This is a genomic window from Streptomyces sp. NPDC096323 (assembly GCF_040302845.1).
Taxonomy (GTDB): Bacteria; Actinomycetota; Actinomycetes; order Streptomycetales; family Streptomycetaceae; genus Streptomyces.
In genome coordinates this window covers 627,694-683,296 of sequence record NZ_JBEOSI010000004.1, presented here as the reverse complement: position 1 = coordinate 683,296, position 55,603 = coordinate 627,694, and the positions used below count along the sequence as shown (strand labels likewise).

Sequence of the window (55,603 nt, the reverse complement as noted above, 5' to 3'; positions counted from 1 at the left end):
GCGCGGGGCGAGCTGTTCGCCCTCCTCGGGACGAACGGCGCCGGCAAGACGTCCACCGTCGAACTTCTCGAGGGTCTGGCCCGTCCCGACAGCGGCGCGATACGGGTGCTCGGACACGACCCGTACACCGATCGCGCCGCTGTCCGTCCGCGGATCGGGGTGATGCTGCAGGAGGGCGGTTTCCCCTCCGATCTGACCGCGGCCGAGACCATCCGGATGTGGGCGGGCTGCACCAGCGGCGCCCGGCCGACCGCCGAGGCGCTGGAGCTGGTGGGGCTCGGCCACCGGGCCGGCGTCCGGGTCAAGCAGCTCTCCGGCGGCGAGCGTCGACGGCTCGACCTGGCCCTGGCCCTGCTCGGCCGGCCGGAGGTGCTCTTCCTCGACGAGCCGACCACCGGCCTCGACGCCGAGGGGCGGCGCGACACCTGGCAGCTGGTGCGGGGGCTCAAGGAGGACCGCATCACCGTCCTGCTGACCACGCACTACCTGGAGGAGGCCGAGGAGCTCGCCGACCGGCTGGCGATCATGCACCGGGGCCGGATCGTGACCGCGGGCACCACCGCGGAAGTGACGGCCGCCCGCCCGGCCCGGGTCCGCTTCGAGCTGCCCGAGGGAGTCGACCCGGCACGACTGCCGCTGGACCTGCACGCCGCAGCCGACGGCAGACGGATCGAGATCCGTACTCATCGGCTCCAGGAGTCGCTGACCGCACTTCTGCGCTGGGCAGCGGAGTCGCAGATCCTCCTGACCGGCCTCGATGCCCGGTCCGCCTCGCTCGAAGAGGCATTCCTCGATATCGCGAAGTCCGCCGCAGAGACCGAAGAGGTGACCGTGTCATGACGACCGCAACCGCGACTACGCCGAGCGCGACCGTCCGCACCACCACAACGGTCCGAGGCCGGCTGACAGCTCTCGGGCGGGCCGAAATGATCCTGCTCGCCCGCAACAGGACGGCGGTCGTCGTCGCGTTGCTGGTGCCCTCGGCCATGATCATGGCGATGAGGTCGACACTCGAACAGGTGGATCTCGGCGGGACCGGATGGACGGTTGCCGGAGCCGCGCTCACCGGCGGCATCGGCACGGTGCTCATGCAGGCCGTCTACATGAACATGGTCGCCGCCTATGTGGCACGACGCGAGGAACTGGTCCTCAAGCGCCTGCGCACCGGCGAGGTCGGCGACGGCGAGATCCTGGCCGGGACCGCGCTGCCCTCGGCCGCTCTGGCCCTGACGCAGTCCGCGCTGATCATCGTGAGCGGTGCCGCCTTCTTCGGCCTCCCCGCGCCGCGACGGCCCGAACTGCTGCTGGCGGGGCTGCTGCTGGCCGTGGTGTTGCTGACGGTGCTGGCCGCGACCACATCCATAGTGACCCGCACCGTGCAGACGGCGCAGCTCACCACCTTGCCGCTGTTCCTCATCTCGATGATGGGCTCGGGGCTCTTCGTTCCGCTGGAGATCTTTCCCGACCCGCTCGCGTCAGCCTGCGAGTTCCTGCCGCTGACCGGCGTGATGACGCTCGTACGATCGGGCTGGCTCGGCGTCCCCGAGGGCACCGACCTGCTCGGGGCAGCACTGACCGGACTGGTCTGGACTGCGCTCGCCGTGTTTGCTGTGCAGCGGTGGTTCCGCTGGGATCCCCGACGCTGAGAGAGGTGTGGCGCGTTGATGCACGTACGGGGATGGCGCCGCAGTTGGCAGGAGCGCAGCAAGATGGAGCGCATCGACCTGTATTCGCGGTTCACGGTCTCCTCGATCCCCTGGCTCTTCGCCCTGTCGTGGCAGTTGGCGCCCTTCAAGTCGGACATCCGCCATGAACCGCTCCCGCTCGCGCTGGGAGCGGCACTGCTCCTGGTGAGCCTGACGCAGTGCCTGCTGAGCAACCGCAACGTGCGTCCGTCGTACGAGCACTATCTCGGCATCTCCGTGTTCCCCACGCGGCGCCTACTCGGCCCCCTGGCCCTGTTGCTGCTGCAAGTCGTGCTGCTGGCGACTCTGGCCGGAGTGGGCGGGGTCGGTGGCCCGGGCCTGCTCCTCATGAGCCTGAACACACCGATGGCGTTCGTGATCACACGGGTGCTTCTCGTCCCGGTCCGCACCTTCGCGATCGAGTCACTGCTCCTGGCGGCGCTGACCACGGGCGCGCTCGCCGCGGCCGGAGTCCGGGGCGGTCCACTGGCCGGCATCGTGCCGACCGCGCTCTTCGGCAGTGTGCTGGTCCTGATCTCGGTACGGCCCAGCGCGTGGAGCCTGGGCGTGATGTGGCAGGCCGAGGAGGCCCGGGACATACAGGCCCGGCTCGCCGTCGCCGAGGAACGGCTGAGGTTCGGGCGGGACATGCATGACGTACTGGGCCGCAATCTCGCGGTGATCGCGCTGAAGAGCGAGCTGGCGGTGGAGCTGGCGCAGCGCGGCAGGCCCGAGGCACTGGACCAGATGGTCGAGGTGCAGCGGATAGCCCGCGCCTCGCAGCAGGAGGTACGCGATGTCGTGCGCGGCTACCGGGAGGCCGATCTGACCACCGAACTGGCCGGGGCCCAGGGAGTGCTGCGTGCTGCCGGCATCGCATGCACGGTGACGGGCGGGGACGGTACGGGACTGCCCGGGGCGGTCCAGTCGGCGCTCGGCTGGGTGGTGCGCGAGGCCGCGACCAATGTGCTGCGGCACGGTGACCCGGGCCACTGCGCGATCCGGCTCGGCGTCTCGGCGGACGCGGTGGTGCTGGACGTGGAGAACGACGGGGCGCCTGCGGCCGCTCCCGAGGGGACCGGTTCCGGGCTGGCCGGACTGCGGGAACGGCTCAGGGCGCTCGACGGCACTCTGGTGGCCGGGCCGACGGACGACGGCGTGTTCCGACTGCGTGCGCGGATTCCACTGGCCGCCCGCGCGGGATCCCCGGGCGTCCCGAACCCGGCGTCCGGTGAAGCCCAGCGCACGGCTGCCGGTGACACATCGCGTACGACGCTTCTGGAGGACCGACGATGACCGCGGTACGGGTGCTGCTCGCCGACGACGAGCATCTGATCCGGGGCGCTCTCGCCGCCCTGCTCGCGCTGGAGGACGACCTGGTGGTGGTCGCGGAGGCCGCGACCGGCCCGGAGGCGCTCGCCATGGCCCGGGCGCACCGCCCCGACGTCGCGGTGCTGGATCTGGAGATGCCGGGGGCGGACGGTGTGAGTGTCGCCACATCGATACGGTCCGAACTCCCCGGCTGCCGAACCATGATCGTGACGAGCCACGGCCTCCCCGGGCACCTCAAGCGAGCTCTCGCGGCAGGGGTGCGGGCGTTCGTACCGAAGACCGTCAGCGCCCGGCAGCTTGCCGGCATCATCCGTACCGTGCATGCCGGAAACCGCTATGTGGACCCGGAGTTGGCGGCCGATGCCATCGCCGCCGGGGACTCGCCGCTGACGGTGCGCGAGGCCGAGGTGCTGGAGCTGGCGGCCGACGGGGCGCCGGTCGCCGAGATCGCGGCCCGGGCCTCCCTGTCGCAGGGGACGGTCCGCAACTACCTTTCTGCGGCAGCCGCGAAGCTCGGTGCGGAGAACCGTCATGCCGCGGTGCGTCTCGCACGCGAGCGGGGATGGGTATAGTAGTTCTCGCGCTTCGGCGCTTGCGGACGTAGCTCAGTTGGTAGAGCGCAACCTTGCCAAGGTTGAGGTCGCCAGTTCGAACCTGGTCGTCCGCTCGGTTCAGCAAGAAGCCCCCGACCTTTCGGCCGGGGGCTTCTTCGTGTCCGGGGCGCTTAGTTCCAGGGCGTGCCGGTGAGGAGTTCGTACGCCTCCACGTACTTGGCGCGCGTCGCGTCCACGATCTCCTGGGGCAGCGCCGGCGGGGGCTGCTCGCTCTTGCGGTCCCATCCGGAGGCCGGTGCGGTCAGCCAGTCGCGGACGAACTGCTTGTCGTACGACGGCTGGGCGCGGCCCGGCTCCCAGGCGTCGGCCGGCCAGAAGCGCGAGGAGTCCGGGGTGAGCACCTCGTCCGCGATGATCAGTTCCTCGCCGCCGTCGGCGGTGGGTGCGAAGCCGAACTCGAACTTCGTGTCGGCGAGGATGATCCCGCGCTCCCGGGCGATGTCACGGGCCCGGCTGTATACGTCCAGGGTCGCGCGGCGCAGGTTCGCGGCGGTTTCGGCACCGATCTGGCGGGCCACTTCCTCGTAGCTCACGTTCTCGTCGTGATCGCCGACGGCCGCCTTGGTGGCGGGGGTGAAGATCGGGGCCGGCAGCTCGGAGCCGTCGACGAGGCCCTCGGGAAGGGCGAGACCGCAGACGGTGCGCGACGCCTTGTATTCGACCAGGCCGGAGCCGGTCAGATAGCCGCGGGCGACGCACTCGACCGGGACCATGCGCAGCGACTTGCAGATCGTCGTGCGGCCGGCCCAGTCCGCCGGGGCGCCCGGGGGCAGCTCCGTGGACAGGACGTGGTTGGGCACAAGATCGGCGAGCTGGTCGAACCACCACAGCGAGAGCCGGGTCAGGACGCGGCCCTTGTCCGGGATCTCGGTGGGCAGGACCCAGTCGTACGCGGACATCCGGTCACTGGCGACCATGACGAGGTCGCCCGCCTCGTTCCGGTACAGGTCGCGCACCTTGCCTGTGTGCAGGTGGGTGAGTCCCGGAACCTGCACGGGCTCGGGCTTTTCTACAAATCCGGACACGCTGCCTCCGCGTAGGTTGATCCAGGAGCTGTTCCGATTGTCCCGTATCCCGGTGCGACCGGCTGCGGGAGGGGTGCGGAGGGGTACGGATGCGCTGCCGGAGGCCCTGCGGGGGCGGCCGGATGGCTCAGGCGCGCTTGCAGATCCGGTCGAGGAGGTTGGCCGTCGCCCGCTGGATGCGCGTGTCCACGTGGCCGGGCCGGTCCAGGGCGGGAGACCAGGCGAAGGTGCCGGAGGCGAAGACGAGCGCGCCCGAAGGAGCCCGGTAGAGGGACGTCTCCTGGTGGCGCGTCACGCCGTCGCTGTCCTGGTACGGGGAGTGCGCGAGCAGGATGCGGTTGTCGTGCTCGGGAAGCGTGGTGCGCGGGAAGTAGCGGTCGGCCTCACCCGCGACCAGCCCGTCGATCTGGTCGCCTTCGGCTGCGCCGGTCGCGTCCCAGAGCCAGTGCTCCGCGTTCCGCACGACCAGGGGGTGGGGGTCGGGGACCCGGCCCGCGTACTGGATTCCGAGCAGTTGCTGCTCGGGGCGGTCGAGCTCGCGCCAGAGCGCGGGTTTGCCCGGGCCCCGGCGCTTGCGGCAGCTGAGCAGCCGGTCGGGGACGCCCGAGGGCGACGGCGCGAGGCTGACCTGCCAGTACATGGTGTTGGCGGAGAGGAAGACGAGGGACGTGCCGTGGTCGCGGGCGCGTTCGGCGGTGCGGCGCATGGGAACCGACCAGTACTCGTCGTGGCCGGGGAAGACGAGGCCCCGGTAGCGGGTCGGGTCGATCCGGCCCGCGTGCAGGTCGCGGGTGTCGGCGTAGGCGATGTCGTAGCCGTAGCGCTCGGCCCAGCGGATGAAGTCGTAGGCATGGCCGACGTGGAGCGGAAGCCCGGCTCCGGCGTAGGGGCGGTCGAAGGAGACGGTGACCGCCGCGTCCTCCTCCCCCAGCAGCCGGCCCTGCTCGTCCCAGGCGTGGTAGAGGCTCGCGCCGGTTACACCGTCCTCGGGGTACAGGTTGTATGCCTGCCAGGTGATGTCCGGGAGGACGAGCAGCAGGTCGGCCGGATGGTCGTCGCGGACCGTGAACGGGATGTGGGAGCGGTAGCCGTCGACCGTGGTGAGCACGGCGACATACGCGCCGATCGACCAGTACGTCGGAATCTGCAGCCGCCAGGACTGCCACCAGTGGTGGCAGGAGACCGTGCGGTCGGCGGTGAGGGGGGCCGGCTGGACGATGCCGGAGAGCCGGGGGCTCGTGGTGATCTTGGCCGCGCCGTCGCCGCCGTAGTGGCCGATCCGGTAGACGTCCACGGAGAACTGCTGGGGCGGGTCCACGGTGATGTGGAAGTCGATCGCCTCGCCGGGGGCCGCGGCGCCGGTGGAGATGAAGCCCTTGATCTGGCGGCGGACGTCGTCGGCGGTACGCGTGCCGCCCCCGGTGGAGCCGCTGGGGTCGGCGTACCAGGGAACGACCTGACCGGTGTCGTCGAAGTAGTTCTCACTCCCGCGCAGCCAGGGAAGGGGCCCCTGGCCGAAGGGATCGGTGACGGCGTGCGCCAGGGCACCTGATTCCCAACGGCGAATCTGCTCCGCCCCCATGACGCATCCCTCCCTCAGGCCCCCGGAACAACAGTGGTGCGCCGACTGTCAGCGCCGGTCCCCAGCACATCACATAACGCATGCAGTCCGTCACCGTTCGTCGCGAATTGACGTGAACGGAACGTGGCGTTCCGGGTGTCGGGGGCGCGCGGCCTGAACAACCGCCCGTCTTCACGTGTTTCAGACGAGACGCACGGGTTTGTCGGTACGCACTCCGACCGACACCAGCCAGGACCGCAGCGGCCCTGCGTCCCCGTCCTCGACCAGGCTGAGGACCGGACTGCCGAGGTCGGCCCGGCGCTCGCCGTCGACCAGCAGGGCGGGCCCGTCGAGCCAGTCCAGTCCTGGTGCCGCGCCCGCCGTGTCGACCGCGGCGCAGCAGACCATCGCCGCGACATGGTCCACGAGCAGTTCGGTCCCCGTACGGGGTGGCTGGAGCGGGAAGAGCGGGAGCGGATCGGGCCCCCAGGGATCCAGCACATCGCCGCCCGCCTCCCCTGTGCCGCCGCCGCCGGCCGGCACAGGCGCCTGCGCCTCTTCACGCGCCACGGCCGCACTGATCCCGGCCGCGAGTTCCTCGCCCCCGTCCCGGCCGGCGGCCAGGTGCTCGACGACGCGCGCGAGTGTGGGCACTCCGGCGCAGGCCGTGTCCGCGTCCGTGCCGGAGGCGGGAGGCACGCCCATGGTGTCGAGGACGCGGTGCAGCCGGGCCGCCTCGGTACGCCACTTCCGGTCGACGACCTCCTCCGGATACTGCTGCCAGTCCACCGGGGCCCAGTCGGGCCCGGTCTCCGCCGGACCGCCGTGGAAGAGCCGCGCGGCCAGCAGGGACGCCGCCTCGTCGGCCGCTCCCGGTTCCTCCAGGAGGTCGCAGGCGGGGCGCTCGCCGAGCCGCGTGGCGTACCCCTCGGCCAGCCGGTCACGCCGGGAGAGCTCGGTGAGGGCGGAGACGACGCCGGCGTCCAGCCGGGAGGGCCAGCGCCCCATCCGCCAGGCGGGGAGCGCGACGCGCGTGAGCAGCCGGTCCCAGCCCGCGTAGGCGAGCCCGACCTGTTCCTGCGCGACGACCCGGAGCCCGTAGTCCACGGCCTGTGCGCGCGTCGACGCGGCAGCGGCGACGCCCCGCTCCATCTCGGCGGCGTGGCCACGACAACTGCGCAACAGCAGCCGCGCGATCCGGCCGACGAACCGGCCCGGCAGCCGCAGCACCTTGCGCACCGGCCCCCGGGCGGGGGCGGCCGCATCGGCGACCACGCCGTCCAGTCCGCGTACGAAGCGCCGGGCCGCGGCTATGTCGGGGTGGGCGGACGGGCCGGTGCCTGCCACCACCGGGGCGAGCACCGCCCGCAGCTCGGCGACGCGCATCCACCAGAGGAACGGGGAGCCGATCACCAGCACGGGTGCGGCCTGAACCCGGCGGCGCCCCGGCCGGCGCCCAGGACCGGCCGCGGCGTCTCCCCGGCTCGCGGCCTCGTGGGCCGCCCGGTCCGCGGCGGGATGCGTACGGTCCTCCAGCCAGCTGTCGCAGTCGGGCGTGAGCGCTATGGCCGAGGGCGCGGGCACCCCGAGCCGTTCCGCCAGCTCGCGGACCAGCCGGTAGAGGTCCGGGGCGGCCTTCTCGCCGAGCGGGACGGTCGGGCTGACCGCCGGCCTCGCCCGTACGACCGCGATCGCCACGGCTGCGGCGACGAGCAGGACGACGACGGCGCAGGCCGCCACGGCCCAGCGCACCGCGTCCCAGCCGCTGCCCTCGGCGTAGCCCTGCGCGCCCGCGGCGAACAGCACGACGGCGAACGCGGCCGGCAGCAGTGCCACTGCCGTCGCCCTGCTGCGGATGCGCAGCAGGGCGAGAGCCCGGGCGCGCGCTGCCTGCGCACCCAGCTCCTCACCTGTACCGGTACCGGACACGGCCGGACGTCACCCCCTCTGCCCCCACGGCGGTGTTGCTCACTCCCCCACTGTGGCACCCGTCACTGACATCGCAATGCCGGTGGGCCAAGTGCCGGAACGCTTGCGCCGCACCCTAGTTGGGCCTTCGCCGGGCGTCATCCGGATGGCCCCAGTCGTCACTCGATGGAATGGCTTTGGGCAAAGGTGCTGACGCGCCGCTGTCCATGGGGCAGCGGCGCGTCAGTGGGGGCGGTTGTGGGCGGTACGGTCCGCTCAGGAGAGGTGCGTCCGCAGGGCGCGGCTCAGGCCTCCGCGGCCTTCTTGGCGATGTCCGTACGGAACTGGGAGCCGTCGAGGCGGATGCGGCCGGCCGCCGCGTAGGCGCGCTCACGGGCGCCCGCGAGGTCCTTGGCCGTCGCCGTCACGGAAAGCACGCGGCCACCGGCGCTGACGACCGCGTCGCCGTCCCGCCGGGTCCCGGCGTGCAGCACGTACGCGTGCGGCGCGTCCTGGGCCGCGACCTCGTCGAGCCCCTCGATCGGATCGCCCGTGCGCGGGGTCTCCGGGTAGTTGTGGGAGGCGATGACCACGGTGACCGCGGCGTCGTCGTGCCACTTCAGCGGGGGCAGCACGTCCAGGGTCCCGTTGGCGGAGCCCAGCAGGACACCGGCCAGCGGGGTCTTCAGACGGGCCAGGACCACCTGGGTCTCCGGGTCGCCGAAGCGGGCGTTGAACTCGATGACCCGTACGCCGCGCGAGGTGATCGCGAGGCCCGCGTACAGCAGCCCGGAGAAGGGCGTACCGCGGCGGCGGAGCTCGTCGACGGTCGGCTGGAGGACCGACTCCATGACCTCGTCGACCAGCTTCGGGTCGGCCCACGGCAGCGGGGAGTACGCCCCCATGCCGCCGGTGTTCGGGCCCTCGTCGTTGTCGAGGGCCCGCTTGAAGTCCTGGGCGGGCTGGAGCGGCAGGACGGTGGTGCCGTCGGTGATCGCGAAGAGGCTCACCTCGGGGCCGTCGAGGAACTCCTCGATGACCACACGGTCGCAGGCCAGCGCGTGGGCGCGGGCCGCCTCGATGTCGTCGGTGACGACGACACCCTTGCCCGCGGCGAGGCCGTCGTCCTTGACGACGTACGGGGCGCCGAACGCGTCGAGGGCGGTGTCGATCTCCGCGGCGGTGGTGCAGACGTAGCTGCGGGCTGTCGGGACGCCCGCTCCGGCCATCACGTCCTTGGCGAAGGCCTTGGAGCCCTCGAGCTGGGCGGCCTTTCCGGACGGGCCGAAGCAGGGGACCCCGGCGGCGCGCACGGCGTCGGCGACCCCGGCGACAAGCGGCGCCTCCGGGCCGACGACCACCAGCTCGGCGCCCAGTTCGGTGGCGAGGCGCGCGACGGCAGCGCCGTCGAGGGCGTCGACCGGGTGCAGTTCGGCCACCTCTGCGATGCCGGCGTTGCCGGGGGCGCAGTACAGAGCGGTGACGTCGGGGTCGAGGGAGAGAGAGCGGCACAGGGCGTGTTCGCGGGCGCCGCCGCCGATGACGAGGACCTTCACGGGGTGCAGCCTAGCCGCCGGGGCACCGCGCCCTCGACGAAAGCCGGTCCGTGGACACCCGGGGGCACGCGTTCGGCGAGCCTGCGGGCGCCCACCGGGCGGCTCCGCCACCGCCCTACTCGTTGGTGAACTCCTCCACGACCGTGGCGCCCAGCTCGCGGACGATCAGGTCGTGCCCGGACAGGGCCGAGTCGACGAGGTCCGGGTCGTCGGCCTCGGGGGTGTCGTCCTCGGGGGCGACCGACCGGGGCGGTTCGGGGGCGGCGTACGACGGGGGCGGGGGCTCCGGGGCGAAGCCGCCGCCGCCCTGCTGCTGCCGCTCCGGCGCCGGCCGGGGCTCGTACGACTGCGGGGCCGGCGCCGGGGCCGCGGGGCGCTGCTGCGGTGCGGGCGGGGCGCCTGCGGAGGGACGGCCGCCGCCGACCTGCGGAGGCTGCCCGGCACCGCCCGACGGGTCGACAATCGCCTCGATCTTCCACTGCGCGTTGAACCGCTCGGCCAGGGCCTGCTTCAGCACCTCCTCGCTGCCGCTGCTCGCGAAGTTGTCGCGGGCTCCGGCGTTGAGGAAGCCGATCTGCAGGGTGCTGCCGTCGAAACCGGTGACCTGTGCGTTCTGGCTGAGCAGGATCCAGGTGAACCGGCGGCGGCCCTTGACCGCCTCCAGGATGTCGGGCCACATATTGCGCACCTGTCCGGCGCCCTGCGTCATGCCCGGGGCGGGCTCGGCGGCGACGGGCACCGGGGCCGCAGCGGGTGCGGCGGGGGCGGGTGCTGGGGCGGTCTGCGGTGCGGGGGCCTGACCCGGGGTCGAGGCGGTGGGCCATCCTCCGGGCCGCCGCCCCTGCTCGGGTGCCGCCGCCGCGGGCCAGGCGCCGGGCCGCGGTTCGGCGGCGGGGGCTTCGGTGGGCGGCGTCTGCACGGGGGCCGCCGGTGCGGGAGCGGGCGGCGCCTGCGCGGGAGCCGGCGGGGGCACGTCCCCCCGCGCGGCCGCGCGTGCGGCAACGGCACCTGATCCGGCCTCCGGCTGCGGGGCGGGGGCCGGGGCGTAGGCCTGCGGAGCGGGGGCGGCCGGGGCATGGGCTTGGGGGGCGACGGGCGCGTGCGCCAGTGCCTCGGGCCCGGGGACGTACCCCATCGAGGGCCCCGGCCCGGTCGTGGCGAACGACGCACCGCGCTCCAGCCGGTCCAGCCTGGCCTGGAGGGAGCGCTCGTCGTCGAAGGCCGCAGGCAGCAGCACGCGGGCGCAGATGAGCTCGACCTGAAGCCGCGGCGAGGTCGCGCCCCGCATTTCCGTAAGGCCTTCGTTGACCAGGTCCGCGGCGCGGCTCAGCTCGGCGGCGCCGAAGACGGACGCCTGGGCCTGCATCCGCTCGACGACATCGGCCGGTGCGTCGATGAGGCCCTTCTCTCCGGCGTCCGGCACGGCGGCGAGGATCACCAGGTCACGCAGCCGCTCGAGGAGGTCGGCGACGAAGCGGCGCGGGTCGTTGCCGCCCTCGATCACCCGGTCCACGACCTCGAAGGCCGCCGCCCCGTCGCCCGCCGCGAAGGCGTCCACGATCGAGTCGAGCAGGGAGCCGTCCGTGTAACCGAGCAGGGACGTCGCCATGGCGTACGTCACACCTTCGTCGCCCGCACCGGCCAGCAGCTGGTCCATGACCGACATGGAGTCACGCACGGAGCCGGCCCCAGCCCGCACGACGAGGGGGAGCACGCCCTCCTCGACGTAACTCTCCTCCTTGCCGCACACCTCGGCGAGATACTCGCGCAGCGTCCCGGGCGGCACGAGGCGGAACGGGTAGTGGTGGGTACGCGACCGGATGGTGCCGATGACCTTCTCGGGCTCCGTGGTCGCGAAGATGAACTTGAGGTGCTCCGGCGGCTCCTCGACCACCTTCAGCAGGGCGTTGAACCCCGCCGGGGTGACCATGTGCGCCTCGTCGATGATGTAGATCTTGTAACGACTCGACGCGGGCCCGAAGAACGCCTTTTCCCGCAGGTCACGGGCATCATCCACACCACCGTGCGAAGCGGCGTCGATCTCGATCACGTCGATCGATCCCGGCCCGTTGCGCGCGAGGTCCTGGCAGGACTGGCACTCCCCGCAGGGCGTGGGCGTAGGGCCCTGCTCACAGTTCAGACAGCGGGCGAGGATGCGCGCGCTGGTCGTCTTTCCGCAGCCGCGCGGACCGCTGAACAGGTACGCGTGATTGACCCGGTTGTTGCGCAGGGCCTGCTGCAGCGGGTCAGTGACATGCTCCTGACCGATGACCTCGGCGAACGACTCGGGGCGGTAGCGGCGGTACAGCGCAAGGGACGACACACATACGAGGTTATCGGGGCGGACTGACAAGCGGCCCCGTCCGGGCACACCACCGGCTGCGGGATACCTCACCCCGGAGAAACCCGGCCCTCGTCGCGGACCGCCCCCGGACACACAAGGGCCCCCCACGCACCCGCCAGAGCCAACTTACCCTTGCTGCCTTCCGGCCCTGGGGGAGTTCAGTCAGATAGCGCCACGTGAGGGGCTGACGCCCACCTTAGCCGATCCCCACCCCCGCAAGTCCACCTCCCCCACCTCCGGGGACCCCGCCGGGACCCCCCGCGGAGCGCCTGAGCGGAACGGGTTCGCGAGCACTCCTCAACGTCTTGTATTGTTTGCCGCGGAGGATTCGCCTAGTGGCCTAGGGCGCACGCTTGGAAAGCGTGTTGGGGGCAACCCCTCACGAGTTCGAATCTCGTATCCTCCGCCATTGCTCTCACCGGGCAATACGTCGAAGGGCCCCACCGCTTGCGGTGGGGCCCTTCGGCGTTGGTGGTTGCAGTTCCCGGCTACCGCCCGATGAGGACTGCCCGGCACACGTTGCAGTACATGGCCGCGTCCTGCCCCTACCGCCGCATCATCTGGCTGCAGCCGGTGCACAGCCCGAGCTCCCACGGTGGGCAGCCCAGCGCTGCGGAGGCTGCTGCCCGACCGGCACGAAACCAGTCCGCGTGAATGGCGCCACAATGACCGGCGCCCTCGCTGAGGAGGCAGCGGCGCTCGCTGCTCGGTACGCACTTCCAGACTTCGAGGTGCCGGTACCCGCCACGGATCACCATCTCCTTGCCGTCGGCGATGTCCTTCCACGGCACGTCGTCGACGCGCGCCCAGGAAGCCCGGTCGATCAAGGAAGCCGTCCGGTCCTTTGCCACCCACAGCGGGGTGGTGTTCGGCTCCACGGCGCTGACGGAGCGCCGATGCACGCTGCTGAGACTGAGGTGGTGGTACTGGTTCTCCCAGCCGATGCTCAGCCCACCAGGGCCGGTGACAACGGCACGCGAAACGCTCCGCCGGCTGGCCATGGGAGCCTCGACCTCGGCGTCCAGGCCGTACCGCCCGGCGGTCTCGACGTTTCGGTCCTTGGTGATTTGCGCTGGGCGCTCACCGCCGGGGTCGCCTTGTGCGTGATGGCTGGTGCGAGGCCACGAGCGACCTCCGGCCTCCGGCGTAAGGAATCGGCGACACACTCGCCGCCAAGAACCGTGCCTCCCTGACCTACCACCGGCCCTTGTTGTCCGAGGCTGGCTGTGTAGTGAGGCTGCACGACACCACGCTCTGCACCTCCATGTTCCGCTACGACGATGACCTTCTGATCAACCCGCACGTCTGGGGCCAGCCGGCCAGCGCCAACCCCCTCCTCCATCTCCGCAGAGCAGACACGGCGGGCTGGTCCGACAACTACGCTCAGAGTTTCGAAGCTGTCTGGGCCACCGCCCGGCCCTGGACACCCGACCAGGAGGGGCCCTCGCCGCATGGGCAGGACTGAGTACTACAACGACCCCAAGGCCCCCAAGGCAAACACACTCATCCCAGCCAGCAACCTACTCGTCGTTGACGACAACGGCGCCATACTCCTCCAGCGCCGCCGGGACACAGGCCAATGGGCCTTGCCGGGCGGCGCCCAGGACATCGGCGAGACGGCGGCGCAGTGCGCCGTTCGTGAGTGCCTGGAAGAGACCGGAATCATCGCCGAGGTCACGGGGTTCCTGGGGGTCTACACGAACCCGAACCACATCGTGGCCTACACCGACGGCGAGATCCGCCAGCAGTACGAGAACACCTACATCGGCCGCCCGGTGGGCGGCGAGACCACGATCAACGACGAGGCCGACGGCGTCCGTTACGTCCCGCCGAGCGACCTGGACCAGTACGACATCCACCCCAGCATGCGCCAACAGATCGGCGACTACCTCGCCGGCACGTACCCCTACCTGGGCTGAGCCGCCAAGGCCGCCTCCACCCGGCTCACAGCCGCACGGATGTCCGGCTCAGCTCTACGAATGAAGCGTCCCACCAGGCTGTCAGCTCCATAACGGGCAGCGATCTCTGCTAAACGGGCCTTGGCAGAGGTGACTTCTCCATCGGGCGTAGTCGTCATGTCACAGAACACAAGGGCGTCCACAAGAACCTGGTCCTCAAGCAGCGGAAACTCGGCCTCCAGAATGTCCCGCAGGCCGCGCTCCTCAGCCTCCAGCAAGGCCAGCGAGTGATTCGCTACCAACCGGACCAGCCGTGGGTCCGCGCCATGGACGTCACGAAGAAACCGGGCGCCATCCAGCGGATGAAAGCCAGTAAGGGCCAGCCGCGGAGCGTAGCCAACATCGTGCAATACGGCCCCAGACAGCATCAGCTCGGCGTTTGATCCCAGAACCGCAGCCAACTCGACCGCGCGCTTAGCGACTCCCTGGGAGTGAGCCCATCGACGCGGAAGGGGCTCACGCAGCTCTGCTTCCGCCGCCTGGAACGCTCGCCTTGCTACTGCTTCGTCCATAGATGAATCTTTCCGGATAGAGGGCCGCCCATCTGCAAGGTGCAAGCAGTCGAAATCTCACGGACTGTCGAAACCCTGCACTCATGGAACAAACTCAGCACGCCTACCGAATTCCAGCTCCCCGCGCCGGCCGCGAGCGGATTGAATTTCCCTACACTGCCCCACGCGCCTCACATTGCATCACGCCGAGATACCTCTAGTGGAACTGCCCAGCCTTCCATGAGGTGAATGGCTCTAGCCTGCCGATCTCCGGCGCGGCAGCACTCACCGCTTCCGAGAAGTCCCTCGCCAGCTTCCTGGTCATTCTGAGAAGCTCGGCCAAGTTATGGTATTCCATCCGAGGGTCTGGGGTCCACGACGTTCGCGATGTGCACTCAACGCTGACTACATCACCCTGGGGGGTGAACGTGAGCACACGTTCGACCCCTCGCGGATAGAGGTCTATCGCCACGACTCGACCCGATTCAAGTGCCGCGAGTAGCTCGGGGAGACCTTCAAGGAAGGAGGACATGTCGTATTCAATGTCGAACTTCCAGTCGTCCTGCCCGAATCCACCAATCGCGAACCGACAATCAGTCCCCGACAGAGAGGAGCACCCTTCGATGACGAGGTACTGATAGTCATAATAGTCCTCCAGCCCGCCTCCCAGCCCCCTCCCCGAAACACCACCCGAAGGGCCCTCAAATTGAAAGTGAAACATTTTTCTCCTCATGGAATTATTGGGTAGGCGGACCTGAAAAGGCCGTTTCGCCCCGGAACGAGGATAGCGTGAGTTGCCTCTTTCCAGGTTTCGTCTTCGAATACAACCCTCCCCGTCCCCTGGGAATCTGAACGATGTATGAACCCTCCGTTCCTGTCAGGCCGGGGCGATGTTCTCGGCGCAACAGGTCGGCGGCCGCTTTGTCGTCAAGCCATTGGCCTAGTAGGAGGGTGGAGCACAGTTCCACAGCATCTCTCGTGAGACTCTCGTGAGAATGCGGTGCATCCGGCTGCTGCCCCAAGTGGCCTCAATACTGTGGGGCGCACTTTCGGCGCAGCAGCCGGATGCACCGCGAAAAGTAACAAGAAGCACTGTATAAGCTCCCAGCCGCACGCCGCCAACAACCCCCATAAAGCGATTTCGGAATCAACGGGCCCGAGAAGGCGTCGCCGAATCTAGAAGTCGCTGGAAGTCCCGAACGAGGACCATGCGATAGGTGTCGAGGCGTGTCAGATTTCGAAAGATATCTGCTGCGATCTGCTCTTGTCGCTGAACGTCGCTGCCGAAGTCCCGGACAGTGATCAGTGCGTCGTAGTCCTCGAATCGGATACCGTGGTCCTCTTCGTAATCATGTGACAGCTCCACTTCAACAGCTGCATGACCAAGAGAGACACTGTAGTCAATATATCCGGGCGTCTTGACATGCAACGGGGATCCACAAGCGGATCCGATGTCGGAAATCAGCCTTTCTACTGGCTGGCCAGGGCTAATAAAGATGGTGTGGGTGATACTCATAGATCTTCCTATGGATAAGTGAGGTTGAAGTTGTCGCCGACGACACGAATGCCATCCATTCGACCCGGCGGGTTGTTACGGAAAAACTTGCCGACCCCCTCCCTTGCGGCTTCCTCGCTAAGACCACTTCCTCGTGCGTCAATAATTGCATGACGCGCCTGCCCCTTGGCCTTATTAAGTTGATTTTTCACCGTACCTGAGCTTGCTCCAGGATCGAGACTCTTGAATTCAGTCTCAACCCCGTCCACGAATGCGTCAGCTCGTCGCACTCCATCCTCAGTAGCTTCCGCTTGCGCCCGGACATGCTTCCCTTCGGATTTCAGTAGTTCAGCTACCTCTCGTTCCCTTGGATCGAATGTCTTTTCCGTCTCATCGATGCTGCCCTCTCTACTGCCCTTTCCTTCACTGCCCCTCCCCGCCCGCTCGCTTTCCGTGCCTTCGAAGCCCCCATTGGCACTGGCCCCCATGAGCACGATGCCCGCAGAGCCCAGAAGAGCTACGTTAACTGCGGCTATGACGGTCAGACCGCCCATGGCGCCCCCGCCAGCGAGGGCCAGACCGGCAAAACCCATACCAGGTCCGATGAGTGCGGCCAGGGCGACCAGAAAGAGAAGGAGTCCGACCCAGAAGAGAGTCTGGTCGAGGGCTTCCAGTAGATGGGCCGGGGAGAGGAGCGTGTCGGTGGTGACGTCGGCGCCACCGAGACCGCGGTAGAGCATGAATGCTCCGGCGGCGGCGGAACCCAAGGCAGTGGTGATGCGGAAGCGGTGCAGGGCCACTTGCTCACCGATGGGTTGGGCCGCAGTAGCCCGCCAGGTGCGGAGCAGGGCGGTCAGCTGCCAGGCGATCCAGGTCAGGGCCGCCATGGCGCAGTAGAGAAGGATCTCAGGACGCGGTCCAGTGGCGATATACGTCTGCAGACCAGAGGTGGAGTGGAACGATCCGATACCCAGGAAGATCAGAGAGGGCAGAGCAAGGAGACAGGGAATGACCAGTTGCCATCTCCAACGTCCGCTGCCGGCGCGGGTCTTTTTCAACAGCCCGCGAATGTCCAGACCCTGCCAGGCACCTTCACGGTCGGAGGTGTCGATGCGGGCGGCGATGTTCGCGGTCAGGCGGCGCAGTTCCTCGGTCTCCGCAGCTGGGGCGAGGGCGGTCATGTAGCACAGCGCGCGGCGCAGCCGTACGAAACGAACAGCGATCAGCACGGTCCAAGGCAGGCGCCACGCGGCGTAGCGGATGAGGGCAGCGGAGCTGTCGCCGGCCTCGCGTTCCGCGGCCAGCAGAACGCCCGGTATTCGGCTCTTCCCGTGGTGCAGTTGGCGCAAGTCAACGAGCATGGCCAGGGCCAGGCAGACCACCGGCATCAACCACGACTTGGCGTCCAGCTTCTCCAGCCATTGCACCGCGCCGGTGGCGTCGTAGTGCTGGGCCACGTAGTTGTTCAGCGTGTGGTAGCCGATCGCGCTCGCTACCGGCACCACCGCCAACAGCCGTATCCAGCCGCGGCCGCGCAGCAGCACCCCAACGCCGAGGCCCGCCAAAGCCGTCCACACCAGATGCGAGAACGTCGCAGAGGCAGCCTCCTGACCCATCTCCAAGGTAGCGAACGGGGCCGGAAGCCAACTGGTGAACACCTGGTGTGGGCCGGGCACATACGGTGGGGACAGTCCATCGGGGATCACCCAGCCGCCATGGGCGCGTGGGATGGCCCGCTTGGCGTCAGCTGCAAATCGCAGCAAAGCCTCCAACAGCCCGAACCCGGCCCCCAGAGCTGAGCCGAGCACCACGAAGTCCGACAGCCCCCACTGTCGACGCACCTTGGCATACAGCCCGGCCAGCAACAACGGGCAGAGTTTGATCAACTCCTCCACCCATGGCGCCACCGTGTAACTGGTGGTGTCCACCACCTCTGCCAGCGGAAGCCCTGAACCATCCGCATACAGGCGGGTGTAGGCCACTTCCACAAGCGCCACCACCACGCCGCACCCGTACACACCCACCATCAGGGCCAGCAACACCGTGGACAACCGCACCGACCGCGTGGGCCACGCCAACGCAAACAGCTGCAGCACACCCCACACGGCAGCCGCCACCATCAACAACGCCACGCCGCAACCCCTACAGATAGATTCAGTTCGCAGTAGCGAACGAAATGCTATGGGGGTTCCTAGTGGAGAGCAAGAGGCAGATCCAATGGGTCTCGGTCGGCTGGATGCGCCTCATTCCCAATCAGTCTCCCGCCTCAGACCGGCGGGGCAGGTCCTGAACGGCGTCAGCGGCTTGGCCCGTTGCCCGCGTGCCCCACTCGGGTCCTTGAGCAGGATGCCCGAGCGGGTCCGGGATCGATCTCTGCTGGACGGCAGTGATCTCGTCGTCTTCCTGCTCCGACGCCTCTCACCAGATCTTCTGGCCACGGAGGCCGGTATCTCCTACTCGGCTGATCGTCCCGTAGTGATCACTGGCAGGCGCCCAAGGCTGGTCTCATTCGTGGTCTCGTTCACCTTCGTCCGAGACTGCCCGGAAGGGGCTGCCTTGCGTACTGCGCCGCAGGTCAGGACGAGCGCGGCTCGCACCGGACAGCCAGACGAACATTTGGAAAGCGTGTTGGGGGCAACCCCTCACGAGTTCGAATCTCGTATCCTCCGCCATTGCTCTCACCGGGCAATACGAAGTAGGCCCTGACCGGTTCCGACCGGTCAGGGCCTTCTTCGCGTCCCGGTCCGAGACGGTGCAGCCACAGACCGCGAGCCGCGGGGCGGCAGGCTCTCCGCGATCTTCCGTCCCGCTTCCCGTCTCGGCCGAGGTCCCAGGGACCGGCTTCCGGGCCTTCGGGCTCCGCTTCGTCGGCCTCCGCTTCGTCGGCCTCCGGGCCTTTGGGCTCCGCTTCGTCGGCCTCCGCGCCTGCGCCACGGTCCGGGCTCGGTCCACCCGGTGAAAGGCGTGCGCGGTGGCCGGTGAGGCCCTGAGCGTCGGCGGCGGATACCGCCACGCGTGCCCGCTCGTCAGCACGTACCCCGCGGCCGTGAGCACCGCCCGCTCGTCCACCGGAGCAGTCCCCCGCCCTGCGGGCGGGGCGAGGACCTCGGCACCAACGGAGCTTCCGGCTCCGGTAATCGTCCGGCACCGGCCGACGCGGCAGATCGATTCGCACGGGTCGGCGTCGTGCCGCACCAGCCAGGTCGGCGGAATGAAGCCACTCAATTGCCTTGAATAAGTCTTTACTTGACCGGCTCTTGCCTTTCATGGAGGGTCTTTAGCATGACTAAACGTCGCAGTTCACGTCAGCTCGAGGAACTGTCTCATTTTCTGCGCACGCGTCGCCTGCGCCTGTCCCCCGAGGATGCGGGACTCGGCCCTTCGGGCCGACGCCGCACCCCCGGATTGCGCCGCGAAGAGGTGGCCGTCCTCGCCGGCGTCGGTACGTCCTGGTACACCTGGCTGGAACAAGGGCGTGACATCAATGCCTCGGAAGCCGTGCTCAGTTCGGTGAGCAGGGCGTTACAGCTCGGACCGGACGAAGACATCTACCTGCGGCGGCTGGCCGGTCTGAAGCCACCCAGGAACGCAGGTGGTGGCTATGACGATCCCGAGCGCCTCGCCGAGATCGTGAACCACTGGTTTCCCAACCCCGCACTGGTACGGGACCGATGCTGGAACATTGTCGCCGCCAATTCGGCCGTGCCCGAGTTCCTGGGATTCTCAGGAGTCGGATCGAACATCCTGGTGCAGTTCTTCGCCGACGAGACCTGCCGCAGCCGTTACGCACACGCCGATGACTTGGCCCACAGCACCGTTGCCCGTTTCCGTACCGAAGTGGCCGATTGCTTCGGCCGGCCCGAGGTGGAGCGGATCGTGGAGGAACTGGCAGAAACAAGTCCACAATTCGCCGAACTGTGGAACAGCCATGAAGTGCTCTCACCGATGAAGGGCCGTGAAAAGCAACTGACGCACCCCGAAGTGGGGACACTCGGTTTCGATGTGCACGAGTGGGAGCTGGCCGCCGACCGCGAGGTTCAGCTCATTCTGCACATGCCGTCGACAAAGGAGACCGCGATGAAGCTGGATGACTTCTTCGCCGTGGCCGATCCGGACGAGCCGGACCGGCCGGGCGACGACGGTCAGGCGCCTGAGGAAAAGGCAGCCGCGACGGCGTAACTGTCCTCGAAGGTCTGATAACGCTCGATAACTCCGTCACGGACCGTGATCCGTATCGCGAAGGGGCCGGAGCACAGCCTGCCCGTAGCGATCACCTTGTGGGTGAACTCACCGAGGACAATGGCGTCCTCGCCATCCACCGCTATCCGCTCGACGTCGAAGCGCTCGGTCTGAACAGCGCCCACGAATTTCGCGAAATAGCCTTCCACCTTCTGTCGTCCCACAAGGTGCCCCGTCCACGGGACGGTGGGTGCACCCGCGACGACCAAGTCGACGTTTTCCGCACACAGTTCCGGCAGCCCGGCAAGGTCACCCTCCGCGAAGCGGCGGAAGAACTCCTGTACGGTCTCCGCGGTACTCCGGTGCGTCTTCTGCGTCATGACATGCGTCCCTTCTCGACGAGTTCGTTCTTCTGGCTGCCGCCTTCGGCAGGGATGCCGAAGGCGGCCAGATGACGGCGGATCCGGTCCAGTCCGGCGGAGGTGTCCTGCGCCGCCACGTAGTGATCGGGCCGGACCAGGACGGCCGAGAAGCGTCGGCCGCGCGCGGCGCGGACCGATATCAGCCCCCGGTAGGCCGCCTCGAGTTCGGCGATCCGTGCAGGAATCTCGCCCGACGGCGATGTGACGAGCAAGGTGTACCTGTCGATCGGCAGCGACGCACGAACCTCGGCATCTGCCAGTAGCCGGCCGTTGCGGTAGCCCGGTCGACGCAATCGGCCACCGGTCTCCTCGTCCACGGCGGGTCCCGCCGGGTAGTGGTTGGTCAGCCCGGCGAGCCACGGCGAGTAGAAACGGTCGAAGACACCGGTCCTCTCGGCGAGCCGCGAGGAGACGTCCCGGAACATGATCTTCCAGCGCTTGTCCAGCATCCATGCCTTCGTCTGCACCTCGGCCTGCCGGACCACCGCCTGCGCGACGGCGGCACGCTCGCTGCCGTAACTATCGAGCAGGGCCGGCGAGGCAGCCGCGCGATGGACGAGCGCCAGTTTCCAGGCCAGGTTGTGGGCGTCCGTGACCCCGGTGTTGAGGCCCTGACCGCCCGCGGGACTGTGGATGTGCGCGGCGTCGCCCGCGAGGAAGACCCGCCCGGCCCGGAACCGTTCGGCGTGCCGGGCATGGATGCTGAAGGTGGTCTGCCAGGAGACGTCATGAAGCCTCAGACCGCCCGGGCCTCGCTTGTCGACGTAGTCCTGGAGTACCTCGCGGGTCAGGTCCTCCGGCTTCATCCCGGGTGAGGCCGCGGTGAACACCCGGAACCGGCCGTTGTAGAGCGGGACAAGCACCATGATCCCGTTCTCCGTGCAGTAGTAGTGCACGGAGTCCCGCCTCAACTCGCCCTCGATGGCGGTGTCGGCCAGGATGAACAGGTTCGGGTAGGTGGCGCCTTTGAACTCCACCCCCAGCGCCTTGCGCACCGTGCTGCTCGCGCCGTCGCCCCCGATCACGTACGAGAACTCCTCGGTGGACTCCTCGCCGTCCGGTCCGCGCAGGGTGGCGAGTACGCCGTCGCCGTCCTGGCTGATCCGGGTCAGCTCCGTCCGCCATGCCACCTGCCCGCCCGCGGCCTCCAGCGCTTCACGCAGCAGCTCCTCCACCTCCGGCTGGATGATCACCATCGGGCGGGTGAGGTCACCGAAGACGATGTCGCAGATCGGCTTGGTCCCGGAGTTGTAGCTGAACGAATGTACGGGCAGTCCGTGCTTGTCGATGTACGCCGAGGCGCCGAGGCCGCGGAACACCTCCAGGGTGCGCGGCCACACCATCAGTGCCTTGGTCAGTGGGCCGGCTTCGGCTGCCTTGTCCACCAGCCGGACCGGTATTCCGCGCCGGGCCAGCTCGGCTGCGGCCGTCAGGCCTACCGGGCCGGCACCGACGACCAGCACGGGCCTGTCATCGGGCTTGTTCATGAGCTCTTCTCTCCCAAGGTGATCGGTTCCTTGACACCGGGGTCGGCGGATCCGGCCGGGTGGGGTGCGGGGGCGGGACGCAGCATGCGCATGATCAGCGGCGCACCCAGGGCACACACCGCGGCGAGCAGCCACAGCACCGTGTGCAGGGCGGAGGTGTAGGAGTCGGACACGAAAGCGGTGAAGTCGGCACGCTGGGCGGCGGGTACCTGATCGGCCACCGAGGTGATCTCGCCCTGCACCACGCGGTTGGCGAGTTCGCCCACGCCGCCGTTCCAGCCATCCGGGTGCTGGAGGTTGTGCTGCGTGACGCTGACGAGGACCGACCCCATGCCGGCGATGGCCACGGCCTCCCCGGTCAGCCGCATGGTGTTGAACAGGCCGGCCGCCATGCCGGCCCGGCTCGGCTCGACGGAGCCGACCGCGGCGCCGTCGAGCAGGCCGAACGCGATGCCGACGCCCGTGCCGATGACGAGCAGCGGGCCTGCGATCGAGAGGGTGGTGGAGTGCCGGTCGAGGACCGTCAGCCAGGCGGCGCCGCCCGCCACGAGCAACAGGCTCGATCCGAGCAGAACGGCCGTACTGACCCTGCGGACGAGCGCACCGCTCACCACGGGCAGGGCAAGCACCGGTCCGCTGAGCAGCAGCATGGTCAGGCCTGCCCGCCCAGAGCTCATGCCGTTCACGCCGATGAAGAAGGACGGCAGGAAGACCAGCAGGCATACGAAGCCGAAGGCCAGCAGCACGGGCATCAGGCTGACCGCGACGAACTTCGGCTCACGCAGCAGGGACAGCTCCAGCATCGGCCGCTTGCGACGCTTCTCGATCCGTACGAACGCTGCAAGGAGCACCACGGCCAGTACGCCGAGCGCGAGAACCAGCGGGTTCGACCATCCCCACTGCGGCCCCTCGACCACGGCCAGGGTGAACGCCGCCAGGGCGCCGCTGAACGTGGCCGCGCCGGGATAGTCCACACCGCTCGCCGAGGGATCCCGGGACTCGGTGAGCAGCGGGCGCAGCAGCAACACGGCCGCGGCGACGGCGGCGTGGACGAGGAACACCGAGCGCCAGCCCCAGGCTCCGACGAGCAGGCCGGACAGCGAGGGGCCGAGGGCCAGGCCCAGGCCGAATGACGAGCCGAGGAATCCGAAGGCCCGCGCCTGCCCCTCTCCCGCGTACGCCTGGGCGAGCAGGGCGGTGGCCGCGGTGAGCACCATCGCCGCGGCCACACCGGCGGCGCCGCGCAGCACGTCGATCACCACCACGTCGGAGGCGAGGGCGGCACCTGCCGTGCACAGGACGAAGGCGGTGAGGCCGAGGGCGAACATCCTGCGCCGGCCGAGCAGGTCGGCGAGCGATCCCGCCACGAGCATCACGCTCGCGAACGTGAGGTTGTAGGCGTTCACGACCCACTGCACCGTGACGAGTGACGCATGCAGGTCACTGCCGAGGTCGGGCAGGGCGACGGAGGTTCCGGTGAGTGAGGCGGGCAGCAGTCCGCACGCGATGCAGACCGCGACAAGAGTGAGAGTGGGACGGGACCGTACGTCACCCGTCGGACGAGTAGGCACGAAGACTCCTTCGGTCACGGAGCGACCAGGAAAGAACGGGGGAGAGACGGAAGAGGGAGGGAGAGGAACGGACCCGGGTTCACACCGTCGGCCGACGGGCGCGCCCACGCAGTTGCTCGACTCCCCACAGCAACAGCACCAGGGCGGACAGGCTGCCGCCGGCCACGGACACACCGGTCCATCCGGCGGCGGAGTAGACGGCTCCGGAGAGCGCCGAGCCCGCTGCTCCGCCCAGGAAGTAGGCGGACATGTAGGCCATCGTGATGCGGCTGCGGGCCTGCGGGCGCAGCCGGTAGAGAACACCGAGATTGGTGACCTGCGCGCCCTGGACACCGAAGTCGAGCAGGAGGACGCCGAGTACCAGACAGGCCGGCAGGTGACCGTGGTCGAGGGCGAGGAGCACCCAGGCCAGCAGGTTCGCGACGTACAGCAGGGTGGTGGCCAGTCGGTCCCGGCCGCGGTCCACCAGCGGCCCCACGGCGCGGGCCGCCACCGCTCCGGCTGCGCCGAGCAGCCCGAAGGCACCGATCAGCGCTTCTCCGTACGCATACGGCGGCTCGGCCAGGAGGAAGGCGGCCGAGGCCCAGAAGACGCTGAACGAGGCGAAGGTGAGGAAGCCGTACAGGCAGCGCGTCCGCAGCAACGGCTCCTCGGTGACCACCGAGGTGACCGAGCGCAGCAGCGCGGCGTAGGCGAGGCGCTCCGCGGGTTCGACATCCGGCAGCAGGCGCCACAGCGCCGCAGCGAGCACGAGCATCGCGACCGCTGCCACCACGAACACCGCGCGCCAGCTGCCGGTCCACTGGGTCAGCAACCCCGCACCGGTGCGGGCGAGAAGGACGCCGCCGAGCACACCGCTCATCACCCGGCCGGTGACCCGTCCACGCTGTTCCGGCTGGGCCAGCGCGGCCGCGAACGCCACGAGGAGCGGGGCACCGACGGCTGTCACCGACATCAGTCCGGACACCACGATCAGCGCGGTCGCGGTCGGAGCGGCGGCCGAGGCCGCCTGGGTGGCGGCGGTCACCAGCAGCAGGACGACCAGCAGTCGACGCCGGTTGACGATGTCCCCGAGTGGTACCAGGAGGGCGAGGCCCACCGTGTAGCCGAGCGTGGAGGCGGTGACCACCAGGGAAGCGGTACCGCTGCCGACGCCGAATGCCGAACCGATCGCGGTGAGCAGCGGGTGCGCGTAGTAGATGTTGGCCACAGCGAGGCCGGCTGCCACGGAGAAGAGCGTGACCAGGTGGTTCGGCAACCCGCCTGCCGGGCGCAGCACGTCGGCTGTGCGGCGCCCGGCGAGTCGGGTGGGGGACGTCATGGAACCAGCACCAGCTTTCCGACGGTGCGGTTCGCCTCGCCGTACTCGTGTGCCTTCGCGGCCTCGGCCAGTGGGAACGCCTGGTCCACACGGACCCTCAGGTCTCCCTGTGTCACCAGGCGGGCCAGCTCCTCGAGGCCCGCGTGGTCGGGCTCGACGAGGAAGCCCGTCACACGCACCCCGAGACTCGCGGCGTGGGTGGCGAGTTCGGGGCTGACGTGGCCGATCACGGTGATGAGCAGTCCGCCCGGCCGCAGGGTCCGCACCAGCTCGAAGCTGTGATCGCCACCGAGCAGGTCGAGGACGACGTCCTGCCCGGTCACCGCGTGGTGCAACGGCCCGGTGGTGTAGTCGACGGGGTGGTGGACCCCGACCGCACGCAGGAAGTCGTGCTTGGCGGCGCGTCCGGTACCGGTGACTTCGGCGCCCAGGGCACGGGCGACCTGAGCCGCCAGGTGACCGACCCCGCCCGCTGCCGCGGTGACCAGGACCCGGTCGCCGGCCTTGACGTGCGCGGTCTCGACGAGGGTCTGCCAGGCGGTGAGTCCGGCCAGGGGCAGCGCGGCGGCCTCCTCGAAGCTCAGCTCCTTCGGCTTGCGGGCCAACTGCCGTGCGGGAGCGGTGACATATTCCGCGTACGCACCACCCCGACGCGGGAAACCGATCAGGCCGAACACCTCGTCACCAGGGGCGAAACGGGTCACCCGCGGGCCGGACTCGACGACTCCGGCGACGTCCCAGCCCTGGATGAACGGGGTGGCGCCCAGCCCGCCGGACGGGAACTGACCGGACCTGATCTTCCAGTCGACGGGATTGACACCCGCGGCCGAGACCTTGACCAGTACCTCCGTGGGGGCCGGCTCCGGGGGGTCCACCTCGGTCAGCCGCAGGACATCCGGCGTGCCGGTGGCGGTGGTGACGACAGCCCTCATCGGCCCGCCCGCCCGTCGAGGTAGGTGAACCACTCGGCCGGCGTCTGGCCGAGGCGGAGGTCGCCCTCCGGCACGTCGATGCCGTACTCGCGCTGGATGAAGAGGACGATCTCGACCATGGTGAGCGAGTCCAGCTCAAGGACCTCCAGGGGCCTGTCGGGGACGACCGTCTCGACGGGGACCTCGGCTCTCTCGGCTATGAAAGTGACCAGGCCTGGATACGTGGTGGCGATCATGTGGTGTTGCCTCCATGGGAGTTCTCCGGGTGTTCCGGAACGGCGAGCGTGGGACCGCGTCGGCTCAGGCGGCCTGTTGCCGCGGCCGGGCGAGGCCGTCGGGCCAGGTCAGGGTCAGTGCGCCCCAGGTGGTGCCGGCGCCGAAGGCGGTCAGCAGGACCTTGTCGCCGGGGTTCAGCCGGCCTTCGCGGACCGCGTCGTCCAGGGCCAGCGGGATCGACGCGGCGGCGGTGTTGCCGGTGTGGGCGATGTTCACGTAGGCCCGCTCCCGCACGACGCCGAGCTGATCGGCGACCGCCTGCAGGATGCGCACGTTGGCCTGGTGACCGACCAGGAGGTCCACCTCGTCGGTGGACCATCCGGTGCGGGCCAGGACGGTGTGGGACGACTCCGTCATCCGCAGCACGGCGTTCTTGAAGACCTCGCTGCCGCGCATCGTGAGGTAGTGCTCCTCGGGCGGCGCGGTGCTGTGGTGGCTGCGCTGGCGGGATCCCCCGGCGGGGATACGGATCAGATCGGCTTGCATGCCGTCGCTGGCCAGCTCCGTCTCCCGCAGGGCTCCCGGTTCGTCGGCCGTGCCCGCCCGCAGCACCACGGCACCCGCGCCGTCCGCGAAGATCGGGGCGGTGGTGCGGTCGTCGGGGTCGACGATGGTGGTGAACGCGTCGGCCCCGATCACCAGGACGTTGTCCGCCACCGCGGCGGCGATCAGCCCCGCGCCGGTGGCCAGGGCGTACAGGAATCCCGAGCAGACGGCCCCGACGTCGAAGGCCGGTACGGTGCCCAGGCCGAGCCCTGCGGCGACGGTCGGCCCCGTCGCCGGGCACGGATGGTCGGGTGTGGCGGTGGCGAGCACGACCGCTCCGATGTCCGGAGCGCCGGCCGAGTCCATCGCACGCCGCCCGGCGGCGATGGCGAGGTCGCTCGTCGCGGACCCCGGGGCGACGACCCGTCGCTCGACGATGCCGGTGCGGCTCCGGATCCACGCGTCGGAGGTGTCCATCCGGGCGGCGAGGTCGTCGTTGGTGACCACGTGCGGTGGCAGCGCGGACCCGAGGCCCGCGAGGACGGCGACCCGGGTTCTCATCGCACGATCACCGAGGCCCGGTCGGACTCGATCCGCATGTCCACGGACTCGTACTCGGCCTGTGCCCGGGCGATCGCCGCTTCGGGTGACATGAGCGCCGGCAGGTCGAAGATCCGCGCGATCTCCACCAGGCGTTCGGCCACACCGCCACCGACCACGTGCGCGGGTATGCCCAGTTCGGCGGCGACCTCCAGGAGCCGCTCGTCGGCCATGGAGCGGAAGCGCTCGTTGACCGGGCGGTGCCCGTCAGCGGCCAGGGCCAGCTCGTTGGGCAGGTGCACGAAGGCGTCGTACGTCTGCTTGACGTGCTGCTTGAAGGCGATACCGATCTGCCCCATCACCTCCTCGAACACACGGATCTCCGCAGTCCGCTCGACGGCCTCCAGCTCGCCCAGGTGCACCGAGTCGTTGGGGTTGATGCCGACGATGACGCGGACGGCGCCGTAGATCCACTCCTGCAGGGACGAGCCGTCGGAGATGAACGACCCTTCGAACCGGCTCTCGTGGACGGCACGGTCCACGTGCCGTCGCACGATCAGCTGGACCAGCTCGGCCGCCGTGCACTGCTCCAGGGTCTTTCCGGGCACGGCTTCGGGGAGCAGCTCCCGCATGGTGCGGGCACGGGTCCGCGGAATCCCCACGTAGTGCGCCAGCGCATACGAGGTGAGGGTCTTCCCCGACGAATAGGTTCCAGAAATTGCGATACGCATGAAGGGCTCCAGTTTCGAGGCAGCGGCAGCAGCCTGTGGAATTACTCGAGTGAAATCAGCGGCCAATTTTGCGACGGGGGATCCGTAAGCAGAACCCGCGTCAGCGGGGAAGCCGGTGTGCCACGGAACAGCGCACGGAGTTACCGGCCAGGCGGCCGACGATGTCGACGGCGCGCCACACCCCGTCGGGCCGTTCCAGCAGGGAGCTGTTCTCCAGCTGGACGCGCAGCGGGCTCTCGTAGCGGATGGGCTCAGGTGAGGCCGAGGCTGTCAGGACGGTGGTGCGCATCCACAGCGTGTTGCTGGCACCCCGGGAGATTCCGTCCGTCTCGTACATGAGGATCTGCCCCAGCTGGAGACTCGTCACAAAGGCGTCCACGAGACCGACGAAGGGCTGGTAGAGCCCCTCGGTTCCCTCCATGGGCAGCACGCTGCCCGGCCCCTGGGCGATGTCCACCACCGCATCGGCGCGGCCATGGGCCGCATCGACGGCGACCTTACGGATCATCTGCGCGCGGGAGGTGAACCCCGTGCCGTAGTAGCGCTCGTCCGCCGCACCGAGCAGCGCGTCCGGTGAGGCGTAGGAACTGGTCGTGTCCGGGGTCCTCGTGCGGTCATCTCCTGCCGGGTGCTGGACCTCGGTCCGTACCCGCATCCCACCGACCAGGGTCTCGGTGCGGGTCACGGTCTCGTCCACGGCATCGACGGCGACCGCGCCTCCCAGCACGGAGGTGCGCACGGGAAGCGCTGTCAGATCCTCGTCGGGCGAGGTGCCTGCCTTGATCCGTATCTGGACGGCCCGGCTCGCACGACGGTTCTCCGGTGACAGCGCCAGCGTGTGGACGAGTGCGGCCTCGCTCAGATTCACCCCGATGATCAGACCGTCGACCGTGCTCAGATGCGGACGCAGATCCCCGTGCTTGGCCTTGGCCGACCAGTCGACGGGATACCCGACGTCGAGCCGGCTCTCCAGTTCGACCCGCGCGTCCTTTACGGGAGTCACCTCGAGCGCACCGTACCGGTACGTCACGCGGCGGAACCCCTCACCGAAGAACCGCTTCTCGGCCGGCCCCAGATAATCGTCGACCGAATCGAGCAGGAATACCTTTTCAGGACCTCTTTGCAGCAAGGCCAACTCCTTTTCAGCGAGCCCCAGGAGGGCTGTCGCGGCCTGACCAGAAGCTAGCCCCGCACGAACGCGAAAAGAAGTGTCGCCTTATGCTGATACTCGCAGTACCACCCTGCGGACCACCAGCTCCTGGGCTTTCGGGAGAGGGCATCGACTGATTAGCGTCGACCTCGTTCACGGACACCGGATTCCAGATCCGCAGCAGGGGGGTACCACCATGTCCGACGTCAGCCTCGGCCCGTGGGCCGTGAGGGCCGAGTTCAGCCAGGAACAACTCGTCTCCAAGCTGGGCATCGAACTGGTCAGGTGCGAGCCCGGTCTGGTCATCGGCACCATGCCCGTCGACGGCAACCGCCAGCCGGCCGGCATCATCCACGGCGGAGCCAATGCCGTGCTGGCGGAGACCCTGGGCTCCGTGGCCGCGTTCCTGCACTCCGGGCCCGGCGGTCACGCGGTCGGCCTGGACCTGTCCTGCACGCATCACCGCTGGGTGGCGAGCGGACGCGTGAAAGGGGTGTGCCGCCCCCTGCACGAGGGATACGCCACCGCCACGTATGAGATCGCGATCAGTGACAGCTCGGGCAGACGCTCGTGCACCGCTCGCCTGACCTGTGCCATCAGCGCGGCACCCCGTCGCGGCCATGCGCTGCGCACGGCCTGAATCCGGACCGGTCGATCCCGCCTCCCCCCATCATCAAGAGAGGTCAACACCCCATGTGCCACAGCACTGACAGCAGGCCCCCCGCCCTCGCCGACCCCGGAAGTGTGGCCGACGCCGGGCTGGTGGAGCTGACCTCCCAGGACGGTACGGCGTTCACGGCCTTCCACGCCCAGCCGGGCGAGCCGAACGGCCGTGGTGTCGTGATCCTCCCGGACATCCGCGGTGTGCACGCCTACTACCAGGCGCTGGCCCAGCGGTTCGCCGAGGCCGGATTCGCCGCCGTCGTCGTCGACTACTACGGCCGCACCGCCGGACTGGGGGCGCGCGGCGACGACTTCGAGTGGGAGCCGCACTTCAAGCAGCTCGTCCCGGACCAGGTGGCCGAGGACGCCCGTGCGGCGGCCGACTTCCTGACCGGGCTGAACGCGGAGCTCACGCTGTTCTCCGTCGGTTTCTGCCTCGGCGGCGGCCACTCCTGGCGTCTTGCCGGCGCCGACCTGGGACTGGCCGGCTCCATCGGCTTCTACGGCCTGCCGGGTCTGGTCGAGGACCGGATCCAGGACATTTCCGCTCCCCTGCTCCTGCTGCTCGCCGGCGATGACGTCGCCACCACCCAGGAGGACTTCGCAGCCTTCCGCGGCAAGCTGGACGCTGCCGGAAAGACGTACGAGCACAAGGTCTACGACGGCGCCCCGCACTCCTTCTTCGATGGCGCTTCCCCGGAGTGGAAGGACATCAGCGCCGACGCCTGGCAGAGGGTGCTCGACTTCACCGCCCGCCACCCGCAGCCCGTCGCATGACCCGCGACATACGCGAGGAACAGCAGGGCAACCCGCGTTTCGCACGGGGGCAGGCCAAGCTGGAGGAGCTCGGGGACAAGGGCGACGCCATCTTCACTTCGCTCTCCGAGGTGGCGCCCGACATGGGCCGGTACGTGGGCGAGTTCGTCTTCGGCGATCTGTACGGGCGGCCCGGGCTCGACGACCGGCAACGGCAACTGGTGACGCTGTGCATGCTCGCGGCACTCGGCGACACCGAGCGGCAGTTCGCCTTCCACCTGGGACTCGGGCTGAACGCGGGGCTCACACCCCAGGAGGTCGTCGACTCCCTGGTGCACGGTCTGGCCTTCATCGGCTTCCCCCGCACCTTCAACGCACTCAACACAGCCAAGCACGTCTTCGCCGAGCGCGGCCTGCTGCCGGCGACCGGCTGACCCCTCGTCCCGGTCCGTACGATCCCGTCCCCCTGGGGATCGTACGGACCGGGCATCGTCATCCCACCCCGCGGAAGGCTGACTTCCTTGCGACAGACGGCACGGCGCCGGTCTGCGGCGTTCTTCGACGTCGACGGCACGCTGACCAACGTGACGAGCATGTTCCGGTTCCTGGAGTACCGGCTGGCGGCCGAAGGACACCCACCGTCGGTGTACCGGGACGAGCGGCAGCGGCTGTCGGCGATGACGGCGGCCGGAGTGCCCCGGACCGAGACCAACCGCGCCTATTTCGCCTCCTACGCAGGCGCCGGCGTACAGGCGGTGGACCGTCTCGCCGAGGACTGGTTCCAGGCCGAGTTGAGGTCGGGCGGCTTCTTCAACGAGCACGTGACAGCCGCGCTGCACGAGCATCGGCGCAGGGGCGACCTGATCGCCATGGTGTCGGGCTCGTTCCGCGCTTGCCTCGCCCCCATCGCCCGTCACCTCGATGTCGCCGTCGTGCTCTGTTCCGAGCCCGAGGTGGAAGGCGGCAGATACACGGGCCGATTGGACACCCCGCTGATCGGTACGGCCAAGGCTGAAGCCCTCCATGAGCTCACCGCGCTCCGCGCGCTCGACCTGGATGCTTCCGCCTCCTACGGGGACCACGTCTCGGACCTCCCCATGCTGCGGCTGACCGGCCGGGCGGTGGTCGTCGGTGACGACCCGGTCATGCGCGAGCACGCCGGCCGAAACGGCTGGGCGGTGTGGCCGCACACGCCGACGAACCTCCTCAGGACGTAGACGACGACAGGCGGCCGGCCAGTCCCTGTGGGAGTCGATCCTTCCCTCAGCTCCAACGGCGGGTGCAAGGAAGCCACCGGTGCCCGAACGCTCTCCGAAGCTTCCACCGAAGGACGTCAGTGTGCCGGCCGGCCGGCAGCCGCCCGGGCATCGGCGAACAGGAGGGTGGGCGCGGCGAGACCGGGTCAGTGCCTGGTGGCAGGATCCGAGGGTGCTGATCAAGGTCCCGGATCTGCCGGAGACAGCCCCGGCACGGATCGCCGCCGACCTGACCGCGGTCGGTGCGCCGCAGGAAACGGCCGCCACCGCGGCGGGGCACCTGCTTGCCCATCTGGAGAGAAGGTCCCGGCATGACTCCACGTGGGCCTCTCCCCTGAGCGGCAGCTGAACGTCGGGCCGACCCCGAGCCCACCCCGAAGACGGTGTGGCTGAAGCGCACGGGTTCTCCAGCACCCGGCGGCGCGGGCGTCCCGGATGGTGCACGAGATGTTGGCTGTGCCCGCCGCTGCCGGTGACGCTGAGCGGGACGCCGCCGGCATTCAACGGGCGCGGACGGATCCGCGCCGGCCCCGGTGTGACAGAAGGAGAATTCCATGAGGGTCATGCTGCGAGCCCAGCTCGACACCCAGCTCGCGAACGAGGCGGTCAAGAACGGCAGCCTGCAGAAGATCATGCAGTCCCTCGCGGAGCGCCTCAAGCCGGAGGCGGCGTACTTCGGGCCCAGCAAGGGCAAGCGGTGCTGCACCTTCGTCTTCGACATGCAGGACAGCTCGATGCTGCCCTCGATCGCCGAGCCGCTCTTCGAGAAGCTCGGCGCGGAGATCGAGGTCCAGCCGGTGATGAACACCGAGGACATGCAGAAGGGCCTCGCCGCACTTCAGCGGGGCTGAACCGGGCCGGACGGGGCGGCTCGGGCACTCCACCGGACCGCCGGCCGTCCGGGCTCTACGCGTCGGAGAGCAGCGGATCGTAGGGGGTCGACCGCTGACGGCCTGACATGAAGGACAGGAAGTCCCGGACGAAGGCGCTTCGGGAGTAGCGGCCTTCGGCATCCAGCACGGACCGTCCGAAGCCTCTCCTGAACAGGGCCCGGTACTCCTCGGCGTCGATGAACTGGTCGCCGTCCGCGTCGGTGGCATCGAAGAGGGTCTCGGCGACCCTGATCAGCGCCGGTCCCGCGAGGGACGGGACTGCGGCCACGTACTCCTCCTCGCTCACGCGACCGTCCCCGTCGCTGTCCAGGGCTGCCTGGAGTTCCCTCCACCACGCGGCGAAGGCGTCGTACAGGCGGGTCTCCTCCGGCTCGTCCAGGTCGAGACGGGAGCAGAGTTCCCGGGCCATGGCGGCAAGATCGGGCCAGTCCAGAGAGCCGTCCCCTGTCTGGTCCAGTACCTCGGTGAAGAACGCCCGGGCGCCTCTCTGGTTCCCGGCCCCGCCCTGATCGTCCGTAGCGGACCGTTGTGGTGGTACTGGTGCGATCAGCCGGAAGAGCGCGCCGGCCCGTTTCGCCCGGTCGCGCAGAGTGGTGAGGGTCTCGGCCCAGGGGCCGTCGCCGTCCGGTGACAGGTTGAGCAGACCGACGACGTTGTCCGCCTGGACCCAGTTGTCGGGCAGGGCCCTGGCCAGACGGGCCGCCATGTAGGCGCCCTGCATCAGCGTCTGCGCACCGGGGACCTCCGGCAGGCCTGCCCTGCGGCGGAAGACCTCGGGGAGGGACGCCACGGTGACGGTGCCGATGACCGGCCCGGCGAGCGCACGACCGGTCGCCCAGACTGTCGGCATGCGGGCGAACAGCGGCGGTGCCGGCAGATGCTCGAAGAGCCGGTAGAGGATGATGCGCAGCGCCTCCGTGTTCTGCAGTTCCTCCGCGACCATGCGGTCGTAGTACTGCCAGAACTCGGGAAGTGTGGGCGGCAGATGTCCTGCGCGGTCCCCCAACACCGCCAGGAACGCCTGGAATTCGGCGTAGAGCCGCTCCATGGTCTCTTGCTCCAGCGGCTGTCCGCTCAGCCGGCACATGGTGACCGAGCTTTCGAAGAGCGTCGCGACCACCCACGCCCGCACCTCGGGGTCCATCGCGTCGTAGGGCTGGTTCCTGGCGTCCGTGCCGCTCAGCCGTGCGTGCATACGGTTGAGCCGTGCCGCCTCCCTCCGCCGGACGTCTTCGTCGGCTCCGAACATGCGCTGCAGGCTCACGAGGGTGTTGCTCAGCCGTCGCCACGGGTGCACCACGAAGGAGGAGTTGTCGGCCAGCGCCGCGCCGATCTGCGGGTGGGCGGCTTCCAGCACGGTGGCTCTGACGACGGCCAGCGCCCAGCGGGGATCGTTGAAGAAGCGGTGGAACTGCGAACCGGGGCCGAACAAGGATCCGGCCGGTGGTTCGGTGGTCTGCCGGGCGTGGTCTTCGTACGGGATCCCGGTACCGGGCCCGGCCGGCGCGAAGTGGCTGTCGTCCGCGTTCTTCACCTTTGAGGTCCTCCCCTCGCTTGTGGTGCCACCCCGCCGAAGCGGCGGTCGCGGCGCCGGTATTCGTGCAGGCACTCCAGAAGGTGCGGGGCACGGAAGTCGGGCCAGAGCACCGGCGGAAAGATCCACTCGGCGTAGGCCACCTGCCAGAGCATGAAGTTGGAGATGCGCTGTTCACCGGACGTACGGATCACGAGGTCCACGTCCGGCGTGTCGGGGACCGGCAGATGCGCCGCGAAGCACGCCTGGTCGACGGCGTCGGCAGGCACTCCGGCACGGATGAGGGACCGTGCCGCGGCGACGATGTCCTGACGCCCTCCGTGGTCGAACGCCACGGTCAGCGTCATGCCCCGATTGGCCTCGGTGAGCGTCATCAGGTCGGCGAAGTCCCGGGCCAGAGGCTCCGGAATCCTCGGGTCCTCCGCTCCCAGGAGCCGGCACCGGATGCCACGTGCGTGCAGCAGCAAGGCGTGCTTGCGCACCACGCGGCGTACCAGACGCATGAGGAAGTCGATCTCCTCGTCCGGGCGCCGCCAGTTCTCGGTGGAGAAGGCGTACAGGCTGAGCCATTCGACCCCCGCGGACCGTGCCGCCTCGATGACATCGATCACCGTCGTCTCCGCCGCGCTGTGCCCGGACGTACGCGGAAGGGAGCGCTGCTGCGCCCAACGCCCGTTCCCGTCCATCACGCACGCGACGTGGCGGGGCACCGGCCGCTGCCGCTCCCCGCCCGGCGCGCGGCCATGCGGCTGCACCGGGACCGACGGTGAAATGGGGCCCTCCGGGGGCGGGCAGGCGCTGCCGAACGGCACCTCCCTCGCCTGCGCCTGTCCGGGCGGCCCTGCTGCACTGGATGTCATCGAAGCGCCCCCTCGACTCGAGTCGGCAGGCTGCACCGGGGCCGATCGTGCCTCCCGGCTGATCCTGACCTTCAGCACAGTGCCGGTGTCCGGCCCCCGGCGCGCCGTGATGCCGGTTTGTTCACCCGTAGCACGTCAGTCGGAGGGGCCCTGCCGGGGATCACGCGGTCGCTCAGAAGGGCCTCGCCGCACTTCAGCAGAGCTGAACCGGGTACTCCGTCCCCGCGACACTTCTTGATTGCTTCTTCATAGGTCCTTCATGGCTGCGCTTCTACCTTCGTCAACGCCGGGCGCAGTGGGTGGCCGGAGGTGGCTGTGAGGAGCACGCGGGAATGAGTGCGCGTCGAAGGTTCAAGGGGCGGCTGTGGCTGATGGGGGCGGCGTCATTCACGGCGCTGGCCCTGACGACGGGCTGCGGTGGTGACAGCGGTGGCGACGGCGAAGTCGCGTCGGCGGGCAGCACGAAGAGCTCCGCCACCACGTCCGCGGGCAGCACGAGTGAACTGGCCGAGTACGTCGACGCCCAGCGCAAGTGGGTGACGTGCCTGCGCGACGAGGGCCTCGACGCCCCCGACCCCGACGCCAAGGGAAAGGTCGATCTCGGCGACCAGTCGAAGTGGAAGCGCGACCCGGAGGCCCTGGCGGCGCAGGAGAAGTGCGCCGGCCTCAGCGTGGCCGTGCCGGACAGCGTCGAGAAGGCCCAGCAGCCCGAGCTGTCCGAGACCGAGATCCGCAAGAAGAAGCAGTACGCCACGTGCATGCAGGAGCACGGCGCGCCCGACTTCCCCGACACCGACGAGTCCGGGCACTTCCAGGACGTCACCTGGGACTCGGCGTCAGCAGGCGCGAAACGCGCGACACGGGCCTGCGCTTCCCTCCTCGGCATTCCGGACGACGCACCCGCGCCCAGAGGCTGACGGGTGGACGGGATGGATGAGCCGGAGCAGCAGCGCGCCACGGACGGCGGTGCCGCGGCCGGGCACGCGGCGGTAAGTGCGCCCGGGCGCGGACGCCGCCGGGGGACCGCCCTGGTCGCGGTGGGGGTTCTCCTGGTCGCCGCGGTCAGCACCGTCGGCGCCCTCGGACTCGGCGCCGGGCGGCACCGTGACGCTGGAGCTGCGGCGGGAGGGCGGCAATAGACGGTTTCCACGAACCGCGCGCCCCCGCCGTCCTTCTCCAGCTTGCGCCGCAGCGACTCGATCCCACCACGTCCCGGTCACTTACCGGAGGCATGTCGCCTGCCCGGCACCGGAACCGGGATTATCCGCTCCGGGGTATCAGATGTTCCAGTCCTCGCCCTCCGCACGGCCTGGGCCGTTCCGGGAATTCCCGGGGCGTCCCGGAAAATTCTCCGGCGCGGTGTCGAGATCCGCCGCCCCGCTCCGACGTCCCCTGTGAGAGTCGCCCACGAGGGGCGGCAGGGACACCACCGAGGAGCGGAACCATGAAGTACCTGGTGATGGTGCAGGGCTCACAGGCCGATTACGAGGCGATGCGCGGGAACGCGTCCGCCGGAAGTCCGGCCTGGAGCGAGAAGGACGTGCAGGCCATGTTCGATTTCATGGGCGCGGTCACCAACGATCTCGCCGAGTCGGGTGAACTCATCGACGCCCAGGGCCTGGTCGAACCGGCGAAGACCCGGCTCGTCACCGCGGGCGAGGACGGCCGCCCGGTGATCACGGACGGTCCGTACGGGGAGACGAAGGAGGTGCTCGCCGGGTACTGGGTCCTCGAATGCGAGAGCCTGGAGCGGGTCACCGAGGTCGCCGCGCGCGTCACCCGTTGCCCGGCGCCCGCGGGCGCGCCCGTCCGTCCGGTGGTCATCCGGGCCATCGACAGCGGCGGGGGCGATGTGTGAGCGGAGGCGGCGCGTGAGACGTACGACCGAGGTCGAGGACCTGCTGCGGCTGCATGCCCCGCAGGTCCTCGGCGCGCTCGTGCGGCGGTACGGGCACTTCGACCCGGCCGAGGACGCGGTGCAGGAGGCCCTGATCTCCGCCGCCCGGCAGTGGCCCGGGCAGGGGGTGCCGGACAACCCGCGCGGCTGGCTGATCAAGGTGGCCTCCCGGCGCCTCGTGGACCGGCTCCGCAGCGACGCCGCCCGGCGCGCGCGGGAGGAGGAGGCGGCCGCGCTCACGCCGCGGGACGCGTTCACCGCGCCGGCGCCCGACGCGTCCGTGCCGGGTGGCGACCGGGCGCCGTCCGAGGACGACACCCTCACCCTGCTCTTCCTGTGCTGCCATCCGGACCTGGCCCCGGCCGCGCAGGTCGCCCTGACGCTGCGGGCCGTCGGCGGACTGACCACGGCGGAGATCGCCCGGGCGCATCTGGTGCCGGAGGCGACGATGGCCCAGAGAATCAGCCGGGCGAAGCGGAGGATCCGGGGCGTCGCCTTCGTCCAGCCGGGTCCCGCCGACCGGGACAGGCGGCTCGCGGCTGTCCTCCAGGTGCTCTACCTGATCTTCAACGAGGGCTACACCGCGACCTCGGGGCGTTCCCTGCACCGCGCCGGGCTGGCCCGGGAGGCGATCCGGCTGACCCGTTCGGTCCGCCGGCTGCTACCCCGGGACGGCGCGGTGACCGGGCTCCTGGCGCTGATGCTGCTGACCGACGCCCGCCGCGCCGCCCGCACCGGACCGCACGGCGAGCTGATCCCGCTCGACGAGCAGGACCGCACCCGCTGGGACGGGGCGGCCGTCGCCGAGGGCCTCGCCCTGGTCGAGGAGGCACTGGGCGAGGGCCCGGCCGGGCCCTACCAGGTGCAGGCGGCCATCGCGGCCCTGCACGACGAGGCGGCGCGCGCCGAGGACACGGACTGGCCGCAGATCCTGGCGCTGTACGACGTCCTGGTACGGATCGCCCCCGAGCCGATGGCCGCGCTGAGCCGGGCGGTCGCCGTGGCCATGGTCCACGGGCCCCGGGCCGGTCTGGCCGAGGTCGACGTGCTCGCGGACCGGCTGGCGGGCCACCACCGCCTGGACGCCGTCCGCGCCCATCTGCTGGAGCGGGCGGGCGACACGGAGGCCGCCCGCGACGCCTACCGTTCGGCCGCCGCCAAGACGCTGAGCCTCCCGGAGGCCCGTTATCTGTACGGACGCGCGGACCGCCTCGACGGCTGACGGACGTAACGGACCGCCCCACGTCCCTCCCGAGGACCGCCCACGTCCCTCCCCGAGACGCCGAGGAAGCGACTAAAGCGGCACAGAACATCGGCAAACGGCTGCAAACAGTCGCACCGGCGGTGGTTTCACTGGCCGTCGCCCGTCCGGCTCGCAATCATCGGGTCCATGACCAACAGCCACCAGGGCCAGGACATCACCCTCCGGATCGCTCAGCAGCCGGAGGCGGACGAGCTTCTCGCACGCAGCCCGCTCGCCGCCCTCGTCGGCATGCTGCTGGACCAGCAGGTGCCGATGGAGTGGGCGTTCTCCGGTCCGTACGCACTGGCACAGCGGATGGGCGGGGACGACCTGGACGCCCATGAGATCGCCACGTACGACCCCGAGGCCTTCGTCGCCCTCTTCACCGACAAACCCGCTCTGCATCGCTACCCGGGTTCGATGGCCAAGCGGGTGCAGCAGCTGTGCCAGTACCTGGTGGCGCAGTACGACGGCGAGGCGAGCGCGGTGTGGACCGGCGCCACGACCGGCGCGGACCTGCGGAAACGGCTCAACGCCCTGCCCGGGTTCGGCACCCAGAAGGCGCAGATCTTCCTGGCACTGCTGGGCAAGCAGTTCGGGGTCCGCCCGCCGGGCTGGCGGGAGGCGGCAGGGCCGTACGGAGAAGCGGGATCGCACCGTTCGGTCGCCGACATCACCGGGCCCGAGTCGCTGGCCGAGGTACGCGCCTTCAAGCAGGAGGCCAAGCAGACCGCGAAGGCCGCGAAGGCGGCGGCCAAGAGCAGGTGAACCCCCCACCGGGTACCACCGCTCGCGCGCCCCCCGCTCCCGTTCGTCACGGCCTCAATTCCGGAATGGGCGCTCATATGCCTCCGCGGCCGGCAGCGCAGTCCCCCGCCATGGCTGCGCCCGGAGGCCCTTGACCGGTAGGCTTTCCGTGTGATCTTCAAGCGCATCGGAAATGGACAGCCCTATCCCGACCACGGCCGGGAAAGCACCCGGCAGTGGGCGGATGTCGCGCCGCGCCCGGTCCGCCTCGACCAGCTCGTCACCACGAAGGGCCAGCTGGACCTCGAAACGCTCCTTGCCGAGGACTCCACGTTCTACGGCGACCTGTTCGCGCACGTCGTGAAGTGGCAGGGCGACCTCTATCTGGAGGACGGACTGCACCGCGCGGTCCGCGCCGCGCTCCAGCAGCGCCAGGTCCTGCACGCCCGCGTGCTCGACCTCGGCTGAGGCACCCCACCTGTCACGACGGGTTGGGCCGGGTGCCGGCAAGGGTCGTTCGGGTGCTTTCGCACTCGGACGGGTGCGATCCGTCGATCATCAAATAGTCATCATCACCAGGTCGCACTACGCTGCGCCCATGAGCATGCTCACTCCCCCCGGCATGGGCGGAAAGTACCGCATCACGGGTGACAAGTACCCGCGCATGCGGCGCCCCCGCCGCCGCAGCAAACTGGTCCTCGCGGCCATCGCCTCCGTGGTCGCCCTCGGGCTCGCCGGATGGGGCACGCTGCAGCTCATCGATGTCTTCACGGGTGGCGACAGGCAGGCCAGTGCCGCCGACCGCAAGGCGGACTGCCCGAGCGCCAAGCCGTCCGCGCCCGCGAAGGTCCTGCCGAAGCCCGCGAAGATCACGGTCAACGTCTACAACGCGACCCCGCGTGGCGGACTGGCCAAGGCGGCGGCCGACGAGCTGAAGAAGCGCGGCTTCACCATCGGCAAGGTGGGCAACGCCACCGCCGCGTACGACAAGAAGGTCCCCGGGACCGGTCTGCTGCTGGGCGCCCCGGCCGCGGTCAACGGCACGTTCCCCGTGCTCGGCACGCAGTTGCCGGGTGCGGTGACGAAGACCGACGCGCGCAGGAGCGGGGACGTCGATCTGATCATCGGTACGAAGTTCAAGGCGTTCAGCACTCCACAGGCGGCCGCCACCGCGCTGACCGCCCTGACGAAGCCGGCCCCCGCACCGTCCTCCTGCTGAGGACCGAGCGCGGCGGACGACGGATCACTGCGGCCGGGACGCTCCCGGAGCGCCCGGATACGGAAACACGACGGCCGGGGCGCTTCCGGAGCGCCCCGGCCGTCGCCGTCCCACGTGCTGCTGACCGCTATACGGCGGTGCCGTACATCCGGTCCCCGGCGTCGCCGAGGCCCGGCACGATGTAGCCGTTCTCGTTGAGCCGCTCGTCAACCGAGGCGGTGACCACGGTGACCGGCGTCCCCGCCAGCTCGCGCTCCATCACCTCGACGCCCTCGGGCGCCGCGAGCAGCACGACCGCGGTGACGTCGTCCGCACCGCGCTTGATCAGCTCCTGGATGGCCGCGACCAGCGTGCCGCCTGTGGCGAGCATCGGGTCCAGTACGTACACCTGGCGGCCCGAGAGGTCCTCCGGCATGCGGGTCGCGTACGTGGACGCCTGGAGCGTCTCCTCGTCGCGGATCATGCCCAGGAAGCCCACCTCGGCGGTCGGCAGCAGCCGCACCATGCCGTCGAGCATGCCGAGGCCGGCCCGCAGGATCGGCACGACCAGGGGCCGCGGGTGCGACAGCTTCACGCCGGTGGTGGCTGTCACCGGGGTCTCGATGTCGACCTGTTCGGTGCGCACATCGCGGGTGGCCTCGTACGCGAGCAGGGTGACCAGCTCGTCGGCGAGGCGCCGGAAGGTCGGGGAGTCGGTGCGCTTGTCGCGCAGGGTGGTGAGTTTGTGCGCGACCAGCGGGTGGTCGACGACGTGGATCCGCATGGCACCAACAGTAACCGCGCGGCCCGTACCCGTGCGCTGGCATCAACCGCACGTTCGGAGGGAAGGTGGGGGCATACGGACCCAGCCTTGGGGTGATGAGCCGATGCCGGACGGGGCGAAGCAGCAGCGGGACGGCCCGGACCCGCAAGGCGCGCAGGACGCGCCGGAGACCGACGCGCAGCGACGCAGGCGGCGCGCCCAGTTCCTCCGCGAGCTTCACGAGGCCAAGGCGCTCCGCGACCGGGTCCAGCCGCGCCGGGTCAAAGCCGCCAGAATGCGCCAGGCCATGCGGATGCGGACGTTCCGCTGGTAGGCGTCCGGCTGCCGGAGAAACCCCCAGGTGGCGGCGTCGGAGAGAACTGATGGCCGACGCAACGGCGGAACTGCTCTCGCGGAGCCCTTGTTTCTGCCACGATTCCGATGGGCGGGACGCAGGGCAGCCGGAGCACCGGCTGCTTCCCGCCGGACCGACACACCCAGGGTCTTTCGTTGGGATCGGACCCCGCTGCCCGATCCGGCCTGATCCGAACGAGAGCCTCTCAGACCAGTGGGAGAGTCACGGTGTACTTCGCCGCACTGCTCGCGCGCACCGAAGACGGGTGGGAAGCGAGCGACACGGAGCTGGACGATGTGGAGACCCTGTCCGACCTGACGGATCTGGCCCGTGACGCCTCGATGGACGAGGACACGGTGCTGGTCTTCATCGAGCAGGAGGACGCCTGGTTCGGCGTCGTCCGGGTGGACGGTGAGGAGGACCCGCGCATCTTCGTCTCCAACGCCTCCGCCGCCGCCCGCTCCTCGTACGGGGAGATCCTGCTCACCGATGAACTGCTCGGCCGCGAACCCGAGGCCGAGGACTCGATCGCCGCCCTCGAGGAACTCGTCGGCCTCGACGGTACGGAGGACGACGAACCCGCAACCCCCGGCCATTCCGGCACCGACACCGACCACGCCACCGACGACGATGACGACGAGGGGCCGGACGCCGACGCCGTGCCGGCCGGTCCGCTCGGCGATACCGGGTTGCTGTCCGACCTCGGGCTGCCCGAGGCGGAACTGCTGATGCTGCGGACGGACGCCCTGGCGGAGATCGCGGACGCGCTGGGAGCGGCCGAGGTCCTGGAGACCGTCCGTTAGGGTCCGCGGGTGACCGAAGCACCGCACCCGCACGACCCGTCCCCGGCGCAGTACCCCTTGCACGATCCCGTACGGGACCCGTGGCGGGCGCCCATGCGCCGCGCCCTGGACGAGGCCGCCCGGGCGGCGGCGGCCGGCGATGTGCCGGTCGGCGCCGTCGTCCTCGCCCCGGACGGCGCCCTGCTCGCCACGGGCCACAACGAACGCGAGGCGACCGGTGACCCGACCGCGCACGCCGAGGTCCTCGCCCTGCGCCGGGCCGCCGCCGCCCTCGGTGCGTGGCGACTGTCCGGATGCACCCTCGTCGTCACCCTGGAGCCCTGCACCATGTGCGCGGGCGCCCTGGTGCAGTCCCGCGTGGGCCGGGTCGTCTACGGCGCCCGGGACGAGAAGGCCGGAGCGGCCGGCTCGCTCTGGGACGTCGTACGGGACCGCCGGCTCAACCACCGCCCCGAGGTGATCCACGGGGTCCTGGAGACGGACTGCGCGGCGCTGCTGACGGCCTTCTTCCGCGACCGCTGACCTGCACCCGCCGCACCGCCGTCGTCGTGCGGGGAATCGGATTTCGACGGACGGCCGAGATGGTCTAAGCTCTCTCTCGGTAGCGTGTCCGAGCGGCCGAAGGAGCTCGCCTCGAAAGCGAGTGTGGGGAAACTCACCGAGGGTTCAAATCCCTCCGCTACCGCTCTTGTGAAGGGCCCGACGCACAGCGTCGGGCCCTTCGAGTTTTCCGCCCGCACCGGTGACGCCCGTTCGGTTGCGCCCGGCCGGGATGCTGTGGGTACGACAGTGGCCCCGGGGTCCGACGGGAGTCGGTCTCCGGGGCCAGGGCCTTGGATGCGGGTCGGGGGAGGCGGCATCGGGGGGACAAGCCGCCTCCCCCGGTGAGAACAGGACCTGCCGGTCCTTGCCGCGGCCGGGGGGGTGGCCGCGGCGGGGACCCCACAGTGAGGTCCTGTTCCTCGCCCCTCGGATTCCTGCCGAATCCGCCGGGCTCGTCTCCCATCCTGTCGTATCGCAGAAGCCGCGCGGGCGGCCAAAGGGCCCAGATCGCCGGGTCCTTGGTCCCTAAAGACCGCATGAGTGATCGGAAACAACAGGCGGATACGGCCATACGTGCGGATAGACTCGCCCGACCGCACAGGGGATCGAAGGGGAGTCAGGGGCTGATGGTGCAAGCGAAGAAGATCGCTCTCTACGTGATAGTCGTCTTCGTGCTCTACACGATCATCACGTCCCCCGCCAGGGCCGCGGACCTCGTCCAGGTAGGGTTCGAGGGCGTTTCGGACGCCGCACAGGGCGTCGGCGACTTCATGTCCGAGCTCGTGAAGTAGGAGTACCCCCCATGATCCGCCATCTGGTCCTGTTCAAGCTGAACGACGGCGTCGAGCGGGACGATCCGCGGGTCGTCGCGGGCGCCGAGGCCTTCAGGGCACTGGGGGACGAGGTGCCCGGTCTGGAGTTCTGGGAATGCGCCTGGAACATCACCGACCGGCCGATCGCCTACGACTTCGCCATCAACTCGGCCGTCGCCGACGAGGCCGCGCTGAAGAGCTACATCGAGCATCCGGCCCACCAGGCGGCTGCCGCGCGGTGGCGTGAATTCGCCACCTGGGTGATCGCTGACTACCCGTTCTGACGCCTTCGGCCCTGCGAGCCCCTCACCATGGCGGTGAGGGGCTTTCTTTGTGTTTAAACCGATTCGAGGTCAACACGGCGCTATGGGGTGCTTGCACATAGTGGACATGTCTTGTGATGCTATGACCGCTTTTGACGGATGAGTTGACCGAAGTTGACCGCGAAGGGGTGGCGTCACCGTGCCGGCCAGTACAGCGCCTCAAGTGCCTCCCCAGACCGTCCAGGCGGCCCAGCCGATCCAGGCCGGCCAGCCGATCCAGGCGGGTCAGACGATCCGGACGGCCCAGACCGCCCAGACCGCCCCGCCGGGCCAGACGGTTCATACGATCCAGACCGAGACGCCCGACGACACCGTCACGCCCGCCAGGACCCGGGGCGCCGACACCAGGGCGCTCACCCAGGTCCTCTTCGGCCGGCTCCAGGGGCTGGAGCCGGGCACCGCGGAGCACGGGCGGGTCCGGGCGGCGCTGATCGAGGCGAACCTGCCCCTCGTGCGGTACGCCGCCGCGCGGTTCCGCAGCCGCAACGAGCCGATGGAGGACGTCGTCCAGGTCGGCACGATCGGCCTGATCAACGCCATCGACCGGTTCGACCCCGAACGCGGGGTCCAGTTCCCCACCTTCGCGATGCCGACCGTCGTCGGTGAGATCAAGCGGTACTTCCGGGACAACGTGCGCACCGTCCACGTACCGCGCCGGCTGCACGAGCTCTGGGTCCAGGTCACCGGCGCCACCGAGGACCTGACGACGGCCCACGGCCGCTCCCCCACCACCGCGGAGATCGCCGCGCGGCTGAAGATCTCCGAGGACGAGGTGCTGGCCTGCATCGAGGCGGGCCGCTCGTACCACGCGACCTCACTGGAGGCCGCCCAGGAGGGCGACGGGCTGCCCGGCCTGCTGGACCGGCTCGGCTACGAGGACCCGGCCCTGGCAGGCGTCGAGCACCGCGACCTGGTCCGGCATCTGCTCGTACAACTGCCCGAACGCGAGCAGCGGATCCTGCTGCTGCGCTACTACAGCAATCTGACGCAGTCCCAGATCAGCGCCGAACTCGGAGTCTCCCAGATGCATGTGTCAAGACTCCTGGCCCGAAGTTTCGCCCGACTTCGGTCCGCAAACAGGATCGAAGCGTAGCTGGATCGGGTAGACCGGCCCTGGAGCATTCTGCGCGGGCCAAAAGCCGCACACCCCTTGTTAACTGGGCGTACACCCCCAGAACTTGTCGACAAGTCACTACAGCGTGTTGCCGACATGTGACATTCTGCGGGAACCGCGTTTGCCGCAGCCTCCCCTCCGGTATTCAGGTGGAGGCAGCGTTCCTCCGATGGTCGCGGCCACCGCGACCGTCCGCGACCTCAAGGGGGTGGCATGTCCGCAGAACAGGGCAGCTCGAAGGTGCTCACGCTCACGAAGAGCGCACCCGCACCCGTTGTGCTCACCAGCTCGTCGGAAGCCATCGACACCCGCACGCTGTCCCGCTCCCTGTTCCTGCGGCTCGCCGCGCTGGGTCCCGCACCGGGTCCCGACGGAACGGACACTCCGGAGCGCGCCTATGTGCGGGACACACTCATCGAGCTCAACCTGCCGCTGGTGCGTTATGCCGCGGCACGGTTCCGCAGCCGCAACGAACCCATGGAGGACATCGTCCAGGTCGGCACGATCGGCCTGATCAAGGCGATCGACCGGTTCGACTGCGAACGCGGAGTGGAGTTCCCCACGTTCGCGATGCCGACCGTCGTCGGTGAGATCAAGCGCTTCTTCCGCGACACCTCGTGGTCGGTGCGGGTGCCTCGCCGGCTCCAGGAGCTGCGGCTCGCCCTCACCAAGACGAGTGACGAGCTCGCGCAGAAGCTCGACCGCTCGCCGACCGTCCCGGAGCTGGCCAAGGCGCTCGGGGTCTCCGAGGAGGACGTCGTCGACGGCCTCGCCGTCGGCAACGCCTACACGGCCTCCTCGCTGGACTCGCCCTCGCCCGAGGACGACGGCGGAGAAGGCTCGCTGGCCGACCGGCTGGGCTACGAGGACGCGGCACTGGAGGGCGTCGAGTACCGCGAGTCGCTCAAGCCGCTGCTGGCCAAGCTCCCGCCGCGCGAACGGCAGATCATCATGCTGCGGTTCTTCGCCAACATGACCCAGTCGCAGATCGGCGAGGAGGTCGGCATCTCGCAGATGCACGTCTCGCGGCTGCTGACCCGCACGCTCGCCCAGCTCAGGGAGGGGCTCGTCGCCGACTGACCCGGAACCTCGCTCCCGAGGGTTCCGAATTGACTGACCGTCAGACACACTGTCGCGATGCGACGCCAGACGTTCGGCCGGCACGGCCGCCGGGGCACAGCGCTCGCCGCCTCGGCGGCCGTGCTGTGTCTGGGCGGGGTCCTGACAGGCTGTGGAGGCGGGGCGGGCGACGGCGACGGCTACACGGCGGTCGGCGCGGCCGGGGCGGGCCCGGGGAAGTCACCCTCCGGCGCGGTGGCTCCTTCCGGGAAGGTGACGCTGATCCCGCTGGACGGGGCCCGTGACGGGAGCGGGGCGGGGAAGCCTTCGGGCGGGAATGGTGCGGCGGAGCTTTCGGGCGCCTCGCCGTCGCCCGGATCCTCTGTCGGCGCCCCGGCGCGGGACGGCGATACGGGAGCTTCCGGCGGTGCCGGTACGGAAACGGCGCGCCCCGGTGCGTCCGGCGGGACCGGTACGGAAACGGCGCGCCCCGGTGCGTCCGGGGGCCCGACACAGACCTCGGGGGCGTCGGGCGGCCCGGCGGCGAGCGGCACACCACCAAACGGCTCCGGCCCGTCGGACAACTCCACCGGGTCCACAGGAACCGCCGGCCCCACGCCCCCGCCCGCCCCCGCCGTCATCCAGGTCGGCGCCCCCATGCGTGCGGCGGCCGACGAGCGGTGGTGCGAGGAGGTGACCGTGGAGTTCCGCAACACCGGCGGCTCACCGGCGCGCTCGGGCACCGTCACCTTCGCCACGCACATCATCGGCGGGCTGGGGATCGACTGGGCGACCCGGGAATCGACAGCGCCGCTGCCCGTGCCGATCGGCGCGGGAGCGGCGCGGAAGAAGACGTACACCGTCTGTGTGGACGCCTGGCGGGTGCCCCTGGGCATGCGGATCGAGACCCGGGACGTGACCGCCGTCTGGAAGTGACGGGGGACTGCGAAGCGGCCGGAGGCCGGTCAGCCGAGCGCGAGCCAGGCGACCGCGCCGAGCACGACGATCACGGCGACGATGCCGACGATCAGCCCGGTCCTCGGTCCGGAGGACACGGCGGCGGGCTGCTGCCGGCGCTGCGGCTCGCCCTCGTCGACGAAGGCGCGGAACATCTGGGTGTTGCCTGCCGGGTCGCTGTTGCCCTCGGGACCCTGCGGAGCGTGGGGATTGTGTGCCATGTCGCAGGACCCTAGCGAACTCGGCGCAACCGCCCAACCCCCGGGCGGTGAAGGCGCCGGGCCATAACCGGGGAACCGGTGAAGGAGGAGTGAGGAGGAGCAAGGGGGGAACACGGAAGACCCCGGCCCTCCGTACGTCGTACGGGCCAGTCGGCACGAGCGGCGCCGTCGCTCCGGATCCAGCCCGCGAAGCGCCTCACACGTGGCGCACGACACATCCGTCACCCATATACCGCGCACGCTGGGCGTTTGACCCGCACCCTACGCAGCCTTTTGTTTTCCTTTACTTCTGCAAGCCCCTTTTCGTTTGCCTGCAGCAACCAACAGCTTCTATGGTTGCCCTAAGCAACAAGATGACCGGTGAGATGTCTGGGGGTCCCGTGGCCGCGCGGAGTCAGTACGAAGAACTGGCCCGGCAGCTCAGCGCGGTCGGCGCCGTCAAACGGGGCCTCGCCCGCATCCTCCCCGCCGAATGCCCCGCCGGCTCGGCGGCCGTACTGGCTCTGCTGAGCCAGCACGGTGAGATGCGGATCAGCAGACTGGCCGAGCTCCTCGCCGTCGACATGTCGGTGACCAGCCGGCACGTCGCCCACGTGGCGGAACGCGGCTGGATCGAGCGGTCCCCGGACCCGGCGGACAAGCGCTCCCGCATCCTGCGGCTGACGCCCGCGGGCGAGGGAGTGCTGCGTGAGCTGAACTGCCGGACGACCGAAATGTTCGCCCACCACCTTCAGGACTGGTCCGACGAAGAGGTCGGACAGCTCAACACGTTGCTGGCCCGGCTGCGCGACAGCTTCTCCTGTCGCGGCTCCGGCGGGTGTGCCCCGGGGAAGCACAGCGGCGACTGCCGCTCCCGGCCCACCGACAGCCACGACGGCTCGTACACCCGTACACCCGTGTAACAGAAGCAAAGACAAGGATTTAAATGGCTACGACCACACCAACCGGTGTGCGGGGCGGCCACGCCAAGCACGGAGGGAATGACCCCTCCAACGGCGTGCCGATGACACACCGGCAGATCATGGAAGCGCTCACCGGGCTGCTGCTCGGCATGTTCGTCGCGATTCTGTCGTCCACCGTCGTCACCAACGCCCTGCCGGAGATCATCTCCGACCTCGGCGGCGGCCAGAGCGCCTACACCTGGGTCGTCACGGCCTCGCTGCTGGCCATGACCGCGACCACCCCCCTGTGGGGCAAGCTCTCCGACCTGTTCAGCAAGAAGCTGCTGGTCCAGATAGCGCTCGTCATCTACGTCGCCGGATCGGTCGTCGCCGGTCTGTCGAACAGCGCCGGCATGCTGATCGTCTGCCGCGTGGTGCAGGGCATCGGCGTCGGCGGTCTCTCCGCCCTCGCCCAGATCGTGATGGCCGCGATGATCGCCCCGCGCGAGCGCGGCCGCTACAGCGGCTACCTCGGCGCGGTCTTCGCCATCGCCACCGTCGGCGGCCCGCTGCTCGGCGGTGTCATCACCGACACCAGCTGGATGGGCTGGCGCTGGTGCTTCTACGTCGGCGTGCCGTTCGCGGCCATCGCTCTCGTCGTGCTCCAGAAGACCCTGAAGCTCCCGGTCGTCAAGCGCGAGGTCAAGGTCGACTGGACCGGTGCCTTCTTCATCAGCGCCGCCGTCTCGCTGCTGCTCCTCTGGGTCACCTTCGCGGGCGACAAGTACGACTGGATGTCCTGGCAGACCGGCGCGATGCTCGCGGGCTCCGTGCTCCTCGGGCTGCTCTTCGTCTTCACCGAGTCCCGGGCCAGTGAGCCGATCATCCCGCTGCGGCTGTTCCGCAACCGGACGATCACGCTGGCCTCCCTGGCCTCGCTCTTCGTCGGCGTCTCGATGTTCGCGGGCACCGTCTTCTTCAGCCAGTACTTCCAGCTGGCGCGCGGCAAGTCGCCGACGATGTCCGGTGTGATGACGATCCCGATGATCGCGGGTCTGTTCCTGTCCTCGACCATCTCGGGCCAGGTCATCACAAAGACGGGCCGCTGGAAGGCGTGGCTGGTCAGCGGCGGCTTCCTGATCACGGCGGGTCTGGGCCTGCTCGGCACCATCCGGTACGACACCACGTACTGGCACATCGCGATCTACATGTTCGTGATGGGTCTCGGCATCGGCATGATGATGCAGAACCTGGTGCTCGCCACGCAGAACCAGGTCGACCCCCAGGACCTCGGCTCCGCCAGTTCCGTCGTCACGTTCTTCCGTTCGCTCGGTGGCGCCATCGGCGTCTCGGCGCTGGGCGCCGTCATGGCGAACCGGGTCACGCACTACGTGAAGGACGGTCTCGCGGACCTCGGTCCCCAGGGCGCGGCCCTGGGCCACGGCGGCACCGGCGGCGGGGGCATCCCCGACCTGGACACGCTGCCCGCTCCGTTCCGTACGGTCGTGGAGGCCGCCTACGGGCACGGCGTCGGTGACGTCTTCCTGTACGCCGCTCCCGCCGCGCTGGTCGCCTTCCTGATCACGATCTTCATCAAGGAGGTCGCGCTGAGGACGAACGCGGCCAACGACGCCCCGGCTCCGGCCGAGGCGGTGGAGCTCGCCAAGGCCCCGTCCGGTACGGCCGCCCAGGTCTCCGGGGCAGCCGCCGGCGTCACCGCCGCCGACACCCTGGAAGAAGCTCCGGTGGCCACCCCGGTGGCGCCCGTGCAGGGCACCGCGGTCCGCGGTGTGGTGCGCGGCGCAGAGGGCGCGCCCGTCGGCCGGGCAGCCGTCACGCTGATCTCACTGGGCGGCCGGCAGCTGGGCATCTCGGCCGCACAGGCCGACGGCAGCTACGGCCTGGACGCCCCGGGCGCCGGTTCGTACGTCCTGATCGCGTCGGCCGACGGCTTCCAGCCGCAGGCCTCCACCGTCGTGGTCGGCGACGAGCCGCTCACGTACGACATCCTGCTCGCCGGTACGAGCGGGCTGGGCGGGACCGTGCGGGCCGCCGAGGGCGGTTCGCCGGTCGAGGGCGCCATGGTCATCGTGACCGATGTGCGCGGCGATGTGCTGGCCACCGGCAAGTCCGGTGACGCGGGCGAGTTCACCTTCGGTGAGCTGGTCCCCGGTGCGGTGACCGTCGCGGTCAACGCGGCCGGCTTCCGTCCGCTGGCGCTGCCGGTGGAGATCGGCGGCCAGGGTGTCACCCGGGTCGACGTCGCGCTGCAGTCCGGTGCCCTGGTGCAGGGTGTCGTGCGGGCCGGTTCCGGCCGCCGTCCGCTGCCCGACGCGCGGGTCACGCTGGTCGACGCGGCAGGCAACGTGGTCGCCACCTCGACGACCGGGGAGGACGGGGCGTACGCCTTCGCCGACCTGGACGCGGGCGAGTACTCGGTCATCGCGACCGGCTACCCGCCGGTGGCCGGCTCCCTGACCGTGGCCGGTCGCGGGGTCGACGGCCACGACATCGAGCTCGCCCACCCGGGCGAGTAGTCCGTCCGGGATTCCCCCGGGCACGTAAGACCCCTGGCGGGACGGCACACTTCGAGCGGAGAGGCTGTCCGGGCCGGCGGAAGAATGGGCCCCGGCGGTGGGGACGGCAGGCAGGGGACGGCCTGCCGCCCCCGCCCCGGGGCCCGACTCATTGAGTGACCCGCTCCTCGAAGGGGCGGGGCATTGAGCAAGGAGAGAAAACGGGATGGGACTTCGCGCACAGGTACGCACGCGGGACGGCTGGGCCGTCCAGCACGCGGTCGTGACGGTCACCGACATGACCGGTACGCAGGTGCTGCGGGCCGCCGCCGACGAGGACGGGGCGGTGCGCACCGACGCACCGCTGTCCGCCGGCGCGTACACCGTGATCGTGACGGCGGTCGGGTACGCCCCCGCCGCCTCCACGGCCCTCGTCACGGCGAGCGGCCTGATCGAGGCCGGGGCGGTGGTGCTGGCGCGCCAGGGCGGCGTGGAGCTGCCGCCGCCGGGCGCCTGGTCGCTGGATCCGGCGCACTCCTCGGTGGGCGCGGTGGCGCAGCACCTGGGGATCTCCAGCGTGCACGGCCGGTTCACCGATTTCGGCGGCCGGATCGAGATCGCCGAGGACGTCGCGCACTCCCGCGTGGACGCGGTCATCAACGCGGCGAGCATCGACACGGGCAACGGCATGCGGGACAAGCACCTGCGGTCCCCCGACTTCCTCGACACGGACCGCTTCCCGGAGATCACGTACCGCTCCGCCGGGCTGACCCCGGCCGGACCCGACCGCTGGACCGTGCACGGCGCGCTGTCGCTGCACGGCGTGGAGCGCCCGGTCGATCTGGACCTCAGCTACCTCGGCACCGGCCCGGACCCGTGGGGCGGCGTCCGCGCGGCGTTCCGTGCCACGGCCGAGCTGCGCCGCGAGGACTTCGCGATGAACTACAACCAGGTCGTCCAGGCGGGCATCTCGGCGATCGGCACGACGCTGCGGGTGGAGCTCGACATCCAGGCCGTGCAGGGCGATTCCCTGCCCGCCGTCTGAGCGCGGGGTCGTAGGGTCGGGTCCATGGCATCGAACATCGCGACCAACACCGCCGTGGAACTGGACGACTTGCTGGCGTTCGTACGGCCACGGCACCGGGCGATCCTGCTGACCACCCGGTCCGACGGCCGACCCCAGGGCTCCCCGCTCACCTGCGGCGTCGACGACGCGGGCCGGATCGTCGTCTCGACGTACCCGGAACGCGCCAAGACCCGCAACGCGAAGCGGGACGAGCGGGTGAGCGTGATCGTCCTGTCCGACGAGTGGAACGGGCCCTGGGTGCAGATCGACGGCTCGGCCGAGGTGATCGACTCCCCGGATTCGGTCGAGCCGCTCGTCGAGTACTTCCGGAACATCTCGGGGGAGCACCCCGACTGGGACGAGTACCGGGCGGCGATGGTGAAGCAGGGCAAGTCGATCATCAGGATCACCCCCGAGCGGTGGGGTCCGATCGCCACGGGCGGCTTCCCGGCGCACCTGGCCTCGGGCAGCTGACCTCGGTGATGGTTCCGCCTCCTCCGCCCGAACTGCTCGCCCGCGCCCGGCTGCTGGCCGGGCCCGAGGTCGGCCCCGCCATGGAGCAGGCCCTTGAGCGGATCACCGGCCGCCCCGTGGAGCGCGACGGCGCCGCCGGTGGCGGACCCTATGTGTACGTGGGGGCCGCGCTGCCCGACGCGCTGCGCGGGGACGGTCTGGTGTGGTTCCACAGCGTGAACGCCGGTACGGACGCCCTGCTGGGCGCCGGGCCGTGGCCCTCCGGCGCGCTGCTGACCCGGACGGTGGGCCGGATGGGCGAGCGGATCGCGCAGTACGTGCTGGCCTGGGTGCTGGCCGAGTGCCAGTCGGTCCCGGAGTTCGCCGCGCAGCACGCCCGCTCCGAGTGGCGCCGGATCCCCTCGGAGCTCGTGGCCGGGCAGACCGCCGTGGTGCACGGCACCGGCCGGATCGGCTCGGCCGTCGCCGGGCTGCTGCGGTCGTGCGGCATCCGGACGGTGGGCGTGGCACGCACCCCGCGCGAGGCGCCGCCGGGCTTCGACGAGATGGTCGCGGCGGACGCTCCCGTGGCCGCCCGCTGGGTGATCTCCGCACTGCCGCTGACGGACGCGACGGCCGGGTACTTCGGCGCTGACCGGTTCGCGGCCATGGGCGGGGCCACCTTCGTCAACGTGGGCCGGGGGGCGACCATGGACCTGGTCGCGTTGGAGGCGGCGCTGCACGCGGGATCGGTGGGGCGGGCGGTCCTCGACGTGCTGCCGGACGAGCCCGCCGCGCCCGGTGACCCCTGCTGGCGGCTTCCCCGTACGGTGATCACCTCGCACTCCGCGGGCATCACGGCCGACGACGACATCCTCGCGGACTTCACGGCCTGCCTGCGCGACCTGACGGCGGGACGGATGCCCGCGCTCGCCGTGGACACGGGGCGCGGCTACTGACAGGTCGGGCGCGGGCGGTTACTGGCGCGGTCGGTCACTGACGGGGGCGGGCCTGGTCCTGTCCGGCCTCCGGGGACCGCTCGCGCTCACGCATCGCGTCGATCCCCGCGATCAGCAGGTCGAGCGCGAACGCGAAGTCCCGCTCGTGCATCTCGTGCACGGTCTCGGCGCCCCGGGCCTCGATGAGGTCCTGCGAGTCCTTCAGGAGCGGGCCCATCTGCGGCTGCCCCTGCATGGCCGCCATCGCCTGCTGGAAGTACTCGTCCTGGGTGAGCCCCGCCTCGGCACTGCGCTGGGCGAACTGCCCCTCGACGGTGCTGAATCCGTACACGAACTGGAAGACCGCCGAGAGCGCGCCGGTCTGCCGTCCCAGCGGGAGGCCGGTCGCACGGACCACGTCCTGGATGGCGTACGCCATGAGCATCGCGTGCGGACCCACGTTGAGGAACTTCCCGACGAGCGGGGAGACCCACACGTGCCGGACCAGCAGCGCCCGGTACGCGCTCGCCAGCGCGCGCAGCCGGTCCTCCCAGGGCCCGTCCTCGCGCGGCGGGTCGATCTCGCTGTAGACCGAGTCGAGGGCCAGTTCCAGCAGGTCGTCCTTGGTGTCGACGTACCAGTAGAGGGACATCGCCGTGACGTTCAGCTCGGCGGCGAGCCGGCGCATGGAGAACTTGGCGAGGCCCTCGGCGTCCAGCAGCCGGACCGTCGCCGCGGTGATCCTGTCGCGGTCGAGCCCCGCGGGCTGGTCCGGTTTCCGGGAGCGCGACGGTGGCCGGTGGTTCAGCCACACGCTGGTCCGGGCAGGGTCCTTCGCGCGGTCGGCCGCGGACACCATGGCGCACTCCCTCGTCTCGCCGGGCGGGCCCACCGGTTGCGTACCGCCTGCCCCGTAAGCGGAGCGGTACGGTCCGGCAGGCCCCGCCTGATGCTATGCCGCTGCCGCGGCCGGTTGAGCCCGCTCCGATTCTCCTCGCTCGGCCCGGCGCAGCAGCACCGCGGCCAGCAGTCCGCCGGCCAGCACGGCCACGGCCCCGACCAGCATGCTGGTCTCGAGCCCCGAGGAGAACGCGTCCGTGATCCGCTGCCGCTCCCCCTCCCCGCTGGCGGCGGCCAGGGCGGCGGGCAGCGAGGCCGCGCCGACGGCGGACGGGACGAGCGCCGCGAACCGGGAGTTCAGGACCGCGCCGAGGACCGCGACTCCGAGGCCGTTGCCGCATTCGGCGAGGGTGCCGTTGACGCCCGCGCCGACACCGGCCTTCTCGGGCGGGATCGCGCTCATGATCGCGTTGGCCATGGCGGGCATGGCGAGCGCGATGCCCGCACCCATCACGACCAGGCCGAGGAGCGTCCCGCCGTAGCCGTCTCCGCCCAGCAGCGCGATCGCGCCCAGTCCCGCGGCGAGCAGCCCCATCCCGGAGGCGATGGTGACAGGCGTGCCGAGCTTGGGCACCATCCGAGCGCCGAGCCCGGTGAGGTTGAGCGCGACGACGCTGAGTGCCAGCGGCGCCGTGCGCAGGCCGGCCTCCAGCGGACCGTAACCGAGCACGAACTGGAGCTGCTGGGTGAGCAGGAAGAGCGAGCCGCCCATGCCGAACGCGACCAGGATCGCGCCCGCGACCGCGCCGATGAACCGCTGGTTGCGGAAGAAGTGCATGTCCAGCATCGGGTAGGGGATGTGCAGCTCCCACAGCACGAAGCCGGTGAGGACGGCCACGCCGATGAAGGCGGTGAGCAGCACCCGGCCCGACGTCCAGCCCTGTCCCGGGCCGGAGATGATCGCGTACACGACCGCGGCCATGCCGATGGTGGAGAGCAGCGCGCCGAGCAGATCGGGGCGCTCGCCGCTCGGGTTCTTCGACTCGGGGACCAGCCGCGCCACGGCCACCAGGCCGATCACCGCGACGGGGATGTTGATCAGGAAGATCGCGCCCCACCAGAAGTGGTCGAGCATGACCCCGCCGATCAGCGGTCCGACGGCGAAACCGAGCGAGCTGACGGTCGACCAGATGCCGATGGCCTTCACCCGCTCGGTGGCGTCGAAGATCTGCACGACGACGGCAAGGGTCGTGGTCATCAGCAGCGCTCCGCCGATGCCCATGCCGGCGCGGGCGGCGATCAGCTGCGCGGACGACTGGGCGAGCCCGGCCACCAGGGAGCCGATCCCGAACAGGGCGAGCCCGGCGATCAGCATCTTCTTGCGCCCGTAGCGGTCCGCCGAGCTGCCCGCGGTCAGCAGCAGTCCCGACTGGACGAGCGAATAGGCGTTGATCATCCACTGCACATCGGCGGTGGAGGCGTCCAGTTCCCGGGTGAGGGAGGGGATCGCGACGTTGAGGACGGTGTTGTCGAGCAGCACGGTGAGCTGGGCGAGGCAGATGACGCCGAGGATCAGCCAGCGTTGCGGATGACTCGGCGCCGAGAGGCGGTTCGGCTCGGCGGAGGTCGCCGTCATACGGACTCCCAAGCGGTCTTATACGGTGTACGGGGGATGAGACGTACACCGTATAGCTGTGCCGGGTACACCTACAACCGACTTTCGCGCGGTACGTTTCCGGTCGCTGATCCGACAAGGGCTGGAGTGGTATGTCACTGCGTCGTCGTACGGTGGAAGTCCTGCTGGTTGCCGGGCTGTTGGGGGCGGCGCTCGCGCCTCCCGCGGCGGCC

57 protein-coding genes, 3 tRNA genes, 1 other RNA gene and 1 pseudogene (2 of these 62 running past the window's edge) are annotated in these 55,603 nt (G+C 70.1%); 36 read left to right on the top strand and 26 right to left on the bottom strand.

Translation table 11 applies throughout. The features are described 5' to 3' along the window. From ABTX18_RS14490 to ABTX18_RS14470, 5 genes are all read left to right on the top strand, one after another. On the top strand, nt 1–840 hold the 3' portion of the coding sequence (locus tag ABTX18_RS14490) for an ABC transporter ATP-binding protein (RefSeq protein ID WP_352123032.1). The gene continues 135 nt to the left of window position 1, outside the view; 840 of the gene's 975 nt are visible here — the last part of the coding sequence; its start codon lies off the left edge, out of view; its stop codon occupies nt 838–840. Beyond that, nucleotides 837–1,646: an ABC transporter permease gene (locus tag ABTX18_RS14485; RefSeq protein WP_352123031.1), complete on the top strand. Its 810-nt coding sequence runs from the start codon at nt 837–839 to the stop codon at nt 1,644–1,646. Before ABTX18_RS14490 ends, ABTX18_RS14485 begins: the two co-directional genes overlap by 4 nt. 18 nt (nt 1,647–1,664) lie before the next feature. Beyond that, nucleotides 1,665–2,981, top strand: coding sequence for a sensor histidine kinase (locus ABTX18_RS14480; RefSeq protein ID WP_352123030.1), 1,317 nt, complete (start codon nt 1,665–1,667; stop codon nt 2,979–2,981). Continuing rightward, nucleotides 2,978–3,589 (top strand): response regulator transcription factor, encoded by a 612-nt coding sequence (locus ABTX18_RS14475; protein ID WP_136330177.1) that lies wholly within the window; start codon nt 2,978–2,980, stop codon nt 3,587–3,589. The genes ABTX18_RS14480 and ABTX18_RS14475 overlap by 4 nt, the downstream gene beginning before the upstream one ends. A 22-nt stretch (nt 3,590–3,611) precedes the next feature. Next, nucleotides 3,612–3,684: transfer RNA gene (locus ABTX18_RS14470), tRNA-Gly, on the top strand. Nucleotides 3,685–3,741: 57 nt separating this feature from the next. Here the strand turns inward: ABTX18_RS14470 and ABTX18_RS14465 are convergent. From ABTX18_RS14465 to ffs, 6 genes are all read right to left on the bottom strand, one after another. Continuing rightward, on the bottom strand, nt 3,742–4,656 hold the full coding sequence (locus ABTX18_RS14465; protein WP_352123029.1) for a phosphoribosylaminoimidazolesuccinocarboxamide synthase: 915 nt from the start codon (nt 4,654–4,656) through the stop codon (nt 3,742–3,744). Nucleotides 4,657–4,783: 127 nt separating this feature from the next. Continuing rightward, entirely contained in the window at nt 4,784–6,238 is a 1,455-nt protein-coding gene (locus tag ABTX18_RS14460; RefSeq protein ID WP_352123028.1) for a N,N-dimethylformamidase beta subunit family domain-containing protein, read from the bottom strand. A 180-nt stretch (nt 6,239–6,418) separates the two neighbouring features. Continuing rightward, the gene (locus ABTX18_RS14455) at nt 6,419–8,146 is read right to left on the bottom strand and encodes a hypothetical protein (protein WP_352123027.1); all 1,728 of its coding nucleotides are present in this window, start codon (nt 8,144–8,146) and stop codon (nt 6,419–6,421) included. Between the two features lie 284 nt (nt 8,147–8,430). Further along, nucleotides 8,431–9,681, bottom strand: coding sequence for a phosphoribosylamine--glycine ligase (gene purD / locus ABTX18_RS14450; protein WP_352123026.1), 1,251 nt, complete (start codon nt 9,679–9,681; stop codon nt 8,431–8,433). A gap of 115 nt (nt 9,682–9,796) precedes the next feature. After that, nucleotides 9,797–12,004 carry a DNA polymerase III subunit gamma and tau gene (locus tag ABTX18_RS14445; RefSeq protein WP_352123025.1) on the bottom strand — a complete coding sequence of 736 codons (2,208 nt, stop codon included), beginning with the start codon at nt 12,002–12,004 and terminating at the stop codon, nt 9,797–9,799. Between the two features lie 114 nt (nt 12,005–12,118). Next, nucleotides 12,119–12,213, bottom strand: an RNA gene (gene ffs, locus ABTX18_RS14440) — signal recognition particle sRNA small type. Between the two features lie 133 nt (nt 12,214–12,346). Between ffs and ABTX18_RS14435 the strand changes: the two genes are divergently transcribed. Beyond that, a tRNA-Ser gene (locus ABTX18_RS14435) sits at nt 12,347–12,434 on the top strand. Nucleotides 12,435–12,570: 136 nt separating this feature from the next. On the opposite strand, the gene ABTX18_RS14430 is transcribed toward ABTX18_RS14435, so the two are convergent. Then, nucleotides 12,571–13,026 carry a hypothetical protein gene (locus tag ABTX18_RS14430; RefSeq protein ID WP_352123024.1) on the bottom strand — a complete coding sequence of 152 codons (456 nt, stop codon included), beginning with the start codon at nt 13,024–13,026 and terminating at the stop codon, nt 12,571–12,573. 149 nt (nt 13,027–13,175) lie between these two features. On the opposite strand from ABTX18_RS14430, the pseudogene ABTX18_RS14425 reads away from it, so the two are divergent. Continuing rightward, a pseudogene (locus ABTX18_RS14425) lies at nt 13,176–13,490 on the top strand (XRE family transcriptional regulator); the annotation flags it as partial. Then, nucleotides 13,477–13,944, top strand: a complete 468-nt coding sequence (locus ABTX18_RS14420) for an NUDIX hydrolase (RefSeq protein ID WP_352123023.1) — start codon at nt 13,477–13,479, stop codon at nt 13,942–13,944. The pseudogene ABTX18_RS14425 and the gene ABTX18_RS14420, both read left to right, overlap by 14 nt. On the opposite strand, the gene ABTX18_RS14415 is transcribed toward ABTX18_RS14420, so the two are convergent. From ABTX18_RS14415 to ABTX18_RS14400, 4 genes are all read right to left on the bottom strand, one after another. Continuing rightward, on the bottom strand, nt 13,932–14,495 hold the full coding sequence (locus ABTX18_RS14415; RefSeq protein ID WP_352123022.1) for an HD domain-containing protein: 564 nt from the start codon (nt 14,493–14,495) through the stop codon (nt 13,932–13,934). The two genes, ABTX18_RS14420 and ABTX18_RS14415, sit on opposite strands and share 13 nt — an antisense overlap. A gap of 196 nt (nt 14,496–14,691) precedes the next feature. Continuing rightward, nucleotides 14,692–15,207 (bottom strand): hypothetical protein, encoded by a 516-nt coding sequence (locus ABTX18_RS14410; RefSeq protein ID WP_352123021.1) that lies wholly within the window; start codon nt 15,205–15,207, stop codon nt 14,692–14,694. A gap of 414 nt (nt 15,208–15,621) precedes the next feature. Then, nucleotides 15,622–15,990 (bottom strand): hypothetical protein, encoded by a 369-nt coding sequence (locus ABTX18_RS14405; protein ID WP_352123020.1) that lies wholly within the window; start codon nt 15,988–15,990, stop codon nt 15,622–15,624. An 8-nt stretch (nt 15,991–15,998) separates the two neighbouring features. Further along, complete coding sequence (locus ABTX18_RS14400; protein WP_352123019.1) at nt 15,999–18,101, bottom strand: CdiA C-terminal domain-containing protein; 2,103 nt, start codon at nt 18,099–18,101, stop codon at nt 15,999–16,001. A 1,150-nt stretch (nt 18,102–19,251) separates the two neighbouring features. On the opposite strand from ABTX18_RS14400, the gene ABTX18_RS14395 reads away from it, so the two are divergent. Further along, nucleotides 19,252–20,148: a helix-turn-helix transcriptional regulator gene (locus tag ABTX18_RS14395; protein ID WP_352123018.1), complete on the top strand. Its 897-nt coding sequence runs from the start codon at nt 19,252–19,254 to the stop codon at nt 20,146–20,148. Here ABTX18_RS14395 and ABTX18_RS14390 read toward each other — a convergent pair. The 9 genes from ABTX18_RS14390 to ABTX18_RS14350 form a co-directional block, all read right to left on the bottom strand. After that, nucleotides 20,112–20,528, bottom strand: coding sequence for a nuclear transport factor 2 family protein (locus tag ABTX18_RS14390; RefSeq protein ID WP_352123017.1), 417 nt, complete (start codon nt 20,526–20,528; stop codon nt 20,112–20,114). The two genes, ABTX18_RS14395 and ABTX18_RS14390, sit on opposite strands and share 37 nt — an antisense overlap. Next, a complete protein-coding gene (locus ABTX18_RS14385; protein WP_352123016.1) occupies nt 20,525–22,057 on the bottom strand; it encodes an FAD-dependent monooxygenase in 1,533 nt (510 codons plus the stop codon). The genes ABTX18_RS14390 and ABTX18_RS14385 overlap by 4 nt, the downstream gene beginning before the upstream one ends. Further along, nucleotides 22,054–23,628: an MFS transporter gene (locus ABTX18_RS14380; protein WP_352123015.1), complete on the bottom strand. Its 1,575-nt coding sequence runs from the start codon at nt 23,626–23,628 to the stop codon at nt 22,054–22,056. Before ABTX18_RS14380 ends, ABTX18_RS14385 begins: the two co-directional genes overlap by 4 nt. A gap of 79 nt (nt 23,629–23,707) precedes the next feature. Next, nucleotides 23,708–24,949, bottom strand: coding sequence for an MFS transporter (locus ABTX18_RS14375; protein ID WP_352123014.1), 1,242 nt, complete (start codon nt 24,947–24,949; stop codon nt 23,708–23,710). Further along, nucleotides 24,946–25,881 (bottom strand): NADP-dependent oxidoreductase, encoded by a 936-nt coding sequence (locus ABTX18_RS14370; protein WP_352123013.1) that lies wholly within the window; start codon nt 25,879–25,881, stop codon nt 24,946–24,948. The genes ABTX18_RS14375 and ABTX18_RS14370 overlap by 4 nt, the downstream gene beginning before the upstream one ends. Continuing rightward, complete coding sequence (locus ABTX18_RS14365; RefSeq protein ID WP_352123012.1) at nt 25,878–26,117, bottom strand: acyl carrier protein; 240 nt, start codon at nt 26,115–26,117, stop codon at nt 25,878–25,880. Before ABTX18_RS14365 ends, ABTX18_RS14370 begins: the two co-directional genes overlap by 4 nt. Nucleotides 26,118–26,181: 64 nt before the next feature. Further along, complete coding sequence (locus tag ABTX18_RS14360; RefSeq protein ID WP_352123011.1) at nt 26,182–27,204, bottom strand: beta-ketoacyl-ACP synthase III; 1,023 nt, start codon at nt 27,202–27,204, stop codon at nt 26,182–26,184. Further along, complete coding sequence (locus ABTX18_RS14355) at nt 27,201–27,914, bottom strand: AAA family ATPase (protein WP_352123010.1); 714 nt, start codon at nt 27,912–27,914, stop codon at nt 27,201–27,203. The genes ABTX18_RS14360 and ABTX18_RS14355 overlap by 4 nt, the downstream gene beginning before the upstream one ends. Nucleotides 27,915–28,014: 100 nt before the next feature. Then, nucleotides 28,015–29,043 (bottom strand): AvrD family protein, encoded by a 1,029-nt coding sequence (locus tag ABTX18_RS14350; protein WP_352123009.1) that lies wholly within the window; start codon nt 29,041–29,043, stop codon nt 28,015–28,017. Nucleotides 29,044–29,260: 217 nt separating this feature from the next. On the opposite strand from ABTX18_RS14350, the gene ABTX18_RS14345 reads away from it, so the two are divergent. From ABTX18_RS14345 to ABTX18_RS14320, 6 genes are all read left to right on the top strand, one after another. Next, nucleotides 29,261–29,704, top strand: coding sequence for a hotdog fold thioesterase (locus ABTX18_RS14345; RefSeq protein ID WP_352123008.1), 444 nt, complete (start codon nt 29,261–29,263; stop codon nt 29,702–29,704). A gap of 53 nt (nt 29,705–29,757) precedes the next feature. Next, nucleotides 29,758–30,504, top strand: a complete 747-nt coding sequence (locus tag ABTX18_RS14340) for a dienelactone hydrolase family protein (RefSeq protein ID WP_352123007.1) — start codon at nt 29,758–29,760, stop codon at nt 30,502–30,504. Then, nucleotides 30,501–30,917, top strand: coding sequence for a carboxymuconolactone decarboxylase family protein (locus ABTX18_RS14335; RefSeq protein ID WP_352123006.1), 417 nt, complete (start codon nt 30,501–30,503; stop codon nt 30,915–30,917). The genes ABTX18_RS14340 and ABTX18_RS14335 overlap by 4 nt, the downstream gene beginning before the upstream one ends. A gap of 87 nt (nt 30,918–31,004) precedes the next feature. Continuing rightward, entirely contained in the window at nt 31,005–31,700 is a 696-nt protein-coding gene (locus ABTX18_RS14330; protein WP_352123005.1) for an HAD family hydrolase, read from the top strand. Between the two features lie 211 nt (nt 31,701–31,911). Further along, nucleotides 31,912–32,088, top strand: coding sequence for a hypothetical protein (locus tag ABTX18_RS14325; protein ID WP_352123004.1), 177 nt, complete (start codon nt 31,912–31,914; stop codon nt 32,086–32,088). Nucleotides 32,089–32,293: 205 nt separating this feature from the next. Then, complete coding sequence (locus ABTX18_RS14320; RefSeq protein WP_352123003.1) at nt 32,294–32,590, top strand: DUF3303 family protein; 297 nt, start codon at nt 32,294–32,296, stop codon at nt 32,588–32,590. 55 nt (nt 32,591–32,645) lie between these two features. On the opposite strand, the gene ABTX18_RS14315 is transcribed toward ABTX18_RS14320, so the two are convergent. Together ABTX18_RS14315 and uppS are read right to left on the bottom strand one after the other, a co-directional pair. Beyond that, nucleotides 32,646–34,115, bottom strand: a complete 1,470-nt coding sequence (locus tag ABTX18_RS14315; protein WP_352123099.1) for an oxygenase MpaB family protein — start codon at nt 34,113–34,115, stop codon at nt 32,646–32,648. Nucleotides 34,116–34,162: 47 nt separating this feature from the next. Beyond that, the gene (gene uppS, locus ABTX18_RS14310; protein ID WP_503061151.1) at nt 34,163–34,921 is read right to left on the bottom strand and encodes a polyprenyl diphosphate synthase; all 759 of its coding nucleotides are present in this window, start codon (nt 34,919–34,921) and stop codon (nt 34,163–34,165) included. 437 nt (nt 34,922–35,358) lie between these two features. Between uppS and ABTX18_RS14305 the strand changes: the two genes are divergently transcribed. From ABTX18_RS14305 to ABTX18_RS14280, 6 genes are all read left to right on the top strand, one after another. Beyond that, nucleotides 35,359–35,943 carry a hypothetical protein gene (locus ABTX18_RS14305; RefSeq protein ID WP_352123001.1) on the top strand — a complete coding sequence of 195 codons (585 nt, stop codon included), beginning with the start codon at nt 35,359–35,361 and terminating at the stop codon, nt 35,941–35,943. A gap of 527 nt (nt 35,944–36,470) precedes the next feature. Further along, entirely contained in the window at nt 36,471–36,884 is a 414-nt protein-coding gene (locus ABTX18_RS14300) for a YciI family protein (RefSeq protein WP_352123000.1), read from the top strand. Nucleotides 36,885–36,897: 13 nt separating this feature from the next. Next, complete coding sequence (locus tag ABTX18_RS14295; RefSeq protein ID WP_352122999.1) at nt 36,898–38,145, top strand: RNA polymerase sigma factor; 1,248 nt, start codon at nt 36,898–36,900, stop codon at nt 38,143–38,145. A 168-nt stretch (nt 38,146–38,313) separates the two neighbouring features. Further along, nucleotides 38,314–38,934, top strand: a complete 621-nt coding sequence (locus ABTX18_RS14290) for an HhH-GPD-type base excision DNA repair protein (protein ID WP_352122998.1) — start codon at nt 38,314–38,316, stop codon at nt 38,932–38,934. Between the two features lie 150 nt (nt 38,935–39,084). After that, nucleotides 39,085–39,381 carry a type II toxin-antitoxin system VapB family antitoxin gene (locus tag ABTX18_RS14285; RefSeq protein ID WP_136329698.1) on the top strand — a complete coding sequence of 99 codons (297 nt, stop codon included), beginning with the start codon at nt 39,085–39,087 and terminating at the stop codon, nt 39,379–39,381. Between the two features lie 154 nt (nt 39,382–39,535). Then, nucleotides 39,536–40,132, top strand: a complete 597-nt coding sequence (locus tag ABTX18_RS14280; protein WP_352123098.1) for a LytR C-terminal domain-containing protein — start codon at nt 39,536–39,538, stop codon at nt 40,130–40,132. Nucleotides 40,133–40,259: 127 nt separating this feature from the next. On the opposite strand, the gene upp is transcribed toward ABTX18_RS14280, so the two are convergent. Continuing rightward, nucleotides 40,260–40,895, bottom strand: coding sequence for a uracil phosphoribosyltransferase (upp, locus tag ABTX18_RS14275; protein WP_352122997.1), 636 nt, complete (start codon nt 40,893–40,895; stop codon nt 40,260–40,262). Between the two features lie 103 nt (nt 40,896–40,998). Between upp and ABTX18_RS14270 the strand changes: the two genes are divergently transcribed. The 9 genes from ABTX18_RS14270 to ABTX18_RS14230 all read left to right on the top strand — a co-directional run bounded on the left by ABTX18_RS14270 (nt 40,999) and on the right by ABTX18_RS14230 (nt 46,819). Continuing rightward, on the top strand, nt 40,999–41,208 hold the full coding sequence (locus ABTX18_RS14270) for a hypothetical protein (RefSeq protein WP_352122996.1): 210 nt from the start codon (nt 40,999–41,001) through the stop codon (nt 41,206–41,208). A gap of 248 nt (nt 41,209–41,456) precedes the next feature. Then, the gene (locus ABTX18_RS14265) at nt 41,457–42,032 is read left to right on the top strand and encodes a tRNA adenosine deaminase-associated protein (protein WP_352122995.1); all 576 of its coding nucleotides are present in this window, start codon (nt 41,457–41,459) and stop codon (nt 42,030–42,032) included. Nucleotides 42,033–42,041: 9 nt separating this feature from the next. Continuing rightward, complete coding sequence (gene tadA / locus ABTX18_RS14260) at nt 42,042–42,554, top strand: tRNA adenosine(34) deaminase TadA (protein WP_503061138.1); 513 nt, start codon at nt 42,042–42,044, stop codon at nt 42,552–42,554. Nucleotides 42,555–42,632: 78 nt separating this feature from the next. Beyond that, nucleotides 42,633–42,717, top strand: a tRNA-Ser gene (locus ABTX18_RS14255). Between the two features lie 484 nt (nt 42,718–43,201). Then, nucleotides 43,202–43,366 carry a hypothetical protein gene (locus ABTX18_RS14250; protein ID WP_168713694.1) on the top strand — a complete coding sequence of 55 codons (165 nt, stop codon included), beginning with the start codon at nt 43,202–43,204 and terminating at the stop codon, nt 43,364–43,366. 11 nt (nt 43,367–43,377) lie between these two features. Continuing rightward, nucleotides 43,378–43,671 (top strand): Dabb family protein, encoded by a 294-nt coding sequence (locus tag ABTX18_RS14245; protein WP_352122994.1) that lies wholly within the window; start codon nt 43,378–43,380, stop codon nt 43,669–43,671. A gap of 271 nt (nt 43,672–43,942) precedes the next feature. Then, nucleotides 43,943–44,803, top strand: coding sequence for an RNA polymerase sigma factor SigF (locus tag ABTX18_RS14240; protein ID WP_503061150.1), 861 nt, complete (start codon nt 43,943–43,945; stop codon nt 44,801–44,803). Between the two features lie 234 nt (nt 44,804–45,037). Next, nucleotides 45,038–45,904, top strand: coding sequence for an RNA polymerase sigma factor SigF (locus tag ABTX18_RS14235; RefSeq protein WP_352122992.1), 867 nt, complete (start codon nt 45,038–45,040; stop codon nt 45,902–45,904). A gap of 57 nt (nt 45,905–45,961) precedes the next feature. Beyond that, a complete protein-coding gene (locus ABTX18_RS14230; RefSeq protein WP_352122991.1) occupies nt 45,962–46,819 on the top strand; it encodes a hypothetical protein in 858 nt (285 codons plus the stop codon). Between the two features lie 29 nt (nt 46,820–46,848). Here ABTX18_RS14230 and ABTX18_RS14225 read toward each other — a convergent pair whose 3' ends face one another. After that, nucleotides 46,849–47,061, bottom strand: a complete 213-nt coding sequence (locus ABTX18_RS14225; RefSeq protein WP_136329691.1) for a hypothetical protein — start codon at nt 47,059–47,061, stop codon at nt 46,849–46,851. Between the two features lie 380 nt (nt 47,062–47,441). On the opposite strand from ABTX18_RS14225, the gene ABTX18_RS14220 reads away from it, so the two are divergent. From ABTX18_RS14220 to ABTX18_RS14200, 5 genes are all read left to right on the top strand, one after another. Beyond that, nucleotides 47,442–47,963 carry a MarR family winged helix-turn-helix transcriptional regulator gene (locus tag ABTX18_RS14220; RefSeq protein ID WP_352123097.1) on the top strand — a complete coding sequence of 174 codons (522 nt, stop codon included), beginning with the start codon at nt 47,442–47,444 and terminating at the stop codon, nt 47,961–47,963. Nucleotides 47,964–48,064: 101 nt separating this feature from the next. After that, a complete protein-coding gene (locus ABTX18_RS14215) occupies nt 48,065–50,479 on the top strand; it encodes an MFS transporter (protein ID WP_503061149.1) in 2,415 nt (804 codons plus the stop codon). Between the two features lie 205 nt (nt 50,480–50,684). Beyond that, the gene (locus tag ABTX18_RS14210) at nt 50,685–51,503 is read left to right on the top strand and encodes a YceI family protein (protein ID WP_352122989.1); all 819 of its coding nucleotides are present in this window, start codon (nt 50,685–50,687) and stop codon (nt 51,501–51,503) included. Between the two features lie 24 nt (nt 51,504–51,527). Beyond that, a complete protein-coding gene (locus ABTX18_RS14205) occupies nt 51,528–51,998 on the top strand; it encodes a PPOX class F420-dependent oxidoreductase (protein ID WP_352122988.1) in 471 nt (156 codons plus the stop codon). Nucleotides 51,999–52,006: 8 nt separating this feature from the next. After that, complete coding sequence (locus ABTX18_RS14200) at nt 52,007–52,936, top strand: NAD(P)-dependent oxidoreductase (protein ID WP_352122987.1); 930 nt, start codon at nt 52,007–52,009, stop codon at nt 52,934–52,936. A 34-nt stretch (nt 52,937–52,970) separates the two neighbouring features. Here ABTX18_RS14200 and ABTX18_RS14195 read toward each other — a convergent pair whose 3' ends face one another. Beyond that, nucleotides 52,971–53,774 carry a TetR/AcrR family transcriptional regulator gene (locus ABTX18_RS14195; RefSeq protein ID WP_352122986.1) on the bottom strand — a complete coding sequence of 268 codons (804 nt, stop codon included), beginning with the start codon at nt 53,772–53,774 and terminating at the stop codon, nt 52,971–52,973. Nucleotides 53,775–53,867: 93 nt separating this feature from the next. Further along, the gene (locus ABTX18_RS14190; RefSeq protein WP_352122985.1) at nt 53,868–55,391 is read right to left on the bottom strand and encodes an MFS transporter; all 1,524 of its coding nucleotides are present in this window, start codon (nt 55,389–55,391) and stop codon (nt 53,868–53,870) included. Nucleotides 55,392–55,522: 131 nt separating this feature from the next. On the opposite strand from ABTX18_RS14190, the gene ABTX18_RS14185 reads away from it, so the two are divergent. Continuing rightward, nucleotides 55,523–55,603, top strand: partial view of an endonuclease/exonuclease/phosphatase family protein gene (locus ABTX18_RS14185; protein ID WP_352122984.1) — the start only. 783 nt of this gene lie beyond the right edge of the window; only the first 81 of its 864 coding nucleotides appear in the window; its start codon is at nt 55,523–55,525; its stop codon lies off the right edge, out of view.

Coding starts and splice junctions, on each gene's coding strand:
- ABTX18_RS14485 (WP_352123031.1), top strand. CDS start 837: ATGACGACCGCAACCGCGACTACGCCGAGCGCGACCGTCCGCACCACC.
- ABTX18_RS14480 (WP_352123030.1), top strand. CDS start 1,665: ATGCACGTACGGGGATGGCGCCGCAGTTGGCAGGAGCGCAGCAAGATG.
- ABTX18_RS14475 (WP_136330177.1), top strand. CDS start 2,978: ATGACCGCGGTACGGGTGCTGCTCGCCGACGACGAGCATCTGATCCGG.
- ABTX18_RS14460 (WP_352123028.1), bottom strand. CDS start 6,238: ATGGGGGCGGAGCAGATTCGCCGTTGGGAATCAGGTGCCCTGGCGCAC.
- ABTX18_RS14430 (WP_352123024.1), bottom strand. CDS start 13,026: ATGGCCAGCCGGCGGAGCGTTTCGCGTGCCGTTGTCACCGGCCCTGGT.
- ABTX18_RS14420 (WP_352123023.1), top strand. CDS start 13,477: ATGGGCAGGACTGAGTACTACAACGACCCCAAGGCCCCCAAGGCAAAC.
- ABTX18_RS14415 (WP_352123022.1), bottom strand. CDS start 14,495: ATGGACGAAGCAGTAGCAAGGCGAGCGTTCCAGGCGGCGGAAGCAGAG.
- ABTX18_RS14410 (WP_352123021.1), bottom strand. CDS start 15,207: ATGAGGAGAAAAATGTTTCACTTTCAATTTGAGGGCCCTTCGGGTGGT.
- ABTX18_RS14405 (WP_352123020.1), bottom strand. CDS start 15,990: ATGAGTATCACCCACACCATCTTTATTAGCCCTGGCCAGCCAGTAGAA.
- ABTX18_RS14395 (WP_352123018.1), top strand. CDS start 19,252: ATGACTAAACGTCGCAGTTCACGTCAGCTCGAGGAACTGTCTCATTTT.
- ABTX18_RS14390 (WP_352123017.1), bottom strand. CDS start 20,528: ATGACGCAGAAGACGCACCGGAGTACCGCGGAGACCGTACAGGAGTTC.
- ABTX18_RS14385 (WP_352123016.1), bottom strand. CDS start 22,057: ATGAACAAGCCCGATGACAGGCCCGTGCTGGTCGTCGGTGCCGGCCCG.
- ABTX18_RS14375 (WP_352123014.1), bottom strand. CDS start 24,949: ATGACGTCCCCCACCCGACTCGCCGGGCGCCGCACAGCCGACGTGCTG.
- ABTX18_RS14370 (WP_352123013.1), bottom strand. CDS start 25,881: ATGAGGGCTGTCGTCACCACCGCCACCGGCACGCCGGATGTCCTGCGG.
- ABTX18_RS14365 (WP_352123012.1), bottom strand. CDS start 26,117: ATGATCGCCACCACGTATCCAGGCCTGGTCACTTTCATAGCCGAGAGA.
- ABTX18_RS14360 (WP_352123011.1), bottom strand. CDS start 27,204: ATGAGAACCCGGGTCGCCGTCCTCGCGGGCCTCGGGTCCGCGCTGCCA.
- ABTX18_RS14355 (WP_352123010.1), bottom strand. CDS start 27,914: ATGCGTATCGCAATTTCTGGAACCTATTCGTCGGGGAAGACCCTCACC.
- ABTX18_RS14345 (WP_352123008.1), top strand. CDS start 29,261: ATGTCCGACGTCAGCCTCGGCCCGTGGGCCGTGAGGGCCGAGTTCAGC.
- ABTX18_RS14340 (WP_352123007.1), top strand. CDS start 29,758: ATGTGCCACAGCACTGACAGCAGGCCCCCCGCCCTCGCCGACCCCGGA.
- ABTX18_RS14335 (WP_352123006.1), top strand. CDS start 30,501: ATGACCCGCGACATACGCGAGGAACAGCAGGGCAACCCGCGTTTCGCA.
- ABTX18_RS14320 (WP_352123003.1), top strand. CDS start 32,294: ATGAGGGTCATGCTGCGAGCCCAGCTCGACACCCAGCTCGCGAACGAG.
- ABTX18_RS14305 (WP_352123001.1), top strand. CDS start 35,359: ATGAGTGCGCGTCGAAGGTTCAAGGGGCGGCTGTGGCTGATGGGGGCG.
- ABTX18_RS14300 (WP_352123000.1), top strand. CDS start 36,471: ATGAAGTACCTGGTGATGGTGCAGGGCTCACAGGCCGATTACGAGGCG.
- ABTX18_RS14290 (WP_352122998.1), top strand. CDS start 38,314: ATGACCAACAGCCACCAGGGCCAGGACATCACCCTCCGGATCGCTCAG.
- ABTX18_RS14280 (WP_352123098.1), top strand. CDS start 39,536: ATGGGCGGAAAGTACCGCATCACGGGTGACAAGTACCCGCGCATGCGG.
- upp (WP_352122997.1), bottom strand. CDS start 40,895: ATGCGGATCCACGTCGTCGACCACCCGCTGGTCGCGCACAAACTCACC.
- ABTX18_RS14270 (WP_352122996.1), top strand. CDS start 40,999: ATGCCGGACGGGGCGAAGCAGCAGCGGGACGGCCCGGACCCGCAAGGC.
- ABTX18_RS14250 (WP_168713694.1), top strand. CDS start 43,202: ATGGTGCAAGCGAAGAAGATCGCTCTCTACGTGATAGTCGTCTTCGTG.
- ABTX18_RS14245 (WP_352122994.1), top strand. CDS start 43,378: ATGATCCGCCATCTGGTCCTGTTCAAGCTGAACGACGGCGTCGAGCGG.
- ABTX18_RS14235 (WP_352122992.1), top strand. CDS start 45,038: ATGTCCGCAGAACAGGGCAGCTCGAAGGTGCTCACGCTCACGAAGAGC.
- ABTX18_RS14230 (WP_352122991.1), top strand. CDS start 45,962: ATGCGACGCCAGACGTTCGGCCGGCACGGCCGCCGGGGCACAGCGCTC.
- ABTX18_RS14225 (WP_136329691.1), bottom strand. CDS start 47,061: ATGGCACACAATCCCCACGCTCCGCAGGGTCCCGAGGGCAACAGCGAC.
- ABTX18_RS14215 (WP_503061149.1), top strand. CDS start 48,065: ATGACACACCGGCAGATCATGGAAGCGCTCACCGGGCTGCTGCTCGGC.
- ABTX18_RS14210 (WP_352122989.1), top strand. CDS start 50,685: ATGGGACTTCGCGCACAGGTACGCACGCGGGACGGCTGGGCCGTCCAG.
- ABTX18_RS14205 (WP_352122988.1), top strand. CDS start 51,528: ATGGCATCGAACATCGCGACCAACACCGCCGTGGAACTGGACGACTTG.
- ABTX18_RS14200 (WP_352122987.1), top strand. CDS start 52,007: ATGGTTCCGCCTCCTCCGCCCGAACTGCTCGCCCGCGCCCGGCTGCTG.
- ABTX18_RS14195 (WP_352122986.1), bottom strand. CDS start 53,774: ATGGTGTCCGCGGCCGACCGCGCGAAGGACCCTGCCCGGACCAGCGTG.
- ABTX18_RS14190 (WP_352122985.1), bottom strand. CDS start 55,391: ATGACGGCGACCTCCGCCGAGCCGAACCGCCTCTCGGCGCCGAGTCAT.